The sequence below is a fragment of the Actinomadura sp. 9N407 genome (assembly GCF_044326315.1).
Taxonomy (GTDB): Bacteria; Actinomycetota; Actinomycetes; order Streptosporangiales; family Streptosporangiaceae; genus Spirillospora.
Window position 1 is genome coordinate 1 of the sequence record NZ_JBIRAW010000042.1, and the last position, 56,059, is coordinate 56,059.

The 56,059-nt window shown below is 71.5% G+C and carries 48 protein-coding genes (1 of these 48 cut by a window edge); 17 read left to right on the plus strand and 31 right to left on the minus strand.

The features are described 5' to 3' along the window. Positions 1-60: 60 nt before the first annotated feature. Complete coding sequence (locus ACH34Q_RS41305; protein WP_395988661.1) at positions 61-957, minus strand: NAD(P)-dependent oxidoreductase; 897 nt, start codon at positions 955-957, stop codon at positions 61-63. 42 nt (positions 958-999) lie between these two features. On the opposite strand from ACH34Q_RS41305, the gene ACH34Q_RS41310 reads away from it, so the two are divergent. Further along, positions 1,000-1,494 carry a MerR family transcriptional regulator gene (locus ACH34Q_RS41310; RefSeq protein ID WP_395988662.1) on the plus strand — a complete coding sequence of 165 codons (495 nt, stop codon included), beginning with the start codon at positions 1,000-1,002 and terminating at the stop codon, positions 1,492-1,494. On the opposite strand, the gene ACH34Q_RS41315 is transcribed toward ACH34Q_RS41310, so the two are convergent. Beyond that, positions 1,491-2,366: an NAD(P)H-binding protein gene (locus ACH34Q_RS41315; protein WP_395988663.1), complete on the minus strand. Its 876-nt coding sequence runs from the start codon at positions 2,364-2,366 to the stop codon at positions 1,491-1,493. The genes ACH34Q_RS41310 and ACH34Q_RS41315 overlap by 4 nt on opposite strands. 118 nt (positions 2,367-2,484) lie before the next feature. Then, entirely contained in the window at positions 2,485-3,579 is a 1,095-nt protein-coding gene (locus tag ACH34Q_RS41320) for a hypothetical protein (protein ID WP_395988664.1), read from the minus strand. 461 nt (positions 3,580-4,040) lie between these two features. Here ACH34Q_RS41320 and ACH34Q_RS41325 point away from each other — a divergent pair, with 461 nt between their 5' ends. Further along, on the plus strand, positions 4,041-6,263 hold the full coding sequence (locus tag ACH34Q_RS41325; RefSeq protein ID WP_395988665.1) for a protein kinase: 2,223 nt from the start codon (positions 4,041-4,043) through the stop codon (positions 6,261-6,263). A 15-nt stretch (positions 6,264-6,278) separates the two neighbouring features. Continuing rightward, the gene (locus tag ACH34Q_RS41330) at positions 6,279-7,796 is read left to right on the plus strand and encodes a serine/threonine-protein kinase (RefSeq protein WP_395988666.1); all 1,518 of its coding nucleotides are present in this window, start codon (positions 6,279-6,281) and stop codon (positions 7,794-7,796) included. A 127-nt stretch (positions 7,797-7,923) separates the two neighbouring features. Here the strand turns inward: ACH34Q_RS41330 and ACH34Q_RS41335 are convergent, their stop codons facing one another. From ACH34Q_RS41335 to ACH34Q_RS41400, 14 genes are all read right to left on the minus strand, one after another. After that, entirely contained in the window at positions 7,924-9,201 is a 1,278-nt protein-coding gene (locus tag ACH34Q_RS41335) for an RNA polymerase sigma factor (RefSeq protein ID WP_395988667.1), read from the minus strand. Beyond that, the gene (locus ACH34Q_RS41340) at positions 9,201-9,539 is read right to left on the minus strand and encodes a YciI family protein (protein ID WP_395988669.1); all 339 of its coding nucleotides are present in this window, start codon (positions 9,537-9,539) and stop codon (positions 9,201-9,203) included. Before ACH34Q_RS41340 ends, ACH34Q_RS41335 begins: the two co-directional genes overlap by 1 nt. A 92-nt stretch (positions 9,540-9,631) precedes the next feature. Further along, a complete protein-coding gene (locus ACH34Q_RS41345; RefSeq protein ID WP_395988670.1) occupies positions 9,632-12,958 on the minus strand; it encodes a DUF4132 domain-containing protein in 3,327 nt (1,108 codons plus the stop codon). Positions 12,959-12,977: 19 nt separating this feature from the next. Next, entirely contained in the window at positions 12,978-13,448 is a 471-nt protein-coding gene (locus tag ACH34Q_RS41350) for a DUF6463 family protein (RefSeq protein ID WP_395988671.1), read from the minus strand. Then, positions 13,417-14,031, minus strand: a complete 615-nt coding sequence (locus ACH34Q_RS41355; protein ID WP_395988672.1) for a TetR/AcrR family transcriptional regulator — start codon at positions 14,029-14,031, stop codon at positions 13,417-13,419. The genes ACH34Q_RS41350 and ACH34Q_RS41355 overlap by 32 nt, the downstream gene beginning before the upstream one ends. An 84-nt stretch (positions 14,032-14,115) precedes the next feature. Beyond that, positions 14,116-17,496: a DUF4132 domain-containing protein gene (locus tag ACH34Q_RS41360; RefSeq protein ID WP_395988673.1), complete on the minus strand. Its 3,381-nt coding sequence runs from the start codon at positions 17,494-17,496 to the stop codon at positions 14,116-14,118. Positions 17,497-17,562: 66 nt separating this feature from the next. Then, positions 17,563-18,387: an ABC transporter permease gene (locus tag ACH34Q_RS41365; RefSeq protein WP_395988674.1), complete on the minus strand. Its 825-nt coding sequence runs from the start codon at positions 18,385-18,387 to the stop codon at positions 17,563-17,565. Next, positions 18,384-19,343, minus strand: a complete 960-nt coding sequence (locus ACH34Q_RS41370; protein ID WP_395988675.1) for an ATP-binding cassette domain-containing protein — start codon at positions 19,341-19,343, stop codon at positions 18,384-18,386. Before ACH34Q_RS41370 ends, ACH34Q_RS41365 begins: the two co-directional genes overlap by 4 nt. Further along, positions 19,340-19,891: a MauE/DoxX family redox-associated membrane protein gene (locus tag ACH34Q_RS41375; protein WP_395988676.1), complete on the minus strand. Its 552-nt coding sequence runs from the start codon at positions 19,889-19,891 to the stop codon at positions 19,340-19,342. Before ACH34Q_RS41375 ends, ACH34Q_RS41370 begins: the two co-directional genes overlap by 4 nt. Before the next feature lie 13 nt (positions 19,892-19,904). Beyond that, a complete protein-coding gene (locus tag ACH34Q_RS41380; protein ID WP_395988677.1) occupies positions 19,905-20,324 on the minus strand; it encodes a lasso peptide biosynthesis B2 protein in 420 nt (139 codons plus the stop codon). After that, on the minus strand, positions 20,321-20,578 hold the full coding sequence (locus ACH34Q_RS41385) for a lasso peptide biosynthesis PqqD family chaperone (RefSeq protein ID WP_395988678.1): 258 nt from the start codon (positions 20,576-20,578) through the stop codon (positions 20,321-20,323). Before ACH34Q_RS41385 ends, ACH34Q_RS41380 begins: the two co-directional genes overlap by 4 nt. A 7-nt stretch (positions 20,579-20,585) precedes the next feature. Continuing rightward, a complete protein-coding gene (locus tag ACH34Q_RS41390; protein WP_395988679.1) occupies positions 20,586-22,391 on the minus strand; it encodes an asparagine synthase-related protein in 1,806 nt (601 codons plus the stop codon). Positions 22,392-22,559: 168 nt separating this feature from the next. After that, the gene (locus ACH34Q_RS41395; protein ID WP_395988680.1) at positions 22,560-22,685 is read right to left on the minus strand and encodes a lasso RiPP family leader peptide-containing protein; all 126 of its coding nucleotides are present in this window, start codon (positions 22,683-22,685) and stop codon (positions 22,560-22,562) included. Between the two features lie 341 nt (positions 22,686-23,026). Next, positions 23,027-23,449, minus strand: a complete 423-nt coding sequence (locus ACH34Q_RS41400; RefSeq protein WP_395988681.1) for a hypothetical protein — start codon at positions 23,447-23,449, stop codon at positions 23,027-23,029. Positions 23,450-23,653: 204 nt separating this feature from the next. Between ACH34Q_RS41400 and ACH34Q_RS41405 the strand changes: the two genes are divergently transcribed. Then, positions 23,654-23,788, plus strand: a complete 135-nt coding sequence (locus tag ACH34Q_RS41405) for a hypothetical protein (RefSeq protein WP_395988682.1) — start codon at positions 23,654-23,656, stop codon at positions 23,786-23,788. 12 nt (positions 23,789-23,800) lie between these two features. On the opposite strand, the gene ACH34Q_RS41410 is transcribed toward ACH34Q_RS41405, so the two are convergent. Genes ACH34Q_RS41410 through ACH34Q_RS41425 form a run of 4 tightly spaced genes read right to left on the minus strand, consistent with a single transcriptional unit; the run spans position 23,801 to position 27,661 of the window. Next, positions 23,801-24,412: a GTP-binding protein gene (locus tag ACH34Q_RS41410; RefSeq protein ID WP_395988683.1), complete on the minus strand. Its 612-nt coding sequence runs from the start codon at positions 24,410-24,412 to the stop codon at positions 23,801-23,803. Beyond that, positions 24,393-24,806 (minus strand): DUF742 domain-containing protein, encoded by a 414-nt coding sequence (locus ACH34Q_RS41415; RefSeq protein ID WP_395988684.1) that lies wholly within the window; start codon positions 24,804-24,806, stop codon positions 24,393-24,395. The genes ACH34Q_RS41410 and ACH34Q_RS41415 overlap by 20 nt, the downstream gene beginning before the upstream one ends. 21 nt (positions 24,807-24,827) lie before the next feature. Further along, positions 24,828-25,238: a roadblock/LC7 domain-containing protein gene (locus ACH34Q_RS41420; protein ID WP_395988685.1), complete on the minus strand. Its 411-nt coding sequence runs from the start codon at positions 25,236-25,238 to the stop codon at positions 24,828-24,830. Then, positions 25,235-27,661, minus strand: a complete 2,427-nt coding sequence (locus ACH34Q_RS41425) for a nitrate- and nitrite sensing domain-containing protein (RefSeq protein ID WP_395988686.1) — start codon at positions 27,659-27,661, stop codon at positions 25,235-25,237. Before ACH34Q_RS41425 ends, ACH34Q_RS41420 begins: the two co-directional genes overlap by 4 nt. 281 nt (positions 27,662-27,942) lie before the next feature. Here ACH34Q_RS41425 and ACH34Q_RS41430 point away from each other — a divergent pair, with 281 nt between their 5' ends. Beyond that, positions 27,943-28,338, plus strand: coding sequence for a roadblock/LC7 domain-containing protein (locus ACH34Q_RS41430; RefSeq protein WP_395988731.1), 396 nt, complete (start codon positions 27,943-27,945; stop codon positions 28,336-28,338). Positions 28,339-28,548: 210 nt separating this feature from the next. On the opposite strand, the gene ACH34Q_RS41435 is transcribed toward ACH34Q_RS41430, so the two are convergent. Then, entirely contained in the window at positions 28,549-30,333 is a 1,785-nt protein-coding gene (locus ACH34Q_RS41435) for a flavin-containing monooxygenase (protein ID WP_395988687.1), read from the minus strand. A 203-nt stretch (positions 30,334-30,536) separates the two neighbouring features. Here ACH34Q_RS41435 and ACH34Q_RS41440 point away from each other — a divergent pair, with 203 nt between their 5' ends. Next, positions 30,537-31,781 carry an MFS transporter gene (locus tag ACH34Q_RS41440; protein WP_395988688.1) on the plus strand — a complete coding sequence of 415 codons (1,245 nt, stop codon included), beginning with the start codon at positions 30,537-30,539 and terminating at the stop codon, positions 31,779-31,781. A 28-nt stretch (positions 31,782-31,809) separates the two neighbouring features. Here the strand turns inward: ACH34Q_RS41440 and ACH34Q_RS41445 are convergent, their stop codons facing one another. Beyond that, a complete protein-coding gene (locus ACH34Q_RS41445) occupies positions 31,810-32,760 on the minus strand; it encodes a helix-turn-helix transcriptional regulator (RefSeq protein ID WP_395988732.1) in 951 nt (316 codons plus the stop codon). Positions 32,761-32,850: 90 nt separating this feature from the next. Between ACH34Q_RS41445 and ACH34Q_RS41450 the strand changes: the two genes are divergently transcribed. Beyond that, the gene (locus ACH34Q_RS41450; protein ID WP_395988689.1) at positions 32,851-34,227 is read left to right on the plus strand and encodes an FAD-binding oxidoreductase; all 1,377 of its coding nucleotides are present in this window, start codon (positions 32,851-32,853) and stop codon (positions 34,225-34,227) included. A gap of 59 nt (positions 34,228-34,286) precedes the next feature. Here the strand turns inward: ACH34Q_RS41450 and ACH34Q_RS41455 are convergent, their stop codons facing one another. From ACH34Q_RS41455 to ACH34Q_RS41470, 4 genes are all read right to left on the minus strand, one after another. Further along, the gene (locus ACH34Q_RS41455; RefSeq protein ID WP_395988690.1) at positions 34,287-36,146 is read right to left on the minus strand and encodes a BTAD domain-containing putative transcriptional regulator; all 1,860 of its coding nucleotides are present in this window, start codon (positions 36,144-36,146) and stop codon (positions 34,287-34,289) included. Between the two features lie 31 nt (positions 36,147-36,177). Continuing rightward, positions 36,178-36,996 carry a methyltransferase domain-containing protein gene (locus tag ACH34Q_RS41460; RefSeq protein WP_395988691.1) on the minus strand — a complete coding sequence of 273 codons (819 nt, stop codon included), beginning with the start codon at positions 36,994-36,996 and terminating at the stop codon, positions 36,178-36,180. A gap of 146 nt (positions 36,997-37,142) precedes the next feature. Next, positions 37,143-38,096, minus strand: coding sequence for a DUF5954 family protein (locus ACH34Q_RS41465; protein ID WP_395988692.1), 954 nt, complete (start codon positions 38,094-38,096; stop codon positions 37,143-37,145). Between the two features lie 163 nt (positions 38,097-38,259). Then, complete coding sequence (locus tag ACH34Q_RS41470) at positions 38,260-39,123, minus strand: hypothetical protein (RefSeq protein WP_395988693.1); 864 nt, start codon at positions 39,121-39,123, stop codon at positions 38,260-38,262. Between the two features lie 170 nt (positions 39,124-39,293). On the opposite strand from ACH34Q_RS41470, the gene ACH34Q_RS41475 reads away from it, so the two are divergent. The 4 genes from ACH34Q_RS41475 to ACH34Q_RS41490 all read left to right on the plus strand — a co-directional run bounded on the left by ACH34Q_RS41475 (position 39,294) and on the right by ACH34Q_RS41490 (position 42,335). Continuing rightward, a complete protein-coding gene (locus ACH34Q_RS41475; protein WP_395988694.1) occupies positions 39,294-39,737 on the plus strand; it encodes an RNA-binding S4 domain-containing protein in 444 nt (147 codons plus the stop codon). A gap of 98 nt (positions 39,738-39,835) precedes the next feature. Beyond that, positions 39,836-40,387 (plus strand): NADPH-dependent FMN reductase, encoded by a 552-nt coding sequence (locus ACH34Q_RS41480; RefSeq protein WP_395988695.1) that lies wholly within the window; start codon positions 39,836-39,838, stop codon positions 40,385-40,387. Between the two features lie 80 nt (positions 40,388-40,467). Next, positions 40,468-41,487 carry an ATP-binding cassette domain-containing protein gene (locus tag ACH34Q_RS41485; protein ID WP_395988696.1) on the plus strand — a complete coding sequence of 340 codons (1,020 nt, stop codon included), beginning with the start codon at positions 40,468-40,470 and terminating at the stop codon, positions 41,485-41,487. Further along, positions 41,484-42,335, plus strand: coding sequence for an ABC transporter permease (locus ACH34Q_RS41490; RefSeq protein WP_395988697.1), 852 nt, complete (start codon positions 41,484-41,486; stop codon positions 42,333-42,335). The genes ACH34Q_RS41485 and ACH34Q_RS41490 overlap by 4 nt, the downstream gene beginning before the upstream one ends. Before the next feature lie 258 nt (positions 42,336-42,593). On the opposite strand, the gene ACH34Q_RS41495 is transcribed toward ACH34Q_RS41490, so the two are convergent. From ACH34Q_RS41495 to ACH34Q_RS41505, 3 genes are all read right to left on the minus strand, one after another. Beyond that, positions 42,594-45,866, minus strand: coding sequence for an ATP-binding protein (locus ACH34Q_RS41495; RefSeq protein ID WP_395988698.1), 3,273 nt, complete (start codon positions 45,864-45,866; stop codon positions 42,594-42,596). Positions 45,867-46,067: 201 nt separating this feature from the next. Then, on the minus strand, positions 46,068-46,919 hold the full coding sequence (locus tag ACH34Q_RS41500; protein WP_395988699.1) for a transporter substrate-binding domain-containing protein: 852 nt from the start codon (positions 46,917-46,919) through the stop codon (positions 46,068-46,070). Positions 46,920-46,955: 36 nt separating this feature from the next. Then, on the minus strand, positions 46,956-48,254 hold the full coding sequence (locus ACH34Q_RS41505; protein ID WP_395988700.1) for a hypothetical protein: 1,299 nt from the start codon (positions 48,252-48,254) through the stop codon (positions 46,956-46,958). Positions 48,255-48,627: 373 nt separating this feature from the next. Here ACH34Q_RS41505 and ACH34Q_RS41510 point away from each other — a divergent pair, with 373 nt between their 5' ends. After that, positions 48,628-48,888 carry a hypothetical protein gene (locus ACH34Q_RS41510; RefSeq protein WP_395988701.1) on the plus strand — a complete coding sequence of 87 codons (261 nt, stop codon included), beginning with the start codon at positions 48,628-48,630 and terminating at the stop codon, positions 48,886-48,888. Positions 48,889-48,931: 43 nt separating this feature from the next. Continuing rightward, a complete protein-coding gene (locus tag ACH34Q_RS41515; protein ID WP_395988702.1) occupies positions 48,932-49,717 on the plus strand; it encodes a hypothetical protein in 786 nt (261 codons plus the stop codon). A 27-nt stretch (positions 49,718-49,744) separates the two neighbouring features. Here the strand turns inward: ACH34Q_RS41515 and ACH34Q_RS41520 are convergent, their stop codons facing one another. Beyond that, on the minus strand, positions 49,745-51,352 hold the full coding sequence (locus tag ACH34Q_RS41520; RefSeq protein ID WP_395988703.1) for a sulfatase: 1,608 nt from the start codon (positions 51,350-51,352) through the stop codon (positions 49,745-49,747). A 193-nt stretch (positions 51,353-51,545) separates the two neighbouring features. On the opposite strand from ACH34Q_RS41520, the gene ACH34Q_RS41525 reads away from it, so the two are divergent. The 4 genes from ACH34Q_RS41525 to ACH34Q_RS41540 form a co-directional block, all read left to right on the plus strand. Beyond that, a complete protein-coding gene (locus ACH34Q_RS41525) occupies positions 51,546-52,247 on the plus strand; it encodes a hypothetical protein (RefSeq protein ID WP_395988704.1) in 702 nt (233 codons plus the stop codon). Between the two features lie 165 nt (positions 52,248-52,412). Next, positions 52,413-53,603: a thiolase family protein gene (locus tag ACH34Q_RS41530; RefSeq protein WP_395988705.1), complete on the plus strand. Its 1,191-nt coding sequence runs from the start codon at positions 52,413-52,415 to the stop codon at positions 53,601-53,603. Further along, positions 53,603-54,085 carry a Zn-ribbon domain-containing OB-fold protein gene (locus tag ACH34Q_RS41535; protein ID WP_395988733.1) on the plus strand — a complete coding sequence of 161 codons (483 nt, stop codon included), beginning with the start codon at positions 53,603-53,605 and terminating at the stop codon, positions 54,083-54,085. Before ACH34Q_RS41530 ends, ACH34Q_RS41535 begins: the two co-directional genes overlap by 1 nt. A gap of 2 nt (positions 54,086-54,087) precedes the next feature. Then, positions 54,088-56,059 carry the 5' portion of a CaiB/BaiF CoA transferase family protein gene (locus ACH34Q_RS41540; RefSeq protein ID WP_395988706.1) on the plus strand. 503 nt of this gene lie beyond the right edge of the window, so only the first 1,972 of its 2,475 coding nucleotides appear in the window; the start codon lies at positions 54,088-54,090; its stop codon lies off the right edge, out of view.

Consider the following 56,059-nt stretch of genomic DNA (forward strand, 5'->3'; position numbering starts at 1 on the left):
TGGGGGGGTGTTCGCTTTTTGGGGGTTTGGCAAAGGCCAACACGCCACGAGTCAACCGTTTCAGCGAGCGGCCTTCTTGAAGATCTCGAAGAGGGCCATGTAGTTGTCGCTGCCGTGGCCCTCGGCGACCGCCCGTTCGGCCATCTCCTTCATCAGCCGGGGTTGGGCGGAGTGGACGCCCTGCTCCACGCTGGTACGGGTGATGTGCTCGAGTGCGTTGACGTTCATCTCCATCGTGCCCGCGTCACCGGGGTAGATGCCCTGGTCCAGGTCGGCGGCCTGCTCGGCGAGGACCGAATCCACCACGGTCGGCATGAACCAGCCGAAGGCGAGTTCGGCGAACGTGACCGCGGGAACACCGGCGGAGCCGACCAGGGCGGCGGCGTGCAGGTAGCCGTTGACGGTCGCGTACATCATTTCGAGCAGCGCCGTGTTGTACAGCACCGCCAGACCGGGGTCGGGCCCCAGGTGCCGGGGATCGCCCAGAGTCGCCAGCGTCGTCCGGTGCTCGTCGAAGACGTCCTGCGGACCGCTGTACAGGAAGACGGCGTCGGGTTCCCCCACCTGGAACGGGGGGACCATGATCGCGCCATCGAGGTACGCGGCGCCGCGCTCGGTCGCCCAGTCCAGAGCCGCGCCGGCCTCTCGCGGCGTACCGGAATTGAGGTTCACCAAGGTGCGGCCCCGCAGCCCGTCGCGTACGGGATCGAGGATCGCGTACATGGCCGGGTAGTCCTTGAGGCAGATGATCGTGATGGGGCTGGCGGCCACCGCCTCCGTGACGGTCGCCGCGCGGACGGCCCCCTGGCCGACGAGGCCGTCGGCCTTCTGCGGGGTCCGGTTCCAGACGGTGAGCGGATGTCCTCGCTTCACAAGCGCCTCGGCGAGCGCCGTTCCCATCGGGCCCAGGCCGAGGACGGTGACCGGAGCGTGTGCGGAGAAATGCTGATGTGTCATGCGGAATAGGCTGGACCCTGACACTGGCGTGAGAGTCAAGCCGTGAGAGTCGACTCGGGGGACCACTCGGACATGCGGATCGGAGAACTGTCCCGGCGGACCGGGGCCAGCGTGCGGTCGTTGCGCTACTACGAGGAGCAGGGCCTGCTGGCCCCGGAGCGGCAGGCGAGCGGTTACCGCGAGTACCGGGACGAGGACGCGGTCACCGTTCGAGGGATCCGCCTCATGCTCGCCGCCGGTCTGAACACCACCACGATCGCCGAGTTGCTGCCCTGCATGATCGACGACGGCCAGGGCCTCACGCCGGGGTGCCTCGGCCTCGTCCCCGACCTGCGTCGGGAACGGGAACGGCTCACCGCCGCCATGGACGAACTCATGGCCGCTCGCGACACCCTGGACACCATCATCGGCGCCCCAGTGCCCTCAGCCGGTGCGGTGCCTTCAGTCGGCGCGGTGCTCTCCGAGGGCGCGGTGCCCTCAGCCGGTGTGGTGCCTTCGACCGGCGATGAGGAGACTTGCGAGGTCGGCCGTCCCTAGCGCTCCATGAGTGGGCGCAGGTGTGCGTAGGCCCAGGCGGCGAGGGTGGTCGGGGTCGTGGTGATCAGGTCGCGTGGCTGTTCGGGTACGAGGTCGCGCGTACCGGCGGTCATGCCGACGATCCCTTCGACGGCGCCGGGCGGCATCCCGGCCGAGCGCAGTGCGGCGCGCACGTCGTCGTCGGTGACGACCTGGAGCCGGATCGGGCGGCCCAGCGCTCCGGTGAGGATCTCCGTGACCTGCGTGTACGTGAGGTCCTCGGGGCCGTGCACCGCCTGGACGTTCCGGCCGTGCCAGCTGTCGCTGAGCAGCCGGGCCGCGACGACGTCGCCGATGTCGCGGGGGTCGACCCACGGCATCGGGCTGTCGGGCGCCGCTGTCGTCATCAGGACGCCGTTCGCCAGGCCGTCGAGGTCGAGCAGCAGGTTCGTGAAGAAGTAGCCGCAGCGGAGGTGGAGGACGTCGGCGCCGGTGCCGTCGAGTTCCTCCTCGATCCTGGCGAGGCCGTCGATATGGCCGGCTCCGTGCCGCTTCTCGGCGCCGACGCTGCTCAGCAGGACGACCCGTGCGACGTCGCCGGCCCTGGCGGCATCCGCGAGGGCGGCCGCGGTCCGTTGCGAGGTCTCGATCGGGTTCTCGGACGTGTGCGGGGTCGGGTCCACCCAGAAGACCGTCCGGACTCCGGCCAGCGCCTTGCGGACGAACGCGGCGTCGGTCAGGTCGCCCTGCTCCACGTCGACGCGTTCGCGGGTCGCGTCGTCCGGGCGTGCCGGGTCGCGGACGAGGACGCGCGGCCGGACGCCCGCCTGCAGCAGCAGGCGGACCACGCGCGATCCCACGTTCCCGGTCGGGGTGGTGACGGCTATGGACATCTGTCTCTCCTTGAGGCTGGCCCTGCTCGAGTCGGCTTTCCGTCACCGTACGAACGAATGCGGACAGGGTCTGACCGCCTTCACTCCGGGCCTGTTCGAGCTACGGCATCCCGCTGTCTCACCCCGCCGTTCGGGGAGCCGGGGCGGCGCAGATCGGGCGGGTACGGGCCGCGTACGAGCGGGCGGCGACGATGAGGCCGATCCCCAGCCCGGCGAACGCCAGGCCGCCGAACTCGATCATCCAGGCCAGTCCCGTACCGGTGAAACCGCCCGACGGCTCGGGCGCCGGCAGTACGCCGACCGCGCTGAGCGGCGCGTAGAGGGTGAGCCCCGTCCCGTACACCGACAGGCTCGCGGCGATCGTCCAGGCCGGGATCAGGGGCAGGAGCCGCGGCACCCGCCGCCGGGAGAGGAACGGCATCCAGCGGGGGAACGCCATGCCCCACCGGTACATCAGGCCGAGGAGCAGGAAGATCGCGAGCATCGCGGCCAGGACGGTGACATCGATCCCCACGGACGCGAGCGCCTTCGCGGGGCCTGGGGCATCGGCGTTGGCGTCGCGCCACTGTTCGGCGCTGACGCCGAGCGCGTCGCCGCCGAGCGTCCAGATGGTCTTGACGCCTGCCCACGGCACGATGCCGCACATCAGCGCGTAGACCACCACCCGGGTACGCCGCGAGGCGAACGAGGCCGAAGGGTGCGTGAGCCGGCCGCCCCGGGGGTGTTCGTGGGCCTGGCCGCAGCGTGCGCACGTGCCGCGCAGGCGGCGACGGTACGTCACCACGCTGAGAGTCAGGAGGGCGACGTTTCCCGCGTTGAGCAGGACATGGGCCAGGCCCGTGGCGCTTTCCACTCCCGCGCCGGACAGCAGCGTCACGAAATGGAGCGGCAGGCCGATCATTCCCGGCACGAAGATCGGGATGGTCGCGGCGATCAGCACGTTTCCGGATCTGGCCGGACGCCTCGTACCGGACAGGCAGGCCGCGGCGGCCAGGACGGCGATCAGGGCGAGGCCGAACTGGACCATTGGTGCGTAATGGCTGTGCGCGGTCCAGGGGACGGCGGTGCCCGTCGCCGCCCAGATGACCTGGACGACGGCGTGCAGCACGCCCCAGATCGCGGCCGCGAACGGCGTCCAGACCGGCCAGGCGGCCCACCGGCCGGGGCGGGCCCGCCGGGGCCGTCGCGGCGCCGGGCTGAGAGTAGCGGTCATGGGCGGGCCCTCCAGAACGGCCCGGAAGCGGAAGCGCGCGCCGGGTCCGTTGCGAAGATCCCAGCCGGACGGGAACGCGATCATCGCCCGCGAGCGGGAACCGGCTCCCCCGGACGGGGGAAATCCGCCACCGCCCGCACGCCCGCCGCTCCTGAAGGAAATGGTCAGGAACTGCTCGGGCGAAAAGCTGCACGAAGCCATCACCGAAAATCGGCGGCTTGATCGTCTCCGGCCGTAGATCTTTACCGGGTCGTAGATCTTTTGCGGGCCGAAATGGCTCCCCGACTAAGATCATATTCCGCGACCGAAAGTGGACGGAGAATGCGGTATTCGCTCCTGCCACTTGACCCTTGAATTTTTTGGCGCTGCACTGGTGAAGCTCGAACACGGGGGCGAGCCGGGGCATATCCATGCGGTTATAGATCGCGTTTACGGGGCCTTCTCGAGTCAGGGGGCAAGGGATGAGTACGTGGCGGCTGGACGGCTTCACCGAGGTCGGGGAGCTGGGTTCGGGGGCGCAGGGCCGGGTGGTGCTGGCCCGGCGCGGCGACTCGGACGCCTTTGTGGCGATCAAGTACGTGACCGGCGACCGGACGCGCGTTCCGGCCCAGCACGAGGCGCGGCTCATGGCGTCGGTCGACGACGAGCATGTCGCCCGCCTGTACGAGCTGGTCGAACGGCCGGACGGCGTGGCGATGGTCATGGAGGCCGTCGAGGGCGTCTCGCTGAAGCGGCTGCTGCACGCGCACCGGACGCTCGAACCCGAGGCCGCGCTGCGGGTGCTGAAGGGATCCCTGCTGGGCCTGGCCGCCGCGCACGCGGTCGGCGTGGTGCACCGCGACTACAAGCCCGCGAACGTGATCGTCCAGGCCGATGGGACCAGCAAGCTCATCGACTTCGGTACCGCGACGATGATGGGGCACCGGTCGCTTTCCGGGACGCCCGCGTACATGGCCCCGGAGCAGTGGAACGGCGATCCGGCGACCCCGGCCACGGACGTCTACGCGGCGACCTGCGTGTTCTACGAATGCGTGGCCGGGCGGCCGCCGTACGGCGGCGACAACGACATGGTGCTGATGGCCCAGCACGCCACTGCGGCACCGCCGATCTCGGGCGTGCCCGAGCCGCTGCGCGGGCTGGTCGCGCACGGCATGGCCAAGGACCCCGCGCTGCGTCCCGGTGACGCCGCGGAGTTCGTCCGCGAGCTGGAAGAGGCCGCGCGCGCCGCGTACGGCGAGGACTGGGAGCGCCGCGGGCTGCTGTTCCTCGCCTCAGCGGCGGGCGCGCTGGCGGCGATGTTCCCGCAGGTCGTCGCCACCGGTACGGCCGGCAGCGCCATCGCGGGCAGTGCCATCGGCGGCAGCGCCATCGGCCACAGCAGCCTCGGGGCGAGTGTCGTACGGGGCGGACGGCATGCGGGCAAGCTCAGCCGCTTGCAGGTCTTCGGTACGGTCGCGGTCGCCTCCGCGGTGGTCGTCGGTGCCGCCACCTTGGCGCTCGTCTTCACCAACGCCACCGACAAGGAACCGATCGCGCTCGCCAAGCCCCAGCCGTCGGCGGCGCCCTCCGTACCCCCGGCCGACACTCCCACGCCGGAACCGTCCGAGCCTCCGGCCGACCCGTCACCGGCCGTCGAGACCCCGAGCCCGGCACCGAGCACGCCGGCCACTCCCGGCACGTCGGGCACTCCGGCGCCGGGTACGGCCGGTCCGGTCGACGGACCAGGGCCGGTCAGCCCGCCGGAACCGAGCCCGGCGCCAACGGTCGCAGGCCCGACCACCGCACCTCCGACCACGGCGCCCCCGACCACAGCGCCTCCGACCACGGAGCCGCCGCCTCCGGCGTGCCCGCGCGTGACGCAGGCGGCGCAGGCGTTCGGGCCCGTGGACGTGGGAGGCACGGCCACGCGGGACATCCCGATCGAGTGGAACGGCTGCTATGACGCCTCCGCGATCAGGATCGACGGAGCGGCGGCGTTCCGGTCGTCGACGACCTGCCCGCCCGCGTCCGGGACGGCCTGCACGGTCACCGTGACGTACAACCCGACGAACACGACCAGCGACACCGGCACCCTGATCGTTCCGGACCAGGACGGGGAGGCCGCGGTGACCGTACCGCTCACGGGCACGGCCGTGGCCGCCGACTGCTTCCCCTACCAGCAGGCGCACGATCTCGGTGAGGTCGTCGTCGGGCGGACGGCGGAAGGCGCGTTCACCTATCCCTGGCGCGTGTGCGACGACGAGCAGAACATGCGCGTCGTCGGCGGGGAAGGGCAGTTCGCGGTGACGCTGACCGCGTGCCCGCCGGCGAGCGATGGCGGGCCGTGCGGCTTCACGGTGCGGTTCACCCCGAGGAGCGCCGGGCCGCAGACGGCCACGATGGTCATCATGAGCGACGAGGGCGGACGGGCCGTGGACATCACGCTCACCGGTACGGGAGTGGGCGCCGGAACGGAGGCGCCCGCGCCCGAGTCGACCGGCACCGCCGATTCCGAGCCCGAGTCCACGACTCCGAAGCCCACGCCGACGCCGTCGGAGAAGCCGAAGGATCCGGAGCCCGAGCCGTCCGGTCCCAAGCCGCAGCCCGAGCCGTCCAAGCCCGAGCCGTCCGGACAGGCCACCACTCCGCCGCCGTCCGTACCGGAGCAGGCCCCGCAGGCCAAGGCATCGCCGACGGCGACCTGACCAGGGAGGACCCGGATGGAAACGGGAGACCTGCCCGCCCGGGCCACGCCGCCGCGGCCCGACGATCCGCGCACGATCGGGCCGTACGCGGTGGTCGGATCGCTCGGCGGCGGCGGGATGGGCAGGGTCTTCCTCGGCCGCGGTACGGACGGCGCGCTCGTCGCGATCAAGGTGGTCCGGGACGAGCTGGCCGGCGACCCGGAGTTCCGGGCCCGCTTCCGGCGGGAGGCGCACAGCGCGATGCGGGTTCCCCGGTTCTGTACGGCCGAGGTGATCGCGGCGGACCCTGGCGCGCCCGAGCCGTACCTGGTCACCGAGTACATCGACGGGCCCACCCTCGAGGAGTCGGTGCAGTCGGGAGGGCCGCTGCGTGGCGCCGACCTGGACCAGCTCGGTGTCAGCATCGCGGCGGCCCTCGTCGGCATTCACGCGGCCGGGATCATCCACCGTGATCTCAAGCCCGCCAACGTGCTGCTGTCGCGGGTGGGCGCGCGCGTCATCGACTTCGGGGTCGCGGGCGCGGTCGACGCGACCCGGCTGACCGGGGACGGCATGATCCACGGAACCCCCGCCTACATGGCACCCGAGCAGCTCCAAGCGCACCCGGTGCCCGCGTCGGACGTGTTCGCCTGGGGCGGGGTCATGCTGTACGCGGCGACCGGCCGCCGCCCGTTCGGCGGGGCCACGCTGCCGGTGATGGCCATCAGGATCATGCAGGAGGAGCCCGATCTCACCGGCCTGACGGGTGTCATGTACGAGGCCGTCGCGGCCGCGCTCAGCAAGGACGCCGCCCATCGCCCGTCCCCGGCCGGACTCCTCGAACTGCTCGGCGTGGCCGCCGCCGACACGGGCCGTCCAGACACAGGCCATGCAGACACGGGCCATGCCGTACGCACGCGGCTCGATCTCCACGCGCCCTTGGCGACACGCGTCAACCCGATGTCTCCGCACCGGCCTCCCGCCGAGCCACCTCCAGACTCCGCCGCCGTCGGCCCGACGCTTCCTGGGAACGGGTCGTCCAACGGCGGCCACAACACCGAGGCGCTGCCCGAGTGGTGGCAGACCACCTGGACACCGCCGCCACCGAAGTCGCGTGCGCGCAGGCGCCGTCGGCGATGGGCGCTGTGGACGCTGACCGTACTGGTGAGCGCCGGTCTCATCGGTGCCGCCGCCGGATGGTCCCTACGGGAGGAACGGTCGCCGGACTTCGTGGTCACCGGCGTGAACGTGCACGCCGACGAAGGCGAACTGGGCTGCGATTCCCAGGTCGATGTGACCGGCGTCCTGTCCACGAACGGGGCGTCCGGACGGATCGTCTACCAGTGGAAGCGCAGCGACCAGAAGGCCCCGGACCCGCCCCGCGAGCAGGAGATGCCCGAGGGCCAGGAGCAGGCGGCCGTCCACCTCACCTGGGACATCGAGGGCCCCGGGACGCGCACGTTCACCGCCACGCTGACCGTCCTGAACGGCACGGCTTCGACCAGCACGGGGATCCAGGATTCGACGTCCTTCCGATACTCCTGCAAAGAGTGATCAGCGGTCAGGACCCGAGTGATTCAGACGGTCGAAGCGACCCTCGCCGGTACGGGGGCCTCGGCGTGGTTGATCCCTGGCGCCGCGTGCGGCGATCTTCTCCACCCGGGATCCGGTGCTGCGCGGGTCAGTCCCAGTTGAGGCGGTGCTCGAGGAGGGCCTGCTCGGCGGGGTTGGCGGTCAGGGCGAGGGCGCGCTGGTCGGCGGTCCGGGCCAGGTCGTGGCGGCCGAGGGCGCGGAGGAGTTCGGCGCGGGTGGCGTGCAGGAGGGGATAGCGGTCGAGAGCGTCCCGTTCCCGGTCGAGCGCGGCGAGGGCGGCTTCCGGGCCCGCGTGGTGGTGCAGGGCGATGGCGCGGTGCAGCCGGGTGACGGGTGAGGGGGCCAGGGCGAGCAGCATGTCGTACAGCACCACGATCTGGTACCAGTCGGTGTCGTCCCAGGTGGGGGCCTCGGCGTGGCAGGCGACGATGGCGGCCTGGAGCTGGTACGGGCCGGGCCGGTGGTGGGTGGCGGCGCGCTCGATCAGGACGGTGGCGCGGGCGATGGCGTCGTGGTCCCAGGCGGTACGGTCCTGGTCGCGCAGCAGGACCAGGCCGCCGGCGGGGTCGAAGCGGGCGGTGACGCGGGCCTGGTGGAGCCGGATCAGGGCGAGCAGGCCGAGCACCTCGGGCTGGCGCGGCATCAGCCAGGCGAGCTGGGCGGCGAGCCACTCGGCGTCGTCGGCCAGGTCGCGGGCCTGCGGCCGGTCGCCCGCGCTGGTCAGGTAACCCTCGTTGAACAGCAGGTAGATGACGGCCAGGACCTGGTCGAGCCGCTCGGGCAGCTCGGAATCGGGCGGGATCCGGTACGGGATCCCCGCGTCGGTGATCTTGCGCTTGGCGCGGGTGATGCGCTGGGCCACGGTGGTCTCGGGGACCAGGAACGCGGCGGCGATCTGGGCGGTGGTCAGCCCGCACACCGTGCGCAGGGTGAGCGCGATCCGGGCGGCGGGCGGCAGCGCGGGATGGCAGCAGGTGAAGACCAGCTTCAGCCGGTCGTCGGGCTCGCTCTGGACGGGCCAGCTCAGCTGGGCCAGCTTGTCGCGGTAGCTCGACTGCCGGCGCAGCACGTCCAGGCCGCGGCGGCGGGCGACGGTCAGCAGCCAGGCGTCGGGATGCTCCGGGACGCCCTCCTCCGGCCAGCTCCGCAGCGCGGTCTCGATGGCGTCCTGCAGGACGTCCTCGGCGGCGGCGAAGTCGCCGAGGACGCGGACCAGGCAGGAGGCCAGCCGGCCCGCGTGCTCGCGCACCACGCGGGCCAGCTCTCCATGGACGTCAGCAGGGACGTCAGCAGGGGCACCGGCAGGGACGGCGCCATGGACGTCCGTGGAGTCATCGGGGTTCTCGGTCATCACCTGCTCCGTCATCACATGATGGGGCGGACCTCGACGATGGGGCAGGCGGGCCAGTCGCGGGCGATGGCGAGGGCCGCGTCCAGATCGGGGACCTCCACCTCGGCGTAACCGGCGACGACCTCCTTGCCCTCGATGAACGGACCGTCGGTGACGATCGACTCACCGCCCTCCTGCCGCAGCGTGGTCGCGGTGTGGGCGGGCTGCAGGTGCGCGTGGTGGGTGATGGCGGCCGCATGGGCGGCGAACCACTGCGCCACCTCCTCATAGGCCGCCTGCAGCTCCTCCTCGTTCTTGGCCGCGAGTTCCTTGTTGTACTGCTCGGTCACGATGAACATCAGCACGTATTTCATGGCCACCTCCTTGCCCCCTAGACGAACGGCCCCTTCCCTTATACGACACCTCCCTTACGGGACCTCGCTTACGACACCTCAGGCTGGTCAGATCAGGGGATGGAGATCCGGGTGAGGTCGTGGACGGCCTCGCTGAAGGTGATCGGGTCGATCTCACCGAGGGGGAGCGCGTTCACGGGCTCGGGACCGGGTGTGGTGCCGGCCCAGACGGCGGTGTAGGTCTGGCCGTCCTCCTCCCCGTAGCCGCCCAGGCCCGGGCTGATGTCGACGACGAGGTGGCGGCCGGCGGGGTCGCGCCGGGCGAGCCACGAACCGTGCCGCTCGTACCCGGAGTCGGAGCTCCAGCGCCCGAACGTCAGGCTCTTGACCTTGCTGGACGGGGCGATGCGGCCGTGCAGGCGTTCGAGCCGGGTCGCGGTGCGTTCCTCGTCGGTGAGGGTGTGGACGGGCCGTCCGAGCTGCGCGAACGGCTGCAGGATCTCGTAGTCGGCGAAGACCTCCGTCCAGGTGGCGAGCGCCTCGCCCAGGACGATCGGGTGGGGGATGCCGATCCGGGACGACGCGGATGGGACGAACGCGTCATCGTCAGCGTCGGCGAACGTGCGGTCTTCGGCGACCCGGAACGGGGTGATGCCCTCGTCGGTCTCGGCGAGCCAGACCAGCCGCCGGACGATGTGCCACAGCAGCGGGTGCTGCAGGAAGACGTCCCGGAACTCCGCCAAGGTCCAGCGCCGGCCCCCGACCATCGCCGATTCCAGCCGCTTGATCTCGCCTTCGGCGACCGTACGGACGTCCTTCTTCAATCCCGCGAAGAGCGTGTGGGCTGCGGGTGCGAGAACGGGATCGTCGGAAGGACCCGGCTTGGGGAGGCTCTGGCGCCGCTCGCCGTTCTCTTCGGCGACGCTGTTCTCTTCGACGACACCGTTCTCTTCGGCGACGCTGTGCTTCTCGAACACGCTGTGCTTCTCGAATACATAGGGCTTGAGTTGCTCATCGAAGCCGACCTCGAAGCGGCGCGGGCCGTAGTCGAAGCTCATCCTGCCTTCCGCGTCCAGGCCGAAGTCGGGAACGGCCCGGTCCGCGAGCTGGTCCTGCGTCAGGCCGCGGGCTTCGGCGATCTCGTCGATGCGCGCCAGTGCCTTGGCCTTCAGGCCCTTGGACGTGCCCTTGCGGGCGAGCGTGTGGAGGTGGGTCAGCGCGACGTCCGAGCCGATCTCCGCGAGCGCCTCCATACCGGTCACCGCCCTGGCGGTGCCGTTCTTGCCCGGCCAGAGCTGGATCAGTGGACTGAGCCTGCGCACGGTGGTGTCGTCGCCGAGCAGCCCGAGCTGGGTCAGCGCCCAGTTGTCCTTGGCCACCGCACCGCAGCCCTGCCAGTGCAGGAACACCGCCCAGGAGAACTCGGTCAGCGATACCGGATCGCACAGCTCGCGGACGGTGTCGAGCCCCGCGTACACCTCGCCGGGCCTGGACATGGCGAGCATGGTCAGCAGATGCCCGGTCGCGGTGGCGGGCAGGGCGCGCTCCCGGCCGCGCATCAGGATCTGCGGGAGCTGGGACGGGCCGATCCAGCTGAGTTTGGGGATGCGGGCGGGCAGGACCTCCAGCGGATCCAGAGCGAGGAGGGTCGCGACGGCCGGTCCGGCGGTTCCGGCTGCCTTGATGACCATTTCGGCGCCGTGCTGGGCGGCCAGCAGCCGTAGCGCTCCTTCGGCGGCGCGCCGTTCCGGACCGGCTTTGCCGAACGCGTCCGGGAGAAGTAGCGGAACCGTCGCGGCGCCGTGCCGCTGGAACCAGCGGCGCGCGATCGTCCGGGCGCTCTTGAGCCGCGCCAGCCAGCGCGTCATGGCCCTGGCCACCTCGGCATCGAAGTAGGGCAGGAGTATGTCGCCATTGTGGGCGGGGGAGTGCGTGGCCACTCGCAGGGCCAGCGGCAGCGCGTCAAGGCCGGACCGCACCACGACGGGAGGCATCCAGGACGGCGCCCACCCCAAGGCATCGGGCGCCCACTCGGTCAGGACGGTGTCCCAGTCGATCTTTGGCTCCGTGGTCCACGCCGGCGGCGGGTACTCGTAGACGCTTTCCCAGGCCTGGCGCTCGCCCGGCTCCCACCGCATCGATGGCTCCGGCAACGGTGGCAACTCCGGCGCGGACGCCTTGCCCTTGGCCTTCGTACGGCGCGTCCACGGCGGCTCGACCAGCAGCGATGGCAGCTCCTCGGCCTCCGGTACGGCGGCGCGCGGCATGAGGGGCTCGAGCAGCTTCCGGGTCTCGGCGGGCAGCGCGTTCACCTGGCCGGGGTCGGCGCGGAGCCGGGCCCGGAGCATCCCCGAGACGATCGGCGCGGCCGTGCCGCCGTTCGCCGTGATCGGCGCGAGGAGCCGCATCGCCCGTACGGGAAACCGGTCCATCGCCGGACGCAGCGCGGCGTCGGCGTCCTTCTGGCCGATCCGTCCTGCCAGGCTCTGCAACGCCTCGTCGGCGGGAAGCACCGACAGCGCCCTGAGCAGATCATTGCGGGCACCGAGGTCCTCGTCGTCGAACTGGTACCAGAGTGCCCCGTTGATGAAGGGGACGATGGCCGGCCCCGCCCCGTCCACCAAGGTGGCGATGACGTCGGAACGCGACACGCGCCAGAACAGCCACATGGACGTGCTGATGACCCGCTGGATCTGCGCCGTAGTGGAGACGAAGCAGTGGACCAGCACCTGTTCCGGCCCGGCGGGATACTCGAGCTCGCCGACGCACTCGTCCGCCCAGCCCAGCTCGGTGGGCACGAGGTAGGAGACGACCAGGCGCTGGTGCCGCTGGCCGCGCTGCCCGGCCAGCCGTTCCACGGCTTCCCGGTACTCATCGTCGGTCGAGGTTGCCAGCAGCGTCCGGAGCCGGCGCATGACCGTCTCCTCGATCCACCACCGGCTGGAAGCGTGCAGGTCGACGGCGGCGAACAGGAACCCGCCGTTGCGCCACTTCTCGTCGGCCGTGGTGTCGGCGGCGGGCGTTCCGGGAGACGGCCGTCGCGGCGGGATGCGGCCGAGGCGGAGCCGGCAGACGCTCGCGAACGCGCAAGCGGCGAAGGCCAGGCCGTGCTCGTCGGCCCAGGCGTCGACGAAGGCCGTCCAATGGTCGGCGGCGACCTTCTCCCGTTCGACGAGGGCGGTGGCGACGGCCGCCGCGCCCAGCGGGTCCGGCTCGCCGCGCAGCCATGCCCGTACCGAATCGGCCAGTTCCGGCTCGGTGTGCGGATGGGCCGCCATCACTTCGATCAGCGGCCGGGCCGTCCCGGTCAGCTCCCGTACGAGGCGTACGGCGTCCGGGTCCACCTGGACGGGCTCGGCGGGCGGCGTACCGCCGCGCCGAGGATGCACCCGTGCCCGCCACTCGGCGGGTATTACCAGGACGTTCTCATCCGTGCTCATGCCCGAAAGGTACGGGTGATCACCGACGATCGGCGGCGCCGCGCCGCGAGACCAGCGTGAGCGCGCCGAGCACCAGCAGCATCCAGCCGCCCGAGTCGGGCAGCACGACGACCATGGTGCCGCCGATGCCGACGAGGTAGAGGGCGATCTGGAGCGGGATGCGGCCGGTCGCGCGCACCTCCTTGAGGGCGAACGTACCGAACCCCAGCAGGCCGATGCCCGCGTAGAAGAACCACACGGCCGCCTCCCGTTCGGCGTCCTTCTCGATCCCGTTGAAGACGCCCGCGTCGACGATGTCGCCCCAAGCGCCGGACATCGTCACGAACGCGTACACGGTGTGGATGAACGCGGTGGCGATGATGCCCCACGGGATCCAGCGGGCCATCCGGTTCATGGGGGCGGTGCCGTTGGCGAGCCCGCCTTCGGCGGTACGGATCGGCGGGACGGATTCGGGGGCGTCAGTGGGCCGGATCTTGTTGTCGGGGGTCATCGGAACTCCTTTGCGAGCGGGTACGGCCGCCGCCGGCGAGCCGCATGCTGAATTCGAAGAGGCCGCGCAGTTCGGGCCCGGGGACCGGCGGGATGACGTGCGCCCCGCCGATGGTGATCAGATAGAAGAGGCTCGCCACCTGGCCGGCTTCGTCCGGGTCGTCGCTGAGCGCCAGCCAGAGGGTGCGGAGGTAGTCGATCCGGGCGTGGTCGACCCGCTCCTGGAGGGCGCGCGCCTCCGGATCCTGCTGGGCCCAGGCCCGTACCGCCACCTCGAGTTCCGGGCCGTGGCCGACGTCGGAGACGACCAGATCCATCAGCCGTTCCAGCTTGGCCATGGGAGCGGCGCCGGTGTCCTGTTCTGCGAGGTCGATGAGGCGGGTCGTGCAGACGTCCTCGATGTGGGCGAGCAGTGCGGTCTTGTAACCGCCCATCCCGCCGAAGTGGTGGTAGAAGGACCCTTTGCTCAGGCCGAGCCGCTCGGTCAGCCGCTCGATCGTGAGCGCGGGCGCGCCCTGGCCGGCCAGGATCGCCAGCCCCGCGTCCAGCCAGTCGTCCCGCTTGCTCCGCCTGCTCGTCGTCATGCCACCACCATTCCATACGGTTTGGTATGGAACGACCATACCAAACCGTATGGAATGTTCTCGCTTGGGGTGGAGAAGCAGGGGTCAGGGAGTGGAGATCCGGGTCAGGTCGTAGAGCGCCTCGCTCAGGGTGACCGGGTCGATCTCGCCGAGCGGGACCGTGCTCTCCGGCTTCGGGCCGGGAGCGGTGCCGGCCCAGATGGCCGTGTAGGTCTGCTCGTCGCCCTCCCCGTACATGTAGGTCCCCAGGCCCGGGCTGATGTTGACGACGAGGTGGCGGCCGGCGGGGTCGCGCCGGGCGATCCACGGGCCCGGGCCGTACCCGTCGTTGGCCTGCCAGTGCCCCTGCGAGAGGCCCTTGACCTTCCCGTACGGGGCGACGCGATCGATCAGGCGTTCCAGCTGCGTCGCGGTGCGCTCCTCGTCGGTGAGGGTGTGGACGGGCCGTCCGAGCTGCGCGAACGGCTGCAGGATCTCGTAGTCGGCGAAGACCTCCGCCCAGGCGGGCAGTGCCTCGCCGAGCAGGACCGGGTGAGCGATACCGATGCGGGACGAGGCGGGCGGGACGAACGCCTCGTCGCCGACGTCGGCGAACGTGCGGTCTTCGGCGACCCGGAACGGGGTGATGCCCTCGTCGGTCTCGGCGAGCCAGACCAGCCGCCGGACGATGTGCCACAGCAGCGGATGGCCGAGGAAGGCGTCCCGGAACTCCGTCGTGGTCCAGCGCCGGCCCCGGACCATCGCCGATTCCAGCCGCTTGATCTCGCCGTCGGCGATCGTGCGTACGTCCTTCTTGAGCCCGGCGAACAGCGTGTACGCGGCGGGCGCGAGGTCGGGATCATCGGATGGGCCGGGCTTCGGGAGGCTCTGGCGCCGCTTGCCGCTCCCCTCGACGACGCTGTGCTTCTCGAACACATAGGGCTTGAGTTGCTCGTCGAAGCCGACTTCGAAGCGGCGCGGGCCGTAGTCGAAGGTCATCCCGCCCTCGGCGTCCAGGCCGAAGTCGGGAACGGCCCGGTCCGCGAGCTGGTCCTGCGTCAGCCCGCGGGCTTCGGCGATCTCCTGGACCTTCGCCAGTGCCTTGGCCTTCAGGCCCTTGTACTTGCCCTTGCGGGCGAGCATGTAGAGATGGGTCAGCGCGACATCCGAACCGATCTCCGCGAGCACCTCCAGAGCGTTCACCGCCCTGGCGGTCGCACTCTCGCCCGGCCAGAGCCGGATCAGCGGAGAGAGCCGGCGCACGGTGGTGTCGTCGCCGACAAGGCCGAGCTGCGTCAGCGCCCAATTGTCCTTGGTGGGCGAGCCGGAGGCCTGCCAGTGCAGGAACACCGCCCAGGAGAACTCGGCCAGGGATACCGGATCGCACAGCTCGCGGACGGTGTCGAGCCCCGCGTACGCCTCGCCCGGCTTCGACATGGCGAGCATGGTCAGCACGTGCCCGGTCGCGGCGGCGGGCAGCGCACGCTGGCGGTTCCGGAGCAGGATCTGCGGCAGCTCGGACGGATCGACCCAGGTGAGCTTGGGGATGCGGGCGGGCAGGACCTCCAGCGGATCGAGCGCGAGCAGGGCCGTGACCGCGGGCCCCGCCTCCCCGGCCGCTTCGACGATCGCCTCGTCACCGTGCTGGGTGGCCAGCAGCCGTAGCGCGCCTTCCGCGTCGCGGCGTTCCGGCCCCGCCTTGCCGAACGCGTCCGGGAGGAGCAGCGGCACCGCGGCGGCGCCATGCCGCCGGAACCAGCGGCGGGCCGTCGTCCGGCCGCTCTTGAGCCGCGCGAACCAGCGCGCCATCGTCCGGGCCACCTCGGGACCGAAATACGGCAGCAGCATCTCACCGTGGTTGGCGGGGGAGTGCGCGGCCACCCGGGAGACCAACGGCAGCGCGTCGAGACCGAACCGCACCACGATGGGCGGCATCCACTCCCGGGCGCGCCACATGACCTTCGGTGCCCATCCCACCCAGATGACCTCCCAATCGATCTCCGGTTCCTTCGTCCAGACCGGCGGGTTCCGGGGATCGGCGCGTTCCCAGACCTCGCGCTCGCCCGGCTCCCAGTGCATCGACGGCTCCGGCATCGGGGGCGGCTCGGGCACTGCCTCCTTGGCCTTGGCCTTCGTACGGTGCTTCCACGGCGGCTGGACCAGCAGCGGCGGCAGTTCCTCGGCGTCCGGTACGGCGGCGCGCGGCAGGTGAGGTTCGATGGTCCTGCGGGTCTCGGCGGGCAGGTCGTCGGCTAGCCCGGGAGCGGCGCGCAGCCAGCGCCGCAGCAGCCCCGTCACCAGCATCGCGGACGTGGTCTCGGCCGCCGCCATCCGGCCGAGAACGCGCAGCGCCCGTGCCGGAAAGCGGTCCATCGCCGAACGCACCGCAGCATTGATGTCGTCCTCGCCGATCCGTTCCGCCAGCATCTGGATGGCCTCGTCGGACGGCAGCATCGCCAGACCCTCCAGCACCGCGCGGCGCCCTTCGGAGCCATCGCCGGGGCGCTGCGTGCCGAGGGCCCGGCCCAGGAACCGCGCGGCGGCCGGGCCGAGCGCGTGCACCATGGTGGCGACGACGTCCGGACGCGGGTCGTACCAGTACAGTCCGGCACTGCGGAGGGTGTCGGCATGGTGGGCGGTGGAGACCGAGCAGAGAAGCTGGGTGTGCCCCGCTCTGGTGAGGTGGCTCAGATCCGCGACGCACTCGTCCAGCCATTCCGGCTCGGTGGGGACGAGGTAGGAGATCGCCTGGCGCCGGGCCGCATGATCGAGGCGCTCGGCCGCGTGATCGAGGAGCTGGGCCGCATGATCGCGGTGCACGGCCAGCCGCCGGACGGACTCACGGTAGTCCTCATCGCTCGCCGTTGCCAGGAGCGTGCGAAGCCGCAGCACGAACGACCCCTCGGCCGACCATTCGCAACCACGCTCCCAGCCGCCCGCGCGCCGGATGCCGCCGTGGTGCGACTCCGGAGCGACCGGCTCGCCGGAATCGTCGACGGCGCCGACGGCGAACATGACCACGTGGTTCGAGCCGCCCATCCCCGGCGGGGGCGGCGCGAAGCCCAGACTGATTCCGCTGAGGTGGGCGAACGCCTCGGCGGCGAAGGGCAGTCCGTGCTCGCCGATCCAGGCGTCCAGGAAGGCCGCCCGCGTGTCCTCGTCCCTGAGTCCGAGCTTCTCGACGAGGACGGTGGCGACGGCCGCCGCGCCCAGCGGATCGGGCTCACCGCGCAGCCAGGCGCGGACGGCCTCGGTCATCTCCGGATGGGCGTCCCGGTGGCTCGCCATTCCCTCGATCAGCGACCGGTGCACCTCGGTCATGCCCCGTACGCGCCGTACGGCGTCCGGATCGACCCGGACGGGCGGCCCGTAGAGCGGTTCACCGCGCCGGGGGTGGACGAGCGCCAGCCACTCGTCGGGCATGACCAACTCGTCGGGCACTGGCAATTCGTCGGGCACTGCCAAGGCGTTCTCGTCCGCTGTCATGCCCCCGGACGATAAGGGTGATCACCGACATTCCGCTGGGAGTTTCCGAGCCGGGCGGGAACGGGCTCAGGGCGTACGGCGGAAGCCGCGCAGGGCGATCAGCGCGGCGGGTACGGCGACGGCCAGGCCGATGCCGACGGCGGTGATGGCACCCGCGGCGGCGGGACGGCCCAGCGTGAGGTCGCGGGCGGCCTCGATGGCGTACGTCATCGGGTTCGCGATGGCGACCAGGCGCAGCCACTGCGGCAGCCCGTCCAGCGGGACGAACGCGTTCGAGCCGAACATCAGCGCGAACGTGACCATGCTGGACAGGCTCTGCACCATCTCCAGGCTCCGCATCCAGCAGGCGATGGCGATGAAGATCCAGCCGAGGCTCGCGCCGATCACCAGGGCGAGCGCGGCGGCGGCGAGTACCCCGAGCGGGCCGCCGGCCGGGGCGAAGCCGAAGAGCGCGGCCGCGAAGACCACCAGCACCGCCAGCCGGATCGCGCCGCGGGCAAGTTCGGCCAGGCTGCGGCCCGCCAGTACGGCGCCCGGCCAGACCGGTAGCGAGCGCAGCCGGGTGATGATCCCGCCGCGCATCTCGTCGGTCAGCCCGATCCCGGTCTGCAGCGCCGACTGCATCGCGGTGTTCACCATGATCGCCGGAAGCAGGAACTCGATGTAGCGCACGCCCGCCGGAAAGCCCGGGGTCGCCGCGATGCCGGCGAAGATCTGGCTGAAGACCACCAGCATGAGCAGCGGTGCCACCAGGCTGGTCACGATCAGCTGGGGCGTGAGCACCAGGGCGCGCAGCGATCGGCCGGCCAGGACGAGGGTCTGGCTGAACGGGTTGCTCCCGGTCCAGGCCACGTCCGGATCCGCCTGGACGGGCCGGGTCTCAGTGATCACGAGACGGGCTCCCTTCCGGTCCTGGTCCCGGCCTCGGTCCTGACCCGGGCGACGAGGGACAGGTAGACCTCGTCCAGCGTCGGCTCGGCCATCACCAGCTCGGCCGGTTCGATGCCGGCCTCGTCCAGGGCCCGGACGACCAGCGCGGCGTCGCGGGGAGCGTTGACGGGCACGGTCACGGTGCCGCGTTCGGCGTCGTGGAGCGGGCGCATCCCGGCCGAACGGAGCGCGCCCATCGCGCCGGGCAGGTGCGCCCGGCCGGGCCGTACCGTCACCGACCGGCTGCCGGCGGACGCCTTGAGCTCGGCGGGCGTCCCGCGCGCCACCGCCCGGCCGCCGGCGAGCACGGTGATCGTGTCGGCCAGCCGGTCGGCCTCGTCGAGGTACTGGGTGGTCAGCAGGACGGTACGGCCGCCGGCCGCCAGCCGCCGGACGATCGCCCAGGTGGCCAGCCGGCCCTCCGGATCGAGCCCGGTCGTGGGCTCGTCCAGGAAGATCACGGCGGGCCGTCCGACCAGGCCCGCGGCCAGGTCCAGCCGGCGCCGCATCCCGCCGGAGTACGTGCGCGCGGGACGGGTCGCGGCCGCTTCGAGGTCGAACGTCTCCAGCAGCTCGTCGGCGCGGGCGCGGGCCTGGCGGGTCCGGGCGCCCAGCAGGCGGGCGATCAGCACCAGATTGTCGCGCCCGGAGATCTGCTCGTCGACCGTGGCGAACTGCCCGGTCAGGCCGATGCTGCGGCGGACGTGGCGGGCCTGCGTCACGACGTCGTACCCGGCGACGGATGCGGTGCCGAAGGTGGGCCGCAGCTGGGTGGCCAGGATGTTGATCAGTGTGGTCTTGCCGGCGCCGTTGTGGCCGAGCAGGCCGTGCACGGACCCGGGCGGTACGGAGAGGTCGAGGCCGTCCAGGGCGCTGACCTGGCCGAAGCGCTTGCCGAGTCCGGCCGTCTCGATCATCCCGGCTCCCGGCTCTCGGGGACCAGCCGCGGTTTCAGCCAGGCCAGGACGCGGGCCATCGCGATGTCCAGGTAGCGGACGTACACGATCGCCACCAGCACGCCCGCGATCGCCGCCGCGAGAGCCGGGGCCACCGCGACGGCGCCGGGGGCCAGGACGAGGCCCGGTACGGCGACCGCCAGCAGCAGCCCGTTCCGGACGATGATCGGGTAGCCCAGCACCGCGCTGTGGTCGCCGAAGCAGCCGCACTCGGCGAAGATCCCGTTCCGGATCGCGCGGAACACCCCGGCGATGAACACCGACAGCAGACCGGCCGCCAGCGCGAATCCGGCGCGTGCCGTCACCGGCGGTACGAGCAGCACGGCGATGGCCGCCTCGCAGCACAGGATCAGCCCGGCCAATGGTCCGGCGGCTCGCCGGGAGATCAGGTTCCGTACCGTGGTCCGGAAGGCCTGGCGGCGCCTGGCGCTGCGCGCCTTGCCGAGGAACGCCACCGCGAACACCGTCGCCAGCAGGCAGCGGGCGGCGATCAGGTAGTAGTGCTCCATGGGCTCGCCCTCCTCACCGGACGCCGACGGTCATGGTCTTGATGAACGGCGGCATCCCGTCGCCCTCGCCGACCGGGCGTCCCTCGGCCTCCACCCAGGCGTGCGCCCGGAACGGCTCGGTCAGCACGCCCGTGCACCAGTCCGGCCACGTACCGCCGAGCCGGCACAGCAGTACGGTCGCGAGCGATCGCTGCAGGCAGCCCTGGCCCGCGCAGCGCACGCTCGTCCGTACGACCGCGTCCCGGGCGGCCAGCGCCTGATCCGCCGAGGCCGGACGGGCGCCCCGGCTGGCGGCGGCCAGGACCGCGCGCAGGCGTACCGGCGGCAGCCTCATCAGCAGGGCGGCCACGGCGACGCACAGCCGGGCGGCCAGGCGCCGCCGCCGCGACAGGCGACCGGTCCCGGACGGCTCCAGCGCCACGGAGATGCTCATGACGCCAGCATCCGAGCCGCGCGCAGGGAGTCGACCAGCGCGCTCACGTCGGCCGCCACCCGGGTGGCCGCATCGGGAAACCGTTCGGTCAGGCCGCTGATGGCCTGGTCGACCGTCCCGCCGTCCTGGAGCGTCCGTACGACGGTGGCCCCGGTGCCGTTGAGCTGCCAGTACCGCCCGGTCCGCTGGTCGAGCAGCACCATGCCGTGCTCGGTCTCGGCGATCGAGACATGCTGGGCGAGTGCGATGGTCATGCTTCCTCTACCTTTCTTGTGCCAGGACAGGTGCGGTGGCGGGCAGCGACCTGAGCCATACCTCGCAGGAGAGGGTGCGCAGCAGGAACAGCAGCCCCTGGGAATTCGGATAGAGGCCCAGCAGGGCCGAACGGAACGCGTCGGCGTTCACCAGGCCGAGCCGTTCCAGCCGCATGTCGTCGCACAGGCCGAGCATTTCGGCGCGATGGCGGCGCATGCCCGCGAAAGCGCTCTGGCTGAACTCGGCCTTGGTGCGGCGCGCGAGGATGTCGTCGGGCATATGGCCGCGCATGGTCGCGGCCAGGGCGGGCTTGTAGCGGTCGGGCGCGGCCCGTTCTTCCGGCCTGATGGAAAGGGCCGCCTGGATGACCCGGTCGTCCAGGTACGGGGCCTGCAGCGCGACGCCGCGCTGCCCGAAGATGCGGCCGGTCCGCCGTACGGCCTCACCGCCCTTGCGTACGCCGCGCAGCGCGGCGTGCTGGCAGCGCAGCGCCGACATCGGCTCGTAGCCGCCCGAGCCCCGAATGATCTCGCGGACGGTGTCCACCGCGCCGGGCGTCGCCCAGGCGGGCATCCGCGCCATCGCGTCCCACCCGATCTCCGGGCTCTCCATCGGTTTCGGCAACGGGTCGGTGAGGCATTCGGCGTTCGACGCGAGCCATTTCCCGTACGGCCGGTCGTCCAGCATTTCCCGTAGCGTCGCGCGCAGCGTCCAGCGGTAGAGCGAACGGTTCACCCGCATGCTGCGCAGCCATTTCGTGGGCTTGCGGCGCGCGATCGTGTGCAGGGAGGCGGGCATGGCGAAGAACAGTTCGTCGCCGCCGTCACCGGTGATATGCAGTTCGGAGCCGAGCCCGGAGATGGCGCCGATCTCGAAATGGATCCGGTCCCGGACGTGCAACCGGGTGAAAGGCGTCTCCACATCCGTGTCGGCCTTGGACAGGCCCGCGAACATCTCGGGCGCGTCCCGCGCCGGGATCACGACGTGCTCCGCGCCGGGCATCGCCGACGCGGCCCGTTCTGCCCAGATCACGTCGTCGTCGCCATCGTTGGACGAGGACTGGTGCACGGTCTTCAGCCGGACGGCCGCCCCGGCTTTGGCGCGGTCCAGGAGGAAGCACAGGCTGGTGGAGTCGAGCCCGCCGGACAGGTCCGCACTGATCGTCCGGCCGGGCCGCAGCCGCGCCCCGACCGCGTCCATCAGCGCCGACCGGACCTGCTCCGCGCCCTGCGCCATCGGCGTCTCCGGCTCCGGGGCACGCCACCAGGGGACCTCACGCCCGTTCCCGTGCGGGTCCAGTTCCAGGTACGTACCGAACGGCAGCGCCCGCACGCCCTCCCACGCGCACCGTTCGTTCAGCGGATAGGGCGGGGACGGAGCCAGCAGCCGCAGCGCCAGCGTCTCCGCCGCGACGCCCGCGCCGGTGAGCCGCGCCAGCGCGTCGGGCCGGTTGGCGGCCACGGTCACCGAGCCCGCGCCGGCATGGAAGATCTGGCACGCCGTCGACAGGCTGCCCTGCGCCCTGACCACGCCGTTCACCGCCGCCACCAGATGGAAGCTGCCCGGAATCGTCCGCGCGAGATCGTCCAGGTCGGCGAGCCGGCGCACCCGTGCGAGCGCGTCGCCCGGCGTCGCGCAGCCGAGCAGCGCGACCCGGCGGGCCCCTTCGCCGAACCAGGTCAGCTCGTCCGGTGCCCACCGGCCGACGATCCACGGCCGTCCCGACCGGTGCCTGAGCACCTCCGGGTACCCGGCCGGCTCCCGTACGATGCCCGCCCCGGCGGGGCAGTCCGGGAGAACGATGAATTCCACCTGCTCACTCCAATGAGTCTCGACTGAGTAAAAGAGGCTCGGGGAAAAGAGGCCCGACTGAGCAAAGAGGCCCGACATATTTCGTGGAGTACGGTCGGCCGGACCGTACCGGCACCATTCGTGTGGCGCCGGTACGGCCCGAGGTGTTCCGTGTGGGTTACTGCTCGATCAGCAGATCACCAGGCACTCGTCCTTGCTGTCCCAGCCCCACGTGCCCTGCTTGAGGGTCAGCTGGGCGAAACCGCCGACCTCTGCAAGAGTGGGCGGTTCGTACACCGAGGTCTTCCGCTCCATGCTCGCAACACCTCCCTTCTCGAAATCGCTCTATCGGCCTTTCGGAAATGACGCTAGCAAGGCTCCGATTCAGCAAACCACTCCAATAAGGTAAAGGCGCCTTGACCGTCAATGGAGATCGATTTTAGGCATGCCGAATTCCCGGACGTTGCTAGGGCGACCGGTTATTCGATATGACGGGTGCGCTTTTTCGTGCGGCCAGAGGGGCATCCTCGATGGCCGCCGGCACCACCTGCCAGAGACACCTCATTGTGGTATCAGTGCAGGTCAGAGGGTTATCCGTGGAAACCCGTACCTTCGCCGCGTAGTCCGGGCCACCGCCGTGGCCCGGACTACGGGATTCAGGCCCAGCCCGGTATCCCGTCGTCGATCCGTACCTTGGCCGCGGGGACGGGCGCCTTCTCGTACGGCGTTTCTCGCGAAAGTGCGCCCGCCGGAGGCGTGCTCGCCCCGAGGCCCCGGTGCAGGCGGCAATCGCAGCCCGGCTTGAGCGGTGCCGGGCAATCGCCGACCAGTTCCAGGACGACGTCCATGTCGGCGGGGTCGATGCGCCACCACCAGTACATGTCCCAAGAGGAGTGGTCCGAGGGGTCCCAGCAGTCGTGCGAGTGGCTTTCCACGACGCCCGAGCCGCAGGTGGCGCAGCGGCTCAGGCGGGTGTGGTCGTACGCGTCGTCGTGGCCTCGGTTCCCATGCGGCACACCGCGCTGGGCCAGCCTCGCCAGCGGTGACAGGGCGGGGCGATCGCAGCATCGGTTGACCATGGTCGATTATGGCGCGGCGGTTGGGGCGGGTCTCAACGGGCATCCCGGCCGCGTGATGGTGGCCCGGAAGCTGGTGGCCCAGGGATGACGGTGGCCCGGAAGCTGGTGGCGCGGGAATGATGGCGGCGCAGGGACGCGTGACGGCGGCTCTACACGACCGCGGGCAGCGCCGTCTGGAACACGCTGTTCGTCATCATCGGCTACGTGCTGGGCGCCAAGTGGCAGCGCGCCGAGCAGTTCGCCAACTGGGCCACCTGGGCGGTGCTGGCCCTCGCGGTCCTGTGGGTGGTCAAGTTCGTCGTCACCCGGCTGCGGCGGGACCGTTCCGAACGCGCGTGACGGCGCGGCGTCTCAGCTGTTCCGCTCGGCCTCGCCGAGGACGTGCTCGACCATGGTGATCAGGACGCGCTTGGCCGAGTCGCGGCGCCGGACGTCGCACATGACGAGCGGGACGCCGTCCTCCAGGTCCAGGGCGATCCGGACGTCCTCGGGGTCCTTGCGCTCGGAGCCGTCGAAGCAGTTGACGGCCACGACGAACGGCGTGCCGCGGTCCTCGAAGTAGTCGACGGCCGGGAAGCTGTCGGCGAGCCGGCGCACGTCGGCCAGCACGACCGCGCCCACGGCGCCGACCGCGAGTTCGTCCCACATGAACCAGAACCGCTGCTGCCCGGGCGTGCCGAACAGGTAGAGGATCAGGTCGTCCTGGAGCGTGATGCGGCCGAAGTCCATGGCCACGGTGGTCTGGGTCTTGTCGCCGACGCCGGCGGTGTCGTCGACCCCGAGGCTGCGGTCGGTGAGGGTCTCCTCGGTGCGCAGCGGCCGGATCTCGCTGATCGAGCCGACCATCGTCGTCTTGCCGACCCCGAACCCGCCGGCGATGAGGATCTTCGCGGCGATCGGGCGGCCGGTCTCGGGGGCCTCGGCATGGCCGGAGACGGCCGTGTCAGAGCGCGCGTAGTCCATTGAGCAGCTTCCTTAGTACGAGCTCGTCCGGTGCGTCTCCGGTGGGCGTGGGCCGCAGCACCCGGAGCAGGTTCTCGTCGCGCAGGTCGTCGACCAGGACGCGGACCACGCCGACCGGCAGGTCCACTTCGGAGGCCAGGTCGGCGAAGGTGATCGGTTTGCGGCAGAGCCCGAGCAGCATCCGGTGCTCGGGGTCCAGCCGCAGCCGGGGGCTGACCGGGATGCGGGTGGCCTCCAGCACGACGATGAGGTCGAGGGTGTCACCGCGCGGCCGGGTCCGGCCCCGGGTGAGGGTGTACGGGCGGACGACCGGCCCGGCGTCCTGGTCCAGCCATCTGTCCGAACCCGAGCTGCCTGAACCCGACCTGTCCGAACCCGGTCTGCCTGAACCCATTCTGTCTGGACTCATTCGCGGTCACCCCACGCCGGTTCCGGACAGCCGGGGATCGGCCGGCAGGCCCTCGCCGAGCCGTTCGGCGAGCTCGGCCATCTCGTACGCGACGGTTCCGGCGTCCCCGTCGGCGCGGCTGACGACGGCGAGGTAGGTGTCCTCGCCGGCGGCCACCATGAACAGGAAGATATCGTCCATCTCCACCACGGTCTGCAGCAGCTCGCCGCCGCCGAACCGGTGGCACGCCCCCCGGGACAGCCCCTGGAATCCGGACACCAGCGCGGCCAGATGCTCGGCGTCCTCGCGGCCGAGCCCCGACGACGCGACGAGCATCCCGTCGCGCGACAGCACGACCGCTCCGTTCACCGAGTCCATCCGGCGCACCAGCCCGGCGAGCAGCCGGTCCAACTCATCCGCCGAGTACGGCTTCGTCATTGCTCACCCTGATCCGCATCCGTGCCCTCGTCGGGCGTACCCGTGCCGATGTCCTCGGCCCGGCCGCGCTGCCATCCGCTCTGCATGGACGACATGAAGGAGCGGGCCCGTTCCGGCGGGCGGGGGATCTCGCCGGTCGTGGTCGCCGATCGCTCGGCGCTCCGCGTCTCCGCCGTCTTGCGCAGCTGGGGCGCCAGGTTCGCGCGGCGTACGCGGCGCGGCATCCCGGCGTGGGTGCCTCCCTGCGGCGGCACCGGTGCCGCCGCGGGCTCCGGCGGAGCGAACGACGCGTGCTCCGGGTGGGCGTAGGACGCGGGGGCCGGGACGGGAGCGGGCACCGGGGCCGGAGCGGGGAAAGGATCCGGTACGGGCGGGGCGGCGCCGACGATCTCCGCCTGCGCGACGCGGTGCCTGCCGGTGTCGGAACGCGGGTGCCTCATCGAAGGCTCCCCGGTCCCGTTCGTGGCGGTGGCGGACTCGTCCGCCAGGGTCTGGTCGGGGGCGTCACCGGCCCGGGCCGCCTCCTCCGGCGAGACCACGATGCCGTGCGGCAGCAGGACGATCGTCTTGAGCCCGCCGTAGGCGTTGGGCTCCAGCGAGATCCGTACCCCGTGCCGGTGCGCCAGGCTGCCGACCACGAACAGGCCGAGTTGGTCGCCCTCGGACAGGTTGAACTCCGGTGGCCGGGTGAGCTGCTCGTTGATCGCCGCGAGCTTGTCCGGGCTCATCCCGAGCCCGCGGTCCTGGATCTCGATCACGAACCCGTTGCCGACCGCCCCGGCGTCCACCTCGACCGGCGTGCTGGGCGGGGAGAAGGCGACCGCGTTCTCGATCAGCTCGGCGAGCAGGTGGATGAGGTCGGCGACGGTGGTGCCGACGATCGCCTCCCGCGCGGTGCTGACCACCTCGACCCGGGAGTAGTCCTCGATCTCGCCGACCGCGCCGCGCAGCACGTCCAGCACGGCGACCGGCTTGCGCCAGCCGCGGCCGGGGTGCGCGCCGGACAGGATGATCAGGCCTTCGGCATGCCGGCGCATCCGGGTGGTCAGATGGTCGATCTTGAACAGGTCCTCCAGCGCGTCCGGGTCGGACGCCTTGCGCTCCAGCGTGTCCAGCATGGCCAGCTGGCGGTGCAGCAGCGACTGGTTGCGGCGGGCGAGGTTGCGGAAGACCTGGTTGACGGCCTTGCGCAGCTCGGCCTGGCCGACGGCGGCCTCGATCGCGGTCCGCTGCACGGTGGAGAACGCCGCGGCGACGCTGGTGACCTCGGCGGTCTTGCCGCCCGCCAGCGGGGGAGCCTCGGCCAGGACGTCGACGTCCTCGCCCAGGCGCAGCCGGCGCACGACGTCGGGCAGCCGCTGGTCGGCCAGGTCCCGGGCGGCGTCCTGCAGGCCGATGAGCTCCCGGCTGATGCGGCGGCCGAAGCGCAGCATCAGGAACCCCGACAGCAGGACCGCGAGCAGCCCGAGGCCGCCGACGAGCGCCAGCCGCATGAAGATCGCGTTGCTGAGGACCTTCATGTCGCCGTCCAGGGCCGTCCGGATCTGGCCGATGCTCCGCTGGAAGGACGCCAGGTAGGCCTGCGAGGCGGGCTGCCAGGCGGCACCGTCGATCCGGATCCCGGTCCGGCTGCCCCGGCTCGCCATGATGCGGTCCTCTTGCGCCTTGAAGTCCTGGTAGACGGGCGAGGCGAGCATCGCGCGGAACGGCTCGGCGAACTGCGGGTCGAAACGGCCGACGCTCTCGTTGAGGAGGAAGCGCTGCTCGTGCACGAGCCGGGTGAACGCGGCCTGTTCGTCGTGGCTCATCCGGCCGCCGGCGGCCATCGCGCCGCCCACCAGCGTGGCCTCGCGTCCGGCCAGCTCCTGGGCCCGGATCATCCCGAGGATGTCGTTGGCCAGCTGGAAGACGTCGGTGTCGTCGACCTTGAGCAGCGGAGTGGAGAACTGGAAGTTGGCGTCCACGGCCGCGTTGTAGGCCTCGAAGGCCGCCAGCTTGCCGGTGCCGCCGGAGTCGATCCCCTGCCGTGCCGCCACGATCGCGTCGACCTTCTTCAGCAGGTCCGCCATCAGCCGCTTCTGCGTGCCGTCGAGGGTGCCCTGGAAGTCGGACGAGCCCGCGGCCTTCTTCAGCCCGGTGACGGCGGTGTCGGTCTTCTGCCGCTGGGCGTCCAGGGCCGTCCGCGGAACCCGGCCGCGCGCGCTCAGCCAGACCTGCGTCTGCGCCCGCTCCTGGGCCAGATGGGTGAGCAAGGGAAGGGACGCCGTGCTGTAGGTCCGGTTGATGGTGTCGAGGTTCCGCTTGTCCAGCGCGTCCCGTACCGAAGCATTAGCGGCGAAGCCCCACAATCCGAGCAGTGCCGCCAGCGGGATCGTGAGCAGCCCGAACAGGGTGAACCGAATCGATCGCCTGCGTGACCTCATATGACGTCTTTCAACTCGAACGGAGCTAGTCTGCTGAAACCGGTGTCACGCTAGCGCCATTTTGCCCTCCCGTGGCCGTTTTGCGGATCTTGTCGTGAAGCGGGTGCGATCATTGACCTGGGTTTTCGCCAGATCGCTTGCGTTCGCCTTCGCCCTGTGCGTGGGGCGGCATCCCGGAGGATTTCTGTGGACGAGTTCGACCACATCATCGTGGGGACGGGTTCGGCCGGCCGCAATGCCGCGAGCGAGCCCCGTCCCCTGGACGGAGGAGAGTGCGAGTGATGCCGCAGCGCGCCGACACGGCCGGTCAGCTCGACTGGCTGATCAACGGGCTGGTCGAGCGGGTGCCCCAGGTGACCACGGCGGTGCTGCAGTCCTCGGACGGGCTGCTGATGGGCGCCTCCGAGGGCATCGACCGGGCCGACGCCGACTACCTGTCGGCCCTGGCCGCCGGGCTGCAGAGCCTCGCCCAGGGGGCCCGGCGCCAGTTCGACGGGGGCGAGGTGCATCAGACCATCATCGAGATGCGCGACGCCTTCCTGTTCGTCACCGCCGCCGGCCAGGGCGCCTCACTGACCGTGCTGACCGACGCCGAGGTCGACCCCGGCCGGATCGGCTACGAGATGGCCATCCTGGTCAAGCGGGTCGGTGAGCACTTCTCATCCCAGCCTCGCTGATTAAGACCCGGCCCACTGCACTCGCCTGGCGGCTCGTTCCGTGACCGGTTCTTGTGCGAGCGCGGCATCGCTTCGCGATCTGGCCGGTGAGGCTCGCCTTCGGCTTGCCTCTCCGGCCAGGTAGCGCGCTCGCGCGGTGGCTGAGGCCACTTTGAGTCCAGCCCTAGGACGCAGAACCTGCGCCGTCAGCGTTCATTGGTAGTCGGGCGTTCAGCGGAAGTCGAGGCCCTGGAAATCGCCGGTGGTCCGCCATTCGGCGATGTGCTTGAAGAAGGCCATCGGGCCTTGGGGATGGCCGACGCTGAAACGGGCGCGCGGGGACGGCCGGCCCTCGTTGTTGTAGTAGCCGGGGGTGCAGTCCGCGGGACGCTCGATCAGGGGCTTTCCGGAGAGCAGGAGGTCGATCCAGGCGTCTTCGGCCTCCTTCGAGGGCTCGACCTCGCTGTAGCCGTTGTCGAGGGCGTGCTTGATGGTCAGGGCGACGGTCCTGCCGGCCTCGGTGAGGTTGTGCGGGATGTTGGAGATGAGGTTCGCGCCCTGCGTCGGCTGGGTGATGAAGGCGTTGGGGAAGCCGTGGACGTGCACGCCGTGCAGCGTGCGCATTCCGTCGGCACAGTATTCGGAGAGCCTGACGCCGTCGCGGCCGGTCAGGTCGTAGCCGGCGCGGCGGGTGTATTCGGTGCCGACCTCGAATCCCGAGGCGTAGATGATGCAGTCGACCTGGTATTCACGGCCCCCGGCGACGACTCCGGTCTCGGTGACGCGTTCCACGCCTTTGCCGTCGGTGTCGATGAGGTGCGTACCCGGGACGTTGAAGGCCTGCAGGTAATCGTCGTGGAAGCACGGGCGCTTGCAGAGCTGGCGGTACCAGGCCTTGAGGCCGTTCGCGGTCTCCGGATCCTTCACGATGGAGTCGACGCGGGCGCGGATCTCCTCCATCTTCTCGAAGTCGGAGTCCTCCCAGGCCTCCCGCATCCTCTTCGCGGTGAACTCCTCGGGTGGGATCGCCATGATCCTGGAACGGACCCGCCGGGTGATGTCGGTCCAGCCGTCCATCACCAGGTCCTCCTCGGCCAGGCCGCCCGTCTGGTTGGCGGTGAAGTTCTCCAGCCACCGCTGCTGCCAGCCCGGCGTGGCGATCTGGGCGAACCATTCGGGATCGGTCGGACGGTTGTCGCGGACGTCGACCGATGACGGGGTGCGCTGGAAGACGTACAGCTCACCGCAGGCGCGGGCGAGATGGGGAACGCACTGGACGGACGTCGCGCCCGTTCCGATAATGGCGACGCGCTTGCCGGCGAGGTTCTCCATCGGCGCGCCCGAGGGATCGCCACCCGTGTACGAGTAGTCCCATCGGCTCGTGTGGAACGAGTGGCCCCGGAAGGACTGGATGCCCGGGATTCCCGGGAGCTTCGGGACGTGCAGGGGACCGGTGCCCATGGCGATGAACTGGGCGGTGAAGGCGTCGCCCTGCTTCGTTCGAACGTTCCATCGCGAGCGCGCCGCGTCCCATTCGAGGTCGTCGACCTCGGTGTGGAAGAGGGCGTTGTCGTACAGGCCGAAATGCTTGCCGATGCGCCGGCAGTGCTCCAGGATCTCGGGCGCGTGCGCGTACTTCTCCGTCGGCATGTGACCGGTCTCTTCGAGCAGCGGCATGTAGACGAAGGAGGCCGTGTCGCATTGCGCGCCCGGGTAGCGGTTCCAGTACCAGGTACCGCCGAAGTCGCCGCCCTTCTCGATGATGCGGACGTCGTCGATCCCGGCCTCTTTGAGGCGCGCGCCCGTCACGAGTCCGGCGAAGCCGCCGCCGATGAACGCGACCGTCACATGGTCGGTCTTCGGCTCGCGCGGGTCCCTCGGGGTGTACGGATCGTCGAGGTAGTGCGCGAGCCGGCCGGTCAGCCGGACGTACTGGTCGTTGCCGTCGGGGCGGAGCCGCTTGTCACGTTCCATCACGTACTTGCGGCGGAGCGCTTCTTTGTCCGGGACGGTCATGCACACTCCGGGGAGGGTCTCGGTGCTGTTCCACATTCGAGTGCTGTTCCAAGGAGTCTAAGCAGGAGTCTAAGGATCGCATCGAAGCCGCCCGCCGCCCTCGGGGAGCCGTTCGGCGAGCGAGGCTGACCGGTCGGCGCATTCGGCTGGGCGGGCCGGTGGCGGCGCTCTTATGTGTTTCGGCGGTGCCTAGTGTTTCGACGGTGCACCCCAAGCCCCCCTTGGTCGCTCTTATCCGGAATCCCGCGATCGCTCCGCTGTTCCTCGCACGGCTGGCCGGCAACGCGGGCGACGGGTTCGGCCAGGTCGCGCTGGCGTTCGGGGTCCTGCATCTGGGGTACGGGCCGGGCGGGCTGTCGGCCGTGGTGGCGTGCAAGACGCTGCCGATGCTCCTGGTGCTGGCGGGCGGGGTCGTCGGGGACCGGTTCCGCCGGCATCGCGTGATGTCCGGGGCCGAGGCGATGGCCGCGGTCGCGTGGGCCGGTCTGGCGGCGTGCTTCCTCGACGGGCGCGCGCCGCTGGCGATCGTCTGCGCGCTCGCGCTGTGCGCCGGGCTGGCGCGGGCCGTACTGATCCCGGCCGAACGCGGCATCGTCGCCGATCTGGTGAACGGTCAGGACCGCCAGGTGGCCAACGCGCTGGTCGGCCAGACGGTGGCGGCCGGACTGCTGATCGGCCTGGGAACGGCGGGTTTCGTGGTCGCGGCGGTAGGGCCGGGATGGGCCGCTCTGGTGAAGGCGGGCACGGCGATCGTCGGCGCGGTGCTGCTGGGACGGTTGCGCACGCCGGTATGGCGGACCGAACGGGCCGGACTGCTGGCCGACCTGCGGGACGGCTGGCGCGAGTTCACGGCGTACCGCTGGGTCTGGGTCCTCACGGTGCAGTTCACGGCGGTCGCCGTCGCGGTCGGCGCGTTCGCCGGTGTCATCGGACCCGTCTACATGGAACGGGGCCACGGCGGTGCCGGAGCCTGGGGGATGGTGGCGGGAGCCGAGGCGTTCGGAGCACTGCTGGGTGGGCTGGTCGCGGTGTGGTGGTGTCCGGTACGGCCCGTCCGGGTGCTCGCGCTCCTGCCGCTGTCGGCGGCCGGGCCGATGCTGCTGGCGGGCACCGGAGCGTCGTGGCCGGTGCTGGCGGCGGTGATGCTGGTCCCGGGCGCATGCCAGACGATCTATGCGGTGCTGTGGACGACGACCGTTCAGGCCACGTTTCCACCGCACGTACTGGCGAGGGTCAGCAGCTGGAACGTGCTCGGCGGCTTCGCGCTCACGCCGGTCGGGGCCCTTGCCGCCGGCCCTCTCATCGCCCAGGTCGGAGCGTCCACGGCGGCGGCCGGCGCCGGCCTCCTCGTCATCACGACCACGGCAGGAGTGCTGCTGTCCGGGCCGGTACGCCGCACACGCGTTTCCAGGATGGGCGGTGGGACCACCACATCGACGGCCAGCTGAGCTGACCACCCTGAGCTGACCGCCTGGTTCAGGAGGCCAGCCGGAGGCCGAGTCTCCGTACCCGGTCGGTGATCTCCGCCGGGGCTTCGAGGGTGTAGCCGGCTCCGAGGGCGGCCAGCGCGGCGATGTACTGCACGACCAGCTCCGCCGAGTCTGCGGTGAGGCGGACGGCGGAGGCGTCCGGGCCGAGGGGCTCCACCTCCCCGGGAATCGGCGCGAACAGCCTGGCCTGGATGTCCTCAGGCGAAAGCCGCACGGTCATCCGTGCCGTGTAGCGGTACGAGGCGCTCGCGAACGAGCGGGCCAGGTAGGCGACCGCGTCCGGAGTGGGCAGCTCGCGCGCGGTGAAGCGGCGGTGCGTGGGCAGCGGACGCTCGATGCGGTCCACGCGGAACGTCCGCCAGTCCGCGCGGTCCGGGTCGTACGCGAGCAGGTACCAGTGGCCGCGAACGGTGACCAGGCTGTGCGGCTCGACCCGGCGCGCGCTGACCTCCCCGGCCCGGTTGCGGTAGTCGAAGGAGAGGACCTCCTGGTCGCGGGCGCAGGAGGCGAGAGTGGCCAGGACGCCGGGATCGACGTGGGGCGCGCCTCTGTGGGGGACGGCCGCCGTGACGCCGCCGAAGGACGCCATCTTGGGGCGCAGCCGGGCGGGCAGGACCTGCTCCAGTTTCACCAGGGCGCGCATCGAGCTCTCCTCGATGCCGGGAACGCTGCCACCGGCCGCGGTCGCGAGACCGAGGGCGACCGCGATCGCCTCGTCGTCGTCCAGCAGCAGCGGCGGGAGGTTGCGGCCCGACACCAGCCGGTACCCGCCCGCCGTGCCGGTGATGCCCTCGACCGGATAGTCGAGGGCGCGCAGCCGCTCGACGTCGCGGCGCACCGTACGGTCGGTGACCCCGAGCCGTTCGGCGAGCGCGGCACCGGACCACTCGCGCCGGCTCTGCAGCAGCGACAGCAGGCGCAGCAACCGTCCCGGCATGTCCTTGCGGGTGGATTCGAGGCTCACATTCACCAGGTTGCCATTCCTTCCGGACAAGATGTGTCCGGAACGGCTCCTACCGTGATGCCCATGGGGACCAACACGGAGATCAACGAGCAGTTCAGCGCCCTGGCCGGAGCCGTGCGCGGGCCGGTGTTCGCGCCGGAGGCCGAGGGATACGACGAGGAGCGGACCGGCTACCAGTTGCTGGCGCCGCACCGTCCGGCGGTGGTCGTGGGAGCGACGGGAGAGGAGGACGTGCGCGCGGCCGTCGCCTTCGCCGCCGAGCACGGGATGAAGGTGGCGGTGCAGGCCAGCGGTCACGGACTGGCCGGACCGCTGGACGGCGGCGTGCTCATCAGCACCGGCCGGATGTCCGGTGTACGGGTGGACGCCGAGGCGCGTACGGCATGGGTCGAGGCCGGTGCGCGCTGGGAACGCGTGATCGAGGCGTCCGCCCCGTACGGGCTCGCGCCGCTGTCGGGAAGCCTGCCCAGCGTGGGCGCGGTGTCGTACACGCTGGGCGGCGGCGTGGGGCTGATGGCCCGCCGGTACGGTTTCGCCGCCGACCACGTCAACCGCATCGACCTGGTCACGGCGGACGGGGAGCTACGCCAGGTGACGGCGGACAGCGATCCGGACCTGTTCTGGGGGCTGCGCGGCGGCGGCGGGAACTTCGGCGTGGTCACCGGCATGGAGATCGGGCTGTTCCCGGTCGCCCGCGTCTACGGCGGCGGCCTGTACTTCGACGTCGAGCAGGTTCCTGATGTGCTGGACGCCTGGCGGCGGTGGACGCGGGACGTCCCGGAGGAGATGACCTCGGGCGTGGGGATGCTGGTGTATCCCGACCTGCCCATGTTCCCGGAGCCGATGCGAGGGCGGCACGTGGCGCACATCCAGATCTCCTACCTCGGTACGGCCGAGGACGGGGAACGGCTGGTGGCGCCGCTGCGCGCGCTGGGCCCGCTCCTGAAGGACTCGCTGCACGAGGTGCCCTTCACCGAGTCGGGCGCGGTGTTCGAGGACCCCGACCAGCCGCACCCGTACCGTTCGGACAACCGGCTGGTGGCCGACCTCGACCCGCAGGCACTGGCCGCGCTGACCAAGACGGCGGGCCCGTCCGCTCCGGCGATGTGCGTCGTCGGACTGCGCCACCTCGGCGGCGCGCTCGCCCGTACGCCGCGTACCGGCAACGCCGTCGGGCACCGGGACGCCGCCTACCTGGTGTCCGTCCTGTCACTGGTGGAGCCGGGCGCGGAGCGGACCGTACGCGACCTGCACCGCGAGGCCCTCGCTCCGTTCGCGGACGGGGCGCTCGGGCGGTCGCTCAACTTCAGCTTCGGTGCCATCGACCAGGATCAGGTGCGGTCCGCGTTCGCCCCCGAAGACCACCGGCGGCTGACCGAGCTCAAGGAGCGGTACGACCCCGAGCTCCTGTTCCACTGCAACCACGCTGTTTCAGCGTAATCACGCGGTCGCACTGTGATCACGCGGCTCCACTGTAATCACGCGTTCACTGCAATCGATTATGCCGAGCTGAGCCGGCGGATCAGCGCGGGGTTGTCGATGTCGGCGGCCAGCAGCCGGGCGGACGGAAGGGCCGCCGGGTCGCCGAGGCGGTGACGGTGCAGGTGGGCGCGGACGACGAACTCGCGCATGCCGCAGCGGGCGGCCAGCTCAGCCAGGGACGCGACCATGGGGACGGCCTTGTCCCCCTGGTCGCGGTCCAGGGCGGTGGCGATCGCGGCGTCCATGACGTACGCGTGGACCCACTGGTAGCGGTCGGGAACGCGGGTGCAGCGGGCCGCCGCCTCGGTCAGCCAGGCGGCGGCGGTGCCATGGTCGCCCCGGACGCTGTGCAGCAGGCCGAGGCCGCGCGCGGCCAGGCCCTCCCAGCACGGGTCGCCCAGCCGGCAGGCCAGCACCCAGGCGCTCTCCAGGGCTTCGGAGGCGAGATCGGTCTTCCCGGCGCGCAGGTCGATCTCGGCCTGGAAGGTCTGCGGCAAGGGCAGGAACGCCATCCAGCGTTCCCGGCGTACCACGTCCAGGGTGTCGGCCAGCGCGACGGCGGCCTGGGCGTGCTCGTCGCGGAGCAGGTGGGCGCGGGCGAGGATCGACAGCGACCAGGCCCGCTGCCGGTGGTCGCCGCAGCGCGCCGCCCGTTCGATCGACTCGTGCAGGTGGGCGAACGCGGACGCGTAGTCGCCGATGTCGGAGGCGTCCATGCCGCGTACCCCGAGGATCGCGGCGAGCTCCTCGTCGGTCTCGGCCAGCGCGTGCGCGCCGGCCAGCCACGCGCCGGCCGTGTCGCGCCGGCCCGCCTGCACCTCGATGAACCCCAGCTCCCGCTGCGCGGTCACCACGGTGCCGCGCTCGCCCGCCTCGGTGGCCAGCAGCATCGCCTCGTGCAGCACCACCGCGCCCTCCTCGTCGCGGCCGCGCAGCGAGTGCACGAGCGCGCCGCCCAGCGCGGCCAGAGCGCGGGCCTGGAGGGCGAGGTCACCGCAGCGCGCGGCCTCGGCCACCGCCACGCGCAGGCACTCCAGCCCGGAGTCGACGGCCCCGGCCCCGATCGCGGCCCGGCCGGCGTCGAGCTGCCCGGCCGCCGCCACCCGTCCGCTCAGCGGCAGGGCCGTCGCGGTTCCGGCGCGGGGGTCGGCGTCGGCCGACTCGCTCAGCGCCGATTCAGACAGCGCCGATTCAGACAGCGCCGATTCAGACAGCGCCGACTCAGACAGGGCGGGCGAGGGTGCCACGCCCAGTTCGCGCCGGAGGATGTCCTCACAGATCGCCGCCTGCCGCCGTGCGGCGGCCCGGTCGCCGGCCATCGCCAGGCTCCGGACGAGCAGTTCGTGGTTGCCCTCGTCCAGCGGGTTGCGCGCCACGGCGCGGGAGGCGTACGGGATCGCCTCGGCCGGCCGGCCCGAGGCCAGCAGGGCGATCGCCACTTGGTGCAGCCGCGCCTCGACCGTGGCCGACAGGCGGTGCCGTTCCATCGACAGCCACGACTCGAACTCCGGGCTCGACTCCAACTGCACGCCTTCCAGCAGTTCGCCGTCGATCCGCAGCAGTGCCTCGGGATCGTCGCCCGCGAGCGCCCGGATGTCCACGGCCACGTCGTCGCCGAGCGAGGCGATCAGCGGATCGCCGCCGAACGCGCCGCGCTCGCCGAGCGCCCGCCGCAACTCGGCGAGCGTCCAGCGCAGCGCGCCCAGCGGATCGTCCGCCTGGCCGAAGAGCAGTTCGGCCAGGCGCTTGCGACTGGGCGGTCGCTCGGCCAAGAGCAGGTAGCCGAGCAGGGCCCATGCCTTCCGGCCCCGTGGTGAACGGACCGGCCGGCCATCCCGCTCGATGGCCGGCGGTCCCAGCAGCCGAATCGCCAGCATGAGCCCACCCCGCGATCTCCGTCCGTCGCGATTATGCGCGCCGGATACCGACCGCTTCTAGATATTCGGCAGGGGCGGCGACCGTACCGTCGCCGGCCTTGTTGAAGCCGCGGGCGACCTCGGCCAGATCCTTGGCGAACCTGTCCAGGTCGGACGGCGGAAGCGTGCCGGCGAGCCGGGTGATGGGCCCGTAGAACTGCCGGAACCATTCCGAGAAGTGCTCGGCCGAGTGGTAGCGGAACACGTACGCTTTCTTGGTGAGCGCGGTCCATTCCACCTTGTCGCCGAACAGCTCCGCCAGATGCGCGGACGTCCCCCACAGCGTCGGGGGACGTACCCCGGCGGGCGGCTGGGCCCAGCGGCCCACGGTCCTGAACATCTCGCCGATCATGCCTTCGGGCGTCCAGCAGGCCAGCGCGATCTTCCCGCCGGGCGCGGTCACCCGGGCCAGCTCGTCGGCCGCCCGCTGGTGGTCGGGCGCGAACATCACGCCGACGGTGCTCAGCGACAGGTCGAACGCGCCGTCCGGGAACGGCAGCCGCTCGGCGTCCCCCTCGGTGAAGGTCACCGGAAGATGCTCGACGGCGGCCCGCTCCCGACCGTTGGCCAGCAGGTTCGCCGCGTAGTCGACCCCGGTCGCCTCGGCGAACCGGCGCGCCGCGGCGATCGCCGCGTTGCCCTGCCCGCACGCCACGTCCAGGACCCGCTGCCCGGCCCGTACGTCCGCGGACTCCACCAGGAGCTCCGCGATGAGCTGCAGTGTGTTGCCGACGCGCGGGTACTCGCCGGTCTCCCAGCCGGCCCGCTGCGCCTTTTTGATCGATTCGAAGTCCACGGCCGTCTCGGTCATGGGATTCCTCCCCGAAGCGCCCCCGTAGGTGCTCCCGTCAGCGCCACCGGGTGGTGGCGTCTGCCGGATAGGCAACCCTCGGACCGTGTGATGCCCCGTGTGACAGGTCCCGGATACGCTTCCCGTGGCCGGATCCGGCTATCCGGCTATCCGGACATCCCGGCCACGCCGTACCGCTCCTGGTCGGAGGGGCGGGGCGACTCCGGCCCGTCCCGGCCCAGGCGCAGCATGCGGGAGATGCGCACGGTACGGAACGTGCGCCCCAGCGTGCTGAACTCCGGTCCGTCCGCCGCCTCGATCTCCGCGCCCGCCATGGCCCACGACTTCAGCTCGTCGGGGCCGGCCGGATCGCCCTGGAACTCGCGCAGCCGGGGCAGCAGCCGGGTGAAGTAGTGCGCCAGGTTGCCCCGCGCCTGAACGGGGTCGTCGCCGCCGGTCAGGGGCTCGTACGACCCGTCGTGCACCTCCACCATGGTGAAGGTGGGCGGGAGCAGGATCACGCCGGGATGGGCGCGGATCGCGTGCCGGGCCTCCATCTGGATCATTTCCGGAACGGTGCCGGGGATCGGCATGTGCCCGACCAGGTTCAGCCTCAGCTGCGCCTCCCACAGCCCGGCGGGCGCCAGCGGATCGATCAGGCGGTCGATCAGCGAGTCCGCGTCGCCCCGGCTGCCGTCGGTGGCGCGGGGCGGCTCCATCGCGCCGCCGCCGATCAGGGTGAACTTCTCGATCCTGATGATCCGGTAGCGCCGGTCGCCGATCTCCCACTCGTCCTTGGCGAGCTGCTCGCCCTCCTCGGGATCGAGCCGGCCGGCCGCCGCGAGCATGGCCGGGGCGTTGGCCGGATCCTCCTGCGCGCGCTCCCTCAGCCGGAAGGCCAGGCCGTACCGGGCGGTGGACGGGTCGGTCTCGCCCGCGCAGACGATCCGCCACCGCGTCCCGTCCTGGACCGCGTACCCGAAGTCGGGGGACCCCGCCGGCAGCAGCTTGGGATAGTCGCGGATCCGCTCGCCGAGCTCGCGGTCCCGTACCGCCGCGACCGGGTCGAGGTCGGCGACGACATTGATGTGGTCGTACCCGTGCATCAACGGGAATGTCATGCCTCCATCCTGGTCAGAGAGGCGGCCGTCACGCAGGGGATTCGGTCGATTCCTTTAGGTGATCGATTCTCTTGGGTGATGGCGATCCTCACTCCGAGGGGACGCCGCTGGGGGCGGACGGCGCTCCGCCGACCAGAACGCCCTGCCGACCAGAACGCTCTGCCTACCAGAACGCTCCGGTCTCGCTCGGCCTCGCCTCGGGATATCTGGACGGATCGGGCGTGTTGAACCACCGCAGGGTCACCGTGACCAGGAGCATCACGGCGGGCAGGCCCAGAGGCAGCGCCGCCAAGGGCGCGACGGTCGCCACATCGAGCGCCCGGCCGTCCAGCAGGCCCGCGACCCCCAGGTTCTCGCCCTGCCGCCCCGCCGAGGTCGCGATCGTGGCGATCGCGGCACCGATGGCGACCGCCGCGGCCGGCATGGACAGGAACCGCCGGCGGGCGAAGAAGGCCAGCGCGACCCCTGCCGCGCCGAGAAGCGGCAGGAGCATCGCCGCGTACCAGCGCCACACCTGCGGTTCCATCGTGACGTGCAGCGTCGGCGACGGCTCGTCCTTGCGCAGCTTCCAGGCCAGGCCGTCCGAGGAATCCGGCGAGGTGCGCACGGCCGCCGGTACGGACGGCAGGTAGAGGCGCAGGCCCGCCTGGTCGAAGCCCTGCGCGCTGAGCTGCTTCCAGACCCCCGCGGTGTCGATTTTCAGTGATGCCTCATATCCGGGCCGGTAGGCGCCGGCGACATTGGCCCGCGCGAACCCCCGTCCGTGGCTGGCCTCGGTGGATACCCGGAAGCCTTTCGCGTCCGGGAACGCCTCTCCGGCGATCCGCCGCGACAGCGCCAGGACGTCGGCGTCCGAACGCAGCTTGCGCCCGGCGGCGAAGAGGTCGAGTTGGGCATCGCCGTTGGACAGCAGGGCGATGTGCACCCAGGCCCCCGGCTTCACGGGCTCCGGGGCGGCGCCGCACGACGCCAGTCCGAGCACGATCAGCAGCAACAGGCCGTACGAGAGAAGTCGCCGAACGGACATTCCAGCCCCCTCCACCGGTCGCCGTCCCGGTCCAGCATGCGCGCGCCAGGTCGCGCCGATGTCTCGGCCGGGTCCCAGGAGCGCCGCCCGCCTGGACGGCCCGGTCGGGCCGCCGCGAGCACGGACGCCGCGTGAGCACGGTTAAGGTCGTCTTGTGGCTGAGGAGGGGCATGGCTGAGGAGGGCTCGGTACGGGTCGATGTGTGGCTCTGGTCCGTACGGCTGGTGAAGACCCGTTCGATGGCGACCGACGCGGTCCGCGCGGGCCATGTCCGCGTGAACGACGCGAAGGTCAAGCCCGCCACGGTCGTACGCGTGGGCGACGAGGTGCGGCTCCGCCTGGAGGGCCGGGAGCGGATCGTCGTCGTGCAGCGGATCGTACGCAAGCGGGTCGGGGCACCCGCCGCTCAGGAATGCCTGATCGACAAGAGCCCGCCGGCACCGCCCCGCGAGGCGCTCATCCCGGTCGCCCGGCGTGATCGCGGCATGGGCCGTCCCACCAAGCGCGACCGCCGCGAGCTCGACCGCCTCCGCCAGATCCAGGAGAACGCGGCGAACGAGCCGGACGGGCTGGACCTGCCGGACCTGCCGGAGCCTCCCGCCCGCCCCAGGTGAGGCTCCGCTAGATCCGATCTAGCGGCGGGCCGGCGCGATCTCGCGCCTCCAGGGTGAGGGACGTACTTCAGGGTGAAGGACGTGCTTGGAGGTGGACGATGAGCGATGCGCCGGTACGGGTCGCGGTGATCATCGGCAGTACCCGGGAGGGCCGGGCGGGCGAGGCCGTCGCGCGCTGGCTCGTCTCGAGGGCGCGCCGCCGTGACGATCTCGAGGTGGACGTCGTCGATCTGGCCGACTTCGACCTCCCGGCCCGCTACCTGTGCGCGGTCACGCCGGATGTGGCCGCGTTCACCGGACGGGTGGACGCGGCGGACGCCTTCGTCGTCGTCACCCCCGAGTACAACCACAGTTTCCCGGCCTCCCTCAAGCAGGCGATCGACTACGCCTACGACGAGTGGCAGGCCAAACCCATCGGATTCGTGGCGTACGGGCACGGATCCGGGGGACTGTACGTGATCGAACATCTCCGGACCGTATGCACCGAACTGCACATGGTGGTGGTGCGCGGACGCGTGAACCTGGACCTGCTCGACGGCGACATCGAGGCCGACGGCCCGGCGCGGGACGCCGAGGCCATGCTCGACCAGCTCCGCTGGTGGGGCCTGGCCCTCCGCGACGCCCGGGCGGCGCGCCCGTACGTCTCCTGACCCGTCCCCTCCTGACCCATACCCCTTCTGATCCTCACACCTACTGATCCCTATCCCCCTCCGATCGGAAAGGACCGAACATGAGCGAAGAACCGGCGATCGAGACATCGGGCCTGGTCAAGACCTACGGGGAGACCCGGGCGCTCGACGGGCTCGACCTGACCGTGCCGCGCGGCACCGTGTACGGGGTGCTCGGCCCGAACGGGGCCGGCAAGACCACCGCGGTCCGGGTGCTGGCGACGCTGCTGCGCGCCGACGGCGGCCAGGCCCGCGTGTTCGGCCACGACGTGCGCAAGGAGGCGGACGCCGTGCGCACCCGGGTCGCCCTGACCGGCCAGTACGCCTCGGTGGACGAGGACCTCACCGGCACCGAGAACCTCGTGCTGCTCGGCCGGCTGATCGGCTACGGCAAGCCCGCGGCCCGCGAGCGCGCGGCCCTGCTGCTGGAGGCGTTCGGGCTGACCGACGCGGCCACCCGGCAGGTCAAGAACTACTCCGGCGGGATGCGGCGCAGGATCGACATCGCGGCCAGCATCCTCAACACCCCCGACCTGCTGTTCCTGGACGAGCCCACCACCGGGCTCGACCCGCGCAGCCGCAACCAGGTCTGGGAGATCATCCGGGTCGTGGTCGCGCAGGGCACGACGGTGCTGCTGACCACCCAGTACCTGGAGGAGGCCGACCGGCTGGCGGAGCGGATCGCGGTGATCGACCACGGCAAGGTCATCGCCGAGGGCACTCCCGGCGAGCTGAAGTCCTCGGTGGGCGCGGGCTCGGTCCATGTACGGCTGCGCGACGCCGGCCGCAGGGCCGAAGCGCGGGAACTGCTGTCGCGCACCCTGAACGCCCCGGTCGAGACCGAGGCCGACCCGGTCGCCCTCACCGCCCGGCTGGCGGGCGAGAGCACCGAGCGCGGCGCCGCCGAGCAGGCGTCCCGCGCGCTGGCCGAGCTCGCCGAGGCCGGCATCACCGTCGACGACTTCGCCCTCGGCCAGCCCAGCCTGGACGAGGTGTTCCTGACCCTCACCGGCCACCCGGCCGAGAACGGCTCCGGCGCGAGCGACTCCAGTGACCACGTGAACGGCAAGGAGGCGGCATGAGCACCGCGACCACCACCCAGGAAGCACCCAGCACGTACGTTCCCTCGGCCGAGGTCATCGGGGCCGTGCTGGCCCGGACCGAGCGGCCGAAGCGGCCCAGCGCCCTGTCGGCGTCGATGACCTTCGGCTGGCGCGCGATGCTCAAGATCAAGCACGTGCCCGAGCAGCTGTTCGACGTGACGATCTTCCCGATCATCATGACGCTGATGTTCACCTACCTGTTCGGCGGCGCGCTGGCCGGCTCGGTCACCGACTACCTGCAGTACCTGCTGCCGGGCATCATGGTGATGAGCGTGATCATGACGACGATGTACACCGGCGTCTCGGTCAACACCGACATCGAGAAGGGGGTGTTCGACCGCTTCCGCACGCTGCCGATGTGGCGGCCCGCCCCGATGGTCGGCTACCTGCTCGGCGACATGTTCCGCTACACCGCGGCCTCGACCGTGATCCTGCTGCTCGGCCTGGTCCTGGGCTTCCGCCCGGCCGGTGGTCCGGTCGGCGTGCTGGCGGGCATGGCGGTGCTGGTGCTGTTCTCGTTCGCCTTCTCCTGGATCTGGACGATGGTCGGCCTCGTGATGCGCTCCGAGAAGGCCGTGATGGGCGCCAGCATGATGGTGCTCTTCCCGCTCACCTTCCTCAGCAACATCCTGGTACGGCCCGACACCATGCCCGGCTGGCTCCAGGTCTTCGTGGACGTCAACCCGATCACCCAGCTGGTGGCGGTCGTCCGCGGCCTGATGCAGGGCGACGTCGGCGGAGGCCCGCTGCTCTGGGTGACCCTCTGGGCCGCCGCGTTCATCGCGGTCTTCGGCTCCCTGACCATGTGGCTCTACAACCGCAAGTGAGGCTGCTGTGTTTTAAAGACCCGGCCCACGGTGCTCGCCTGGCGGCTCGCACCGTGACCGGTTCTTGGGCGAGCGCGGCATCGCTTCGCGATCTGGCCGGTGAGGCTCGCCTTCGGCTTTGCCTCACCGGCCAGGTAGCGCGCTCGCGCGGTGGCTGAGGCCACCTCGAGACAGTCCCTGGACAAGGAGACAGCCGCAGCCTCTGGATAGGGGGAAGCGCGATCCGCCACTGTCCACAGCCTTGATGGCCCGGTCAGGTCACAGGCGCCAGGGAGCGTGCACGGTGGGTGCACCTGGCCCAGGCTGGTCAGGTTCGGGCTGGTGAGGTTCGGGGTGGTCATGTTCGGGCTGGTAGGTGCAGGTGGCGCCGGTGGAGATGGTGGCGCGGAGGTGGGCGGCCAGCTCGGGGTGGTGCTGGTCGAGCTTGCGGAGGGTGTCGCGGATGCGCGCGGTGACGGTCTTGCGGGCGCGCTCGGCCCCGTCGCCCAGGCGGCGGACGCGGCCGGCCAGCCCGGCGGCGGCGCGCAGCTCCTCCAGCAGGGCGGCGCGTTCCTGGTCGTACGCGGCGGCCCGGCGGTCATCGCCCAGGCCGGTGGCCCTGTCGATCTCCTCGTCCAGGAGCTGGAGCCGCTTCTTGTAGCGGGATCTGGCCTCGTCGTCGAGGACGGGGTCGCCGCCCATCCGGCGGGACGCCGTCACGACCTCGCCGCCCTCGGGGGACAGCAGTGCGGCGGCGGGGATCTGGGCGCCGGGTCTGCCGAGCAGCTCGTGCAGGTCGCGCAGGCCCTTGGCGTCGGGCATGTGGACCGTACGGCCGGCGAAGGTCAGGGCCCAGACCCGGCCGTCGAAGCGGAACACGCGGGCGTCCGGCTCGGGTTTCGCCGGGCCGGCTGAGCCGCCTGGGCCGGCTGTGCTGTTTGGGCTGTTCGGCTCGGTCGGCGCGCCCAGGCCGGCGAGTGCGCGGCGGGTACGGTCGGCCACGTGCTGCATGCCCATCTCGGCGGCCTCGTCGGACGCCTGGGTGAGCAGCGTGCGGGCGGTGCCGCGGTCGCCGGGGGCGGCGCGGGCGGCCAGGACCTCGCCGAGCCGCGAACGGGCCTCGACCGACCAGGGTCGGGCCCGCAGCCGGTCGGCCGAGCGGTAGGCGGCGGTGAGCCGCGCGACCGCGTCGTCCCAGCGCTGCTGGGCGGCGTCGATCAGGCCGAGCCAGAGGCCGAACGGGCCGCTGATGTCGCAGCCGAACAGGGCGACCGCCCACAGGTCCTGGTACGGCAGCAGGGCGGTGCGGGCGCGCTCGCACAGCTCCGGATCGCCGGAGGCGGCGGCGGTCTGGGCCAGGAACCGCAGCCACAGCGGCTCGACCGTGCGCGAGTACGGCTGGTCCTGGTCACCGATCGCGGCCAGGTGCCGCAGCGCCGTGCCGGTGTCACCGCGCTGTACGGCGGCGATGCCCTCCAGCAGCTCGGCCTGCGGGTACCCCTGCTCGCGGAGGGAACGGTGCAGGTCGTCGATCTCGGTGAACCTGCCGCGCAGCACGTCGAGCGCCCAGCGCAGATGGGTGCCCATGTAGCCGAACTCCTGGTCGGAGCCGTCCTCGCCGCTCGTGAGCAAGGCGGCGATCCGGGCCTCGGCTTCTTCGAAGCGCCCCTGCGCGGTGTTGATGATGGCCTGGTCGACAATGGAGGCCAGCGTGCACGTCGAGGTGCCCTCGTCCTCGGCGAGGGCGACGAAGTCGCGGTAGGCGTCGAGGTAGCGCGGATCGCCCTGCTCCAGCAGCGCCACCCAGCGGAACGAGGTGGCGAACGTGGCCGTCCCCCGGTCACCGGAGCGCCGGGCGAGATCGGCCAGCTCCCGGGTGATCGCCTCGCGTTCGGGCGCGGTGCCCAGGCCGAGCAGGGTGTCATGGCGTGCCCAGAGGCCGAACGTCAGCGCCTCGTCGTCGTCGCCCTGCCGGGCCAGCACGGCGATCTTGGCGGCCAGCTCCTGCGCGAGCTGGACGCGGGGGAGCGGGGCGGCGGCCGGGGCGCCGTCGCGGACGAGGTCGCGGTGCGCCTCGTCCAGGAGGGCGGCGCCCTCGCCGGGATGGTCGAACCGGTAGGAGGCCAGCGCCACCCGGCCGAGCAGTTCGGAATCGTCCAGCGTCCTGACCAGCTCGACGGCGCGCTTGAAGCACTCCTGGGCGGCGGTGGGATCGCCGCCGTGCCGGAGCGCGCGACCGAGATCCAGGATGATCAGCACGCGCTCGCGGACCCGGTCGGCGGGGAGCCGTTCCAGAGCGCGGCGCAGGTGGACGGCCGCCTCCTCCTCCACCGACATCCGGAACGAGGCGCGGTCGGCGGCGGTCTTCAGCAGCTCGACCGCGCGCATCGGGTCGATCCGGTCGCCGGCGAGGTGGGCGTGCTGGGCGGCCTCGGCCGGCAGCATCCGCTCGGCGAGCGCGGGGGAGCGGTCGAGGGCCCGGACGACGCCCGCGTGCGCGGCGCTCGCCTCGTCCTCGCCGAGCGCGTCGTACAGCGTCTCCCTGACCAGGTCGTGGGCGAACGCGAACCGGCCGCCGCCGAGGGCGGTCATCAGCCGCGCGGCGACCGCCTGGTCGAGCAGCCGGTCGACGTGCGGGACGGGGATGTCGGTGGTCGCCGCCAGCACCCGGCGGTGGAACTCCCGGCCGAGCACGGCCGCCGAGGTCAGCAGCTCCGCGACCGGCGGTGCGAGCAGGGACAGCCGGCGCTGCACGGCGTCGCGCACGCCCGGCGCGATCGTGCTGACGGTGCCGCCGCCCTGCCAGAGCCGGGCGGTCTGCTCCACGAAGAACGGGTTGCCGCCGGTGCGCCGGTGCACCTCGGCGACCAGGCCGGGGTCGGGCTCGCGGCCGACCGTACGGCTCATCAGCAGGCCCGCCTCGGCGGCGCCGAGCCCGGTCAGCGTGACCATCGTGGCCTTGGCGGCGAGCGTGCCCAGCAGCGGCCGCAGCGGGTGGTCGGCGGGCTCCACCTCGGCGTCGCGGTAGGTACCGACCAGCAGCAGCCGCTCGAACCAGGTGTGCCGCGCCGCGAACTCCAGCAGCCGGACCGACGCCGCGTCGGCCCAGTGCAGGTCGTCGAGCACCACGACCACCGGCCACCGCTGGGACGCGGTCACCAGCGCGGTCGTGACGGCGTCGTACAGGCGGAACTCGCCCGTGCCGTTGCCGGGACCGAAGTCGGGTGCCTCGCCCAGCAGCACCGCCAGCTCGTCGCCCGCCGTCTCCTGGACATTGGCCCAGTCCTGGGGTCCGGCGGCTCGCCGCAGCGCCCGGACCACCTGCGTCCACGGCCAGTAGCCGGGGGCGCCGGCCGAGTCCCAGCAGGAGCCGCCGAGCACCATGGCGCCCTGCCGCTTGGCGCGCTGCCCGGCATCGGTGACCAGCGCCGTCTTGCCGATCCCGGCCTCGCCGGTGACCAGGACGAGCCCGCCGTGGCTGGTGGCCGCCCGTTCGATCTCGGCGTCCAGCACCGCGGCGGGATGCTCCCGGCCGATCAGTGCGGATGTCATGGTCGCTACCGTCTCCCCTTGGCCTCTGGAAGCCCCACGAGTGGGCCTGCGAATCGGGCCCTGCGAGTCGCCTCCGAACAGCCTACGAATGCGCGGATCGACGGTAGCGCCCGCCACCGACAATCCGCTTTCCCGCCGCCTTCTGGCAGCTTATGCGCCGGTACGGTTATGCACCGGTACGGCCGGTGCCGAGGGCGATCCTCAGGCGCAGCCCTCGAACTGCGGGACGGCCGTGGCGAGCTCGATGTCCACCGCTCCGAACCGTTCCCCGAGCAGGGTCTCGGCGGCTCCGTTCTGGTACATCTCGGTGATGATCCGGTTGACGGCTTGGCAGCCCTCCAGGTCACCCTTCCGGAGGCCGACCCCGTACCGCTCGTTGCTGAACGGCGCGTTCACCAGCCTGGCGCCGGAGTCGCTCGCGCCGAGGAGCCCGGCGAGGGCCAGGTCATCGGCCGACACGGCGTCGACGCGGTTCTTCGCCAGCTCCTGCAGGCACTCGGCGTAGGAGCGGGCCGGTACCAGCGTCGCGGCCACCTTCCGCTCCTGCGTCACCCGCCGCCAGGAGTCGGAGCCGGCCACCTGGCACAGCCGCTTGCCGCGCAGGTCCCGGACGCTCTTGACCGTCTCGTCCCGCTCGCGGACGACGATGTCCTGGTGGGCGACGTAGTAGGGCCCGCCGAAGGTGACCTTGCCGGTGCGTTCCGGAGTGATCGGGTAGGCGGCGACCACCATGTCGACGGCCCCCTCCCGCAGGGCCTTCTCCCATCCGCCGGGGGAGGCCGTCCGGAACCAGAGGCTGTCCTTGCCGACCCCGAGTTTGCCCGCGATGTACGTGGCGACGTCGATGTCGAAGCCCTCGAACGTACCGTCCGCCTTACGCGCCCCCAGTCCCGGCAGATCGGCGGAGACGCCGACGGTCAGCCTGTCCTTGCCCGTGACCGAGGGGGTCGCGCCGTCACCGGCGCTGTAGAAGATTACGGATGCGGCTATGGCCAGGACGGCCACGATGGCGACGGTGACGTTCCGGGCGGTGGCGATCCGGCTGGTCCGCATGGCGGCTCCTTCCCCAGTCTCAGCGGTACTCCGGTCTCAGCGGTACTCCGAGAGCCGCGGCCAGACCCCGGCCACCACGAGCGCGGCGATGGCCAGGGCTGACAGCGGGCGCAACCACGTCCATGCCGCCAGGGCGCGTTCACCGTCCAGGACGGTACGGGCGGCGGTGTACTGGTGCTGGCTGATGCGGCCGTCGAGTCCTTCCACGTGCTCTCGGAAACGGGGATGGGGCAGGTGAGACCATTCCTGGTCCAGATGGGCCCGCGCGGCGGCGCCACGCTGCCCGGCCTCGGCGAGTGCGCGGACGCGGTTGTCGTTCTGCTGGTACGCGAGGTAGCTCTCCAGGAGCGAGCCGGACTCGCGGGCGCGCGCGCCATAGAACCCGCCCCGGCCGACACCGCCGGGCTTCGCGGACTGCCGCTCCAACCCGGCGTAGTAGGCCGCAGGGTCCAGCGCGTCGGGGACGTACAGGATCGTCTGGGACTTCTCCAGGTATGTCTGGTCGTTCCGATCGGCCTGCGCCGGAAGGAGTAGATAGCGGCTGCGGTCGGCGTGCAGGGTCTTGACGACCGACTGTGCCCGCGCCAGCGTGAGAGCCGGATCGACCCCGTTCTCCTTGGCCGCCCGCAACTGGTCGGCCTCCGTTGCCAGCAGGGACGCGCTCGCCACAGTGAGGACGAGTGTGCCCAGCGTCGCGGCGGCGAGGAAGAGGTTGAGCGTCCGGCGGAAGCGCATGGCGAGGTAGATCTGGAGACCCGCCAGCACCAGGATCGCGGCCAGGCCCAGCACCACCACCCGGGTCCGTCCCGCCTGCACCCCGGAACGCTCGTCCCCGTAGGTCGTCTCCATGATGGCCTTGCCGCCCAGGATGAGGTTGCTCGCCTTGGGGAGCAGTTCCTCCGCCATCAGCTTGCCCGCGGCCTGGTACTCCTTGGCCGCGTCGGGGGGCAGCGCTCCGTACGCGTGTTCCGCGCTCCTGCCGTGCCGCATGGCCGCCTGCACGTGCTGGTCGTACCGGTGCAACCCGTCCAGCAGCGCCTGAACGGTCCGCATGCGCACCGGGTCGGACTCGGCCAGCCGCGCGGCCTGGAGCACGGCCCGCTGGGCGTCCTCGCGGCGGATGTCGTAGCGGTAGCGCGGTTGCTCCCGGACGCAGCCGCTGTCGTCCTGGTCCGGGTCGCAGAGCCAGCCGTCCTCCCGACCGGTCAGCAGTGAGTTGGCCACCTCGACGTCCATATCGCTGAGCGCGAGCTGCACATCGGCGGTGGCGACCACCTTCGGGCCCTCGTCATCCCCGATGGCCCGCAGCGCCTCCCTCGCGTCCGCCATGGCCATGCCCGTGACCACATATAGGACGGTGAGTACCGGCAGGACGAGCGCCGTCAGCGCACGGACCCGCGCCGGAACCCCGCGAAGCCGGAACAGCCGGGCGGCCAGGCTCGGCTCTCGTTCTCGCTCGGTACGGACGCCGGTTCACCTGCCTTGGCCCGGTGGTCTTGCGGCCTGTGGTCTTGCGGCTCAGCGGTCTTGTGGCCCAGTGGCCCGGGCCGGATGGGGGTCGGGACTCCTCGATCGACGACGATATCCAGAACCCGCCGATCTTCTCTAGCCCGGTCTTCACCACCCCGGCGGAACGGCGTGATCAACGGGCGCTTGATCCAATAGGTGCCTTGCACCCCGCCTCTCCCGTAACCTGGAGCCTCGTCCCATGCAGGAAACCGAGCCGCTCGGTCCCGACGGGACGCCCGTCGCGGTGAAGGTGCTCCGCGAGGACCTGGCGTCCCATCCCCGCATCCGGGAGCGCTTCACCAAGGAGATCGCCGCCGCCCGTCTCGTCGACCCGTTCTGCATCCCCCAGGTCCTCGACGCCTCCCTGGACGACCGGCGCCCCTACATCGTCACCGAATACTCCCGCGCGGCTGCCGCAGGCTGCCGGGCGGCCGGTCGTCCCCACGCCGCCGGTCCCTGAGTCTCGGGTTGCTGGGCCTCCGGCTACGGCGCCGCAGGCTCCCATGCCGCAGGCTCCGGCCGCAGCGCTGCCGATGCCCGGCGACGGACCGCGACGGCCGGGTGGTCCGCAGACGGTGATGGACGGCGGGGTACGGGCGGGCGCACACAAGCAGCGGACCCGGCGGGGTACCGCCGTCCTGGTGGGTACGGCGTCGACCGGTGTGGTGGCGCTGATCGTGCTCGTGGGCGTGTTCGTCTGGCCGGGATGGCCGGACGCCTCCGGCGCCTCCGCGAAAGAGCGCGAACGGATGGGGGAGGCTGCGGGCCGTACGAGCGACAACCCGCAAGGCACCGCAGGCTCCGGCGCCGCCACCAAGCCAGGGACTGCACAGGACGGCGCGAAGTCCGGCGAACCCTCCCCATCGAGCAAGGCCACCAAGCCGGGAAAGAGCGGGGGAACCGGTACGGACACGGGCACCGGCTCCGGGGGTGGGTCCGGAGGTGGCAGCGGGGATGCAGGCGGGGGCGGTTCCACGCCCACGCAGCCCGGTCCGGCCGCCGCGCGGATCGCGTACTTCACGGTCGGGTCGTCGGGCAAGTGCTACGCCAAGGGTGCGACGTTCCCCTTCAGGTACAGGATCGAAGGTAAGCAGGGCGTGGCCGTCCAGTTCGCCCTCTACTTCGACGGCCGCCTTGGGCGCGGCCACCCGATCTCGCTCGGGGACGCCTATCCGGAGTTCACCATCTCCAACTCCCGGAGCGAGGAGACGGCGGGCACGCACACGTACCGGATGGTCCTGCTGAAGCCGGTCCGTTCGGAACGGACCGCCAGCGTCAAGGTCTGCTGACCTGTCCTCCGTGCTGACCTGTCCTCCCTAACCTCCCTGTCCTCGTGCCTCCGGGCTGAACGCGGTCAGGAAGCGGTCGCGGAAGGCGTTCATCCGCCAGACGGGTGCTTGCGGGCCGGGCTTGAGGCCGTCCTGCCAGCCCCAGCCGGAGATCCGGTCCAGTACGGCCGGGTCGCGCGCGAGGATCGTGATCGGTACGTCCCGCCCGGCGCCCTCTCCGGTGATGAGCGGAGCGGGCTGGTGGTCGCCGAGGAAGACGAGTACGAGATCGTCGTCGCCGTAGGTCTCCACGTACGAGATCAGGGTGTTCAGCGTGTACTCGATGGAGCTCCGGTACTGGGCGCGCACCTTGCTCCGCTCGGGCCAGGGCAGGTTGCCGGCTCCCGGCATGGAGTTGTAGACCGAGCCGTCCCCGACCTCGTTCCAGCCGATGAACCGGGGGATCGACGCCCAGGGCGCGTGGCTGGACAGCAGCGGGATCTCGGCCATCAGCGGCCCGCGGTCCTTCTTCGCGCGTTCGAGGCGTTCGAAGGCCGACAGCGTGTACTGGTCGGGCATGGTGGCCCAGCTGAACTTCGGCCCGCGGTAGCCGAGGTCGGTGGAGGTGTAGATCTGGTCGTACCCGAAGTACGCCCCCTCCGGCCACGTCTTGGTGATGCCCGGCACGACCCCGACCGTCCGCCAGTCGGCCCGCTGGAAGGCGCGGTTGAGCGTCATGCGGTCGCTGCTGACGAGGCTGCGGTAACGCTGCTGGTTGTCGATCCACACGCCGGACAGCGTGGTGGCGTGGGCCAGCCAGCTACCGCCGCCCGCGGTCGACGAGGTGAGGAAGGCGCTGCGCGAGGCGTATCCCTTCGCGCGCAGCCGCCTGTCTCCGGCGTCGAGCACCGCGCTGATCCGCGGCGCGAACTCCGGGTCCTCGACCGCGTCGCGCCCGTAGCTCTCGACGAAGGCGAGCAGGACGTCCTTGCCGCGCAGGGCGGTCAGCAGCCGTTCGTCCGGAACGTCGCGGAACGCGTCGGCGCCCGCCTCCTTCGCGAACTTCTTCTGGTCCTGCAGGCCCGCCCGTATCTGGCGAGCGTGGTAGTACGACACCTTGGCCGAGCTCTTGGAGGCGACCTCCACGCCCGGTACGAGCTGCGCGCCGAGCACGGCGGAGACCGTCCAGACGGCCGCGAGCACCGAGACGCTGGCGGTCGCCACGGCGTCGTGCTCCACCACGAGCCGGGTCACCCGCAGCATCGCCACCGTCATGACGACGACCAGGCCGACGGCCAGGACGACGGCACCGATCACGGCACCGATCGCACCGGCCCGTCCGACCGAGGCGTTCACGAAGTCCAGGCCGGCCTCGATCGAGATCCAGTCGAGCACCGGGTGGAACGGCCGGGCGAGCACCGCCAGGAAGCCCATGTCCATGATCTTCAGGATGGCCAGCACCCCGAGGCCCACTCCGGCGAGCACCGCGCCCACCCGCCGTGCGCGTGCGGGCAGCACGAGGATGAGGAAGACCCCGAACAGCGCTTCCACCGGGATGCGTGCGAACGCCTTTGGCGCGAGGGCACCGACCCGGATCGGAGCGAGCAGAACGAACAGGACCAGCAGGCAGGCCAGGGCACTGAACACCCACGCCACGAATCGGCGCCTGCCTCTAGGCGCACCGGCGGAGTCCTCGTCCACATCACCAGGGACGTCCACATCACCAAGGACGTCTTCGCCCGGCTCGGTTTCCGGGCGGCTGTCGGTTGTCAGAGCGTCCTCCGCGGTCGTGTCGGCGACACAAGCTATACGTCCGCCCGCCCACGGGCGGTTCAGTAAGGTCGGGCGCATGCCCGGCCGATCCAGTGCGAGTGATCGTCCCGAGGACGGCGCGGAGGGCGGGCTGCCCGCCACCGCGTACGCCGTCCTCGGCGTCCTGGCCAACCTCGACGAGGAGCTCTCCGCGGCGGAGATCAAGACCCGCTGCGACTACTCGCTCAAGCTCTTCTACTGGTCGCCCGCCGTCAGCCACATCCGCCGCGAGCTGCGCCGGCTGCGCGAGCTGGAGCTGGTGACCGAGCGCGAGGTCGAGATCGGCAAGGTACGCCGGAGCCTGGTCTACCAGACCACCGAGCGCGGCGAGCGCGTTCTGGCCGCATGGGTGTCGCGGCATCCGGTGGACGAGCCGGTCGTGCTCAAGAACCCGGCGCTGCTGCGGGTCTACCTCGGCGCGTCGTCCGAGCCGTACGAGCTGGTCAAGGTGCTCGACCACCGGCTGGCCGAGCTCCAGGAGCAGATCGACGATCTGGTCTGGGGCCGCCGCCGCAAGGACGAGCTCGGCCTGTTGGGCGCGGAGGAGATGCGCTACCAGGAGGCCGTCACCGAGTACCTGCTGCGCGCGGCGCACTTCGAGTACGGCAACGTACGGCAGCTGCGCGACCGGATCGCCGACTTCGCCCCCGACCAGCCCTCGCTGGCGGTGCACAGGCGCAAGGGCCCGCTGCGCAGGCGCCGCCACATGCGCCCGCGCGAGGACAACTCCGGCGAATAGTAGGACTGTTAGTCCGACTGTTTAGTGCCCAAACTGGGACGAAACGGCCCTGTACGGTTGACTCACGAGGCGCTGCTGAGTCTAATAGTCCCGAATTTAGTCCCGAATGGGGCGGGACAGATGGTGTGGCGGATGGGCGATGTGCAGGGGTGATCGGATGGAAGCGTGCGAGCCGTACCGAACGCGGCGGGGGCGCCCGTGAACGGGTCCCGCGCGGCGATCGTCGGGGTCTACAACACCCCGCAGGCCCGCCGCCTCGACACGTACACGACCCGGACCCTGACCGTCGACGCGGTCCGCGGCGCGCTGGCCGACGCCGGGCTGTCGCTCGGTGACGTCGACGGCGTGATCGCCGACCGCGATCCCGCGTCCCTCATCTACGATCTGCGCCTCGGCCCGGCCTGGATGGGCCGGCAGTACGGGATCACCGCGGTGTCCGAGGCCGTGTCGGCGATCGAGGCCGGCCAGGCCGACGTCGTCGTGATCGCCGCCGCGGTCGCCGGGCTCTACGTGGACCGCGCGTCCACCGCGCCCTGGACCCGGCCGGAGAACGAGTTCGTCGCGCCGTTCGGGCTCTTCACGGCGGCCGAGTTCGCGCTGATCGCCCGCCGGCACATGACGATGTACGGGACGACTCCCGAGCAGCTGGCCCGGGTCGCGGCCACCATCCGCAACAACGGGCACGCGAACCCCGACGCGATCTACCACGGCCGGGGCCCGTTCAAGCCCGCCGACATCCTCGCCTCCCGGATGGTCGCCGACCCGTTCCACCTGCTCGACTGCTCCACGACGTCCGAGGGCGGCTGCGGGCTCGTCATCGCCGCCGCCGACCGGCTCCCGGACGTACGGAAACGGCCGGTGTACGTGCTCGGCGCCGGAGCCGACTACCACGGGCCGCACTACCAGTACCCGCCGAGCTGGGATCTGGCCGGACGGCGCGGCGGGCCGGTCAACGGCGAGATCGGGCGGCGGGCGGCCGACCGCGCGTTCCGTACGGCCGGCCTGGACCGTTCCGACGTCGATGTGCTGGAGCTGTACGACCCGTTCTCGTTCGAGATCATCCGGCAGCTGGAGGCCTTCGGGTTCTGCGGGCCGGGCGAGGGCGGGCCGTTCGTGGAGGACGGCCAGATCGACATCACCGGCGACTTCCCGGTGACGACCGACGGGGGGACGATGTCGTTCAGCCATGCCGGTTCCTCGCCGCAGATGCTGCAGCGGGTCGTACGCGGCGTACAGCAACTGCGCGGCGAGGCCGGGCCCCTGCAAGTGCAGGGCGCGGAGGTCGCGCTGTGCAGCGGCGGTGGCGCGGGCGCGCTGTTCAACCATGTGACGCTGCTCGGTACGGACGGCGCGTGATGGGCGACCTCCGCAAGCCCCAGCACCCGCAGCCCCAACACATCCAGCCGCAGCACCTGCAGCCCCAAAAACACGAGGTCCCGCACGCCGAGCCGACGCCCGTCTCCAAGGCGTACTGGGACCTGTGCGCCCAAGGCCAGTTGGCGTTCCAGCGCTGCGCCGACTGCGGCTTCATCAATGCCCCCGCCACGGAGGTCTGCCGCGACTGTCTGGGCACGCGGTTGAGCTGGGAGGCCAGTACGGGACGCGGCACGCTCTACAGCTGGACCGTCGTCTGGCGCCCGGTGACTCCCACGTTCGAGGTGCCGTACGCCCCGGCCATCGTCGAGATGGACGAGGGCTTCCACGTCGTCACCAACCTGATCGGTGTCGAACCGGACCGGATCGAGGCCGGCATGCCCGTCCAAGCCGAATTCCACGAAGTCGGTGACGGACTGGTGCTGCCCTACTTCCGGCCCTACATCGCCCCGGCCGGGAGGTAATGGTGGAACAGGCTCCCTACACGGGCGTTCGTGTCCTTGAAATCAGCGCCGGAATCCCCGCGTCGTACTGCGGAAAGCTGTTCGCCGACGCAGGTGCGGACGTCGTCAAGCTGGAACCGGCCTCCGGCGACCCCACGCGACGCTGGTCAGCCTCCGGGACGCATCTCCTCAAGGGCGAGGACAGCGCACTCTTCGCGTTCCTCAACACCGGCAAACGCTCGGTCATCGGGACGCTGGACGAGACGCCGAGACTCGAGTCCCCGGAACTCGTGCCCCCGAGACTCCTGGCGGGCACCGACGTCCTCGTCCTCGACCAGAATGCGGGCCTCTCACCCGCCGCGATCCGGTCGCTGTCCGAACGGCACCCCGGCATCGTCGTCGTGTCGCTGGCGCCGTTCGGGCTGACGGGCCCGTACGTCGAAGCGGGACGGCCGGCGACCGAGTTCACGCTGCAGGCACTGTGCGGATCGGCGGCGGGACGTGGCCTCCCGGACGGTACGCCGACCCAGGCCGGCGGTCGTATCGGCGAGTGGATCGCCGCCTCCTACGCAGCGGCCGCCGCTGCCGCCGCCCTGCGCGGCCGGAAGGCGGACGGCCAGGGAACGCTGATCGACCTGTCGATCCTGGAATCGATGGTCGTCTCAATGGGCGGCGCCCACGCGATCATGGCCGATCTCGGCGGGCCGATCCTCGGCCGCAGCATCGAACTGCCGTCCATCGAACCCACCTCCGACGGGCTGGTGGGCCTGTGCACGATCACCGGGCAGCAGTTCCAGGACCTCCTGGTCCTGATGGACCGAGCCGACCTGCTGGACGACGCCGAGCTCACCACCCCGCGCGGCCGGATGATGCGCCGCGAGGAGTTCGGACGGGCCGTACGAGAGTGGACCACCGCGCACACCACGGACGAGATCCTGGAGCTCGCGGCGGCCATGCGCATACCGGCCGCGCCCATCGGAAGCCCTGAAACGGTCACGGCCATCGACCATTTCGCGGAAAGGGGCGTCTTCGTCGAGAACCCGGCAGGCTTCGTCCAGCCGCGCGTGCCGTACCGGATCGGGGACTTCCGCGGCGTCCCGCTCACCGCGGCCCCACGACTCGGCGCCGACACGGTGACCTGGTCCGCGCGCCCTGTGCCCCCGCGCCCTGTGCCTCCGCGCCCTGTGCCCCCGCGCCCTGTGCCTCCGCGCCCTGTGCCCCCGCGCCCTGTGCCTCCGCGCCCTGTGCCTGCGCGCCCCGTACCGCGGCCAGGGCCCCGGGACCTTCCGCTGCGCGGCATCCGGGTCCTGGACCTGACCGCGTTCTGGGCCGGCCCGCTGGCCACCCACCTGCTGTCCGCGCTCGGCGCCGACGTCATCAAGGTGGAGGGGCTGAGCCGTCCCGACGGGATGCGCTTCTCCGGTACGCGCCCGCCCTCGACCGACGGATGGTGGGAGACGGGCAACGTCTTCGTGGTCGGCAACGGCACCAAGCGCGGCCTGACCCTGGAACTCGGCAAGCAGAAGGCCCGCGAACTCGCCCTGCGGCTCGCCGCCGAGTGCGATGTGGTCATGGAGAACTTCTCGCCGCGCGTCCTCGGCAATCTCGGGCTCGATCCCGAAACACTGCGGTCCGCCAACCCCCGCGCGGTGATCGTACGGATGCCCGCGTTCGGACTGGACGGTCCTTGGCGGGACCGGGTCGGCTTCGCCCAGACGATGGAACAGGCAGGCGGGATGGCCTGGCTGACCGGCCCCGCCGGCGGCGCGCCGATGGTCCCACGCGGCGCGTGCGACCCGATCGCCGGACTGCACGCCGCGTTCGCGACCCTCGCCGCCCTGGAGCACCGCGACCGTACGGGACGCGGCGAGCTGGTGGAGGCGACGATGGTCGAGGCCGCCCTGAACGTCGAGGCCGAGGCGATCGTCGAACGTTCCGCGTACGGAACGACCCTCATGCGCGACGGCAACCGAGGCCCCGGCGCCGTCCCGCAGG

Bases quoted from the DNA above. Each gene is read 5' to 3' on its own strand.
- ACH34Q_RS41355 (WP_395988672.1), bottom strand. From the start codon at position 14,031: ATGACGACGAGCAGGCGGAGCAAGCGGGACGACTGGCTGGACGCGGGG.
- ACH34Q_RS41360 (WP_395988673.1), bottom strand. From the start codon at position 17,496: ATGACAGCGGACGAGAACGCCTTGGCAGTGCCCGACGAATTGCCAGTG.
- ACH34Q_RS41380 (WP_395988677.1), bottom strand. From the start codon at position 20,324: ATGAGCATCTCCGTGGCGCTGGAGCCGTCCGGGACCGGTCGCCTGTCG.
- ACH34Q_RS41500 (WP_395988699.1), bottom strand. From the start codon at position 46,919: ATGCGGACCAGCCGGATCGCCACCGCCCGGAACGTCACCGTCGCCATC.
- ACH34Q_RS41385 (WP_395988678.1), bottom strand. From the start codon at position 20,578: ATGACCATCGCACTCGCCCAGCATGTCTCGATCGCCGAGACCGAGCAC.
- ACH34Q_RS41330 (WP_395988666.1), top strand. From the start codon at position 6,279: ATGGAAACGGGAGACCTGCCCGCCCGGGCCACGCCGCCGCGGCCCGAC.
- ACH34Q_RS41395 (WP_395988680.1), bottom strand. From the start codon at position 22,685: ATGGAGCGGAAGACCTCGGTGTACGAACCGCCCACTCTTGCAGAGGTC.
- ACH34Q_RS41485 (WP_395988696.1), top strand. From the start codon at position 40,468: ATGAGCGAAGAACCGGCGATCGAGACATCGGGCCTGGTCAAGACCTAC.
- ACH34Q_RS41450 (WP_395988689.1), top strand. From the start codon at position 32,851: ATGGGGACCAACACGGAGATCAACGAGCAGTTCAGCGCCCTGGCCGGA.
- ACH34Q_RS41340 (WP_395988669.1), bottom strand. From the start codon at position 9,539: ATGAAATACGTGCTGATGTTCATCGTGACCGAGCAGTACAACAAGGAA.
- ACH34Q_RS41460 (WP_395988691.1), bottom strand. From the start codon at position 36,996: ATGACCGAGACGGCCGTGGACTTCGAATCGATCAAAAAGGCGCAGCGG.
- ACH34Q_RS41505 (WP_395988700.1), bottom strand. From the start codon at position 48,254: ATGGCCATGGCGGACGCGAGGGAGGCGCTGCGGGCCATCGGGGATGAC.
- ACH34Q_RS41350 (WP_395988671.1), bottom strand. From the start codon at position 13,448: ATGACCCCCGACAACAAGATCCGGCCCACTGACGCCCCCGAATCCGTC.
- ACH34Q_RS41490 (WP_395988697.1), top strand. From the start codon at position 41,484: ATGAGCACCGCGACCACCACCCAGGAAGCACCCAGCACGTACGTTCCC.
- ACH34Q_RS41325 (WP_395988665.1), top strand. From the start codon at position 4,041: ATGAGTACGTGGCGGCTGGACGGCTTCACCGAGGTCGGGGAGCTGGGT.
- ACH34Q_RS41415 (WP_395988684.1), bottom strand. From the start codon at position 24,806: ATGGGTTCAGGCAGACCGGGTTCGGACAGGTCGGGTTCAGGCAGCTCG.
- ACH34Q_RS41375 (WP_395988676.1), bottom strand. From the start codon at position 19,891: ATGGAGCACTACTACCTGATCGCCGCCCGCTGCCTGCTGGCGACGGTG.
- ACH34Q_RS41345 (WP_395988670.1), bottom strand. From the start codon at position 12,958: ATGAGCACGGATGAGAACGTCCTGGTAATACCCGCCGAGTGGCGGGCA.
- ACH34Q_RS41470 (WP_395988693.1), bottom strand. From the start codon at position 39,123: ATGTCCGTTCGGCGACTTCTCTCGTACGGCCTGTTGCTGCTGATCGTG.
- ACH34Q_RS41410 (WP_395988683.1), bottom strand. From the start codon at position 24,412: ATGGACTACGCGCGCTCTGACACGGCCGTCTCCGGCCATGCCGAGGCC.
- ACH34Q_RS41510 (WP_395988701.1), top strand. From the start codon at position 48,628: ATGCAGGAAACCGAGCCGCTCGGTCCCGACGGGACGCCCGTCGCGGTG.
- ACH34Q_RS41425 (WP_395988686.1), bottom strand. From the start codon at position 27,661: ATGAGGTCACGCAGGCGATCGATTCGGTTCACCCTGTTCGGGCTGCTC.
- ACH34Q_RS41480 (WP_395988695.1), top strand. From the start codon at position 39,836: ATGAGCGATGCGCCGGTACGGGTCGCGGTGATCATCGGCAGTACCCGG.
- ACH34Q_RS41455 (WP_395988690.1), bottom strand. From the start codon at position 36,146: ATGCTGGCGATTCGGCTGCTGGGACCGCCGGCCATCGAGCGGGATGGC.
- ACH34Q_RS41400 (WP_395988681.1), bottom strand. From the start codon at position 23,449: ATGGTCAACCGATGCTGCGATCGCCCCGCCCTGTCACCGCTGGCGAGG.
- ACH34Q_RS41475 (WP_395988694.1), top strand. From the start codon at position 39,294: ATGGCTGAGGAGGGCTCGGTACGGGTCGATGTGTGGCTCTGGTCCGTA.
- ACH34Q_RS41420 (WP_395988685.1), bottom strand. From the start codon at position 25,238: ATGACGAAGCCGTACTCGGCGGATGAGTTGGACCGGCTGCTCGCCGGG.
- ACH34Q_RS41370 (WP_395988675.1), bottom strand. From the start codon at position 19,343: ATGATCGAGACGGCCGGACTCGGCAAGCGCTTCGGCCAGGTCAGCGCC.
- ACH34Q_RS41335 (WP_395988667.1), bottom strand. From the start codon at position 9,201: ATGACGGAGCAGGTGATGACCGAGAACCCCGATGACTCCACGGACGTC.
- ACH34Q_RS41515 (WP_395988702.1), top strand. From the start codon at position 48,932: ATGCCGCAGGCTCCGGCCGCAGCGCTGCCGATGCCCGGCGACGGACCG.
- ACH34Q_RS41535 (WP_395988733.1), top strand. From the start codon at position 53,603: ATGGGCGACCTCCGCAAGCCCCAGCACCCGCAGCCCCAACACATCCAG.
- ACH34Q_RS41430 (WP_395988731.1), top strand. From the start codon at position 27,943: ATGCCGCAGCGCGCCGACACGGCCGGTCAGCTCGACTGGCTGATCAAC.
- ACH34Q_RS41495 (WP_395988698.1), bottom strand. From the start codon at position 45,866: ATGACATCCGCACTGATCGGCCGGGAGCATCCCGCCGCGGTGCTGGAC.
- ACH34Q_RS41435 (WP_395988687.1), bottom strand. From the start codon at position 30,333: ATGACCGTCCCGGACAAAGAAGCGCTCCGCCGCAAGTACGTGATGGAA.
- ACH34Q_RS41320 (WP_395988664.1), bottom strand. From the start codon at position 3,579: ATGACCGCTACTCTCAGCCCGGCGCCGCGACGGCCCCGGCGGGCCCGC.
- ACH34Q_RS41305 (WP_395988661.1), bottom strand. From the start codon at position 957: ATGACACATCAGCATTTCTCCGCACACGCTCCGGTCACCGTCCTCGGC.
- ACH34Q_RS41445 (WP_395988732.1), bottom strand. From the start codon at position 32,760: ATGCCGGGACGGTTGCTGCGCCTGCTGTCGCTGCTGCAGAGCCGGCGC.
- ACH34Q_RS41465 (WP_395988692.1), bottom strand. From the start codon at position 38,096: ATGACATTCCCGTTGATGCACGGGTACGACCACATCAATGTCGTCGCC.
- ACH34Q_RS41525 (WP_395988704.1), top strand. From the start codon at position 51,546: ATGCCCGGCCGATCCAGTGCGAGTGATCGTCCCGAGGACGGCGCGGAG.
- ACH34Q_RS41315 (WP_395988663.1), bottom strand. From the start codon at position 2,366: ATGTCCATAGCCGTCACCACCCCGACCGGGAACGTGGGATCGCGCGTG.